This window comes from Burkholderia singularis, assembly GCF_001718875.1.
Lineage (GTDB): Bacteria > Pseudomonadota > Gammaproteobacteria > Burkholderiales > Burkholderiaceae > Burkholderia > Burkholderia singularis.
This window is the reverse complement of sequence record NZ_CP013448.1, coordinates 2642280-2699950: the sequence shown is the minus strand read 5'-3', so window position 1 is coordinate 2699950 and position 57671 is coordinate 2642280. Positions and strand designations below refer to the sequence as shown.

Below are 57671 nucleotides of genomic sequence, written 5' to 3'. Positions count from 1 at the left end.
CGACCTGCACGTCGAGGAGCGCCATGTCGATATGTTGGCCGGCGCCGGTGCGCTCGCGGTGCGCGAGCGCGGCAAGAACCGCGATCGCCGCGTACAGGCCGGTTGCGAGATCGGCGATCGCCACGCCGGCTTTCTGCGGGCCGCCGCCCGGCAGCGCGTCGCGCTCGCCGGTGATGCTCATGAAGCCGCCGATGCCTTGGATGATGAAGTCGTAGCCCGCGCGGTGCGCATACGGCCCGGTCTGGCCGAAGCCCGTCACCGAGCAGTAGATCAGATCGGGCTTCACCGCTTGCAGCGATGCGTAGTCGAGCCCGTACTTCGCGAGTTGACCGACCTTGTAGTTCTCGAGCACGACGTCGCATTGCGCGGCCAGCTCGCGGACGATCCGCTGGCCTTCGGGCGTTGCGATATCGACTGTCACCGAGCGTTTGTTGCGGTTCGCGGCGAGATAGTACGCGGCTTCGCCGGTCTCGGCGCCATCGGGCGTCTTCAGGTACGGCGGGCCCCAATGCCGGGTGTCGTCGCCGAGCCCGGGGCGCTCGACCTTGATCACGTCGGCGCCGAAATCGGCGAGCGTCTGGGCGCACCACGGACCCGCAAGCACGCGGCTCAAGTCCAGCACGCGGATATGGCTCAAGGCTCCCATCGTCGGTTCGTCTCCTTTGATTGGCTGGCGGGGCGCGCTCGATAGCGGCGTCCGCCCGATTGGCGGGATCGTCGCATCTTAAAGCGATTCGCGGCCGGCTGCCGTCAGGCCTTCAGCGGTCACGGTGACGGGCGGCGGCGCGCGGATAGGTATCCGCGCCACGGCACGAGCGGTGAAGCGGGGTAAGCGGCGAGCATGGCCGGCCGCTATCGGCAGAGGAGAGGGGCCGTTCGCTGAAGTTTGCCGTTGCTTCAACCGGTGGGGCGAAGATCTGAGTTGCTGCCGCGTCAGCTTCGTCGCGGCTTGAAGTGATTCGCGCCAGGCTATGACCGGCGGCGCGCGCACGGGGCGTGAGATCAGCCGAGCGTGGCTCGCGTGCGGCCGTCAGGTCGGATCGATGCCATGGATTTAACGCGAATCATCCAATACTGACATTTTCGTAAGCTCGGCGGCCATTTCAGAAAGTAGCGCGATCTCATCGTGGTATCGAATTAGTCTGATTTTTCCGCTGCGGGTCGAGTTTGTTTGCGGCCGAGTGGGAAACGCGAATGCTTTTGGGAGTCTTAAATGCCGACAGTAAGAAGTACAAGTGATTTAAATAGCGCCACGGGAGCGAGGAACCAGCCAGATCGTCGGCGCAATCTAAATGCCAGCACAAACTGGACCACGCCCGACCTGGCGATTCCGGGCATGAAGCAGGATGTGACGCAACAACTCAAACAAAGCGCGTCGACAGGATCGCCGGCGGAAAAGGCCGGCGATGCCGCGGATGGAGCGCGTGCCGTCTGGCATCAGAATGCCGAAGAGGCTGCTTATGTCCAGGAAAGGCAAAATTCACAGGCGCAGGATTCGGCAACGGATCAGCAAGCCTGGGATTCCCGAGGACTGCGCCGCCCGAGAGGGGATGGGTCGGATTATGTCTGGCAAGGCTTCCACCAATCTGTTGTGTCTCCCCCAGTGCAACAGCGGGCCCAGCTCGCTATCGACGAGGGTAACCAGGTTATGCGGCAGCAGGTCGAACCGATCCTGCTCCACGCCAGGCCGGTTGCGAATCTGATAGCCCAGGCCAACGATAATACCCAGCAGGCTCAACGTGAATTCCACCAATTCGGCCAGCGGCTCATCCGCATGCGGCTCGGAGAGCAGGCTGCACAGGGCCGAACCAATCGCGCGGACGTGGAGCAGGCCCAGCAGGATCTCGCCCAGGTCCGGATTACTGCAACGCGGGCTCAACAGGACGTTGCCCAAGCCCGGGTCCAAGCGTTGCCGGTAGTACAACAAATCCAGCAAGACATTCCAGCGGCCCAGCAGGCTGTCCAGCGGGCTCTACAGAATGTGCGCCAAGCCCAGCAAGCCATACTGAATCCGCCGCTGGACCAGCGCGCGCTCCAGCCGCCGCCGGAACAGGCGCCGTTGAACCAGGAGCGGCAAGCCTTGTGGCAACAGCTAGGACGCGCCGAGAACAACCTACGGATAACCCGAGGTTTGCTGCAGAGGCTGCACGATTTTCCGCAAGATCTGGCAAGGCACGAGGACGTGTTGCGGTTGATCATCCACGATCAGCAGCTTGAGAACGGTCTAGCCGCGCTTCTGCAAGCCCCCAGCGTCCGCAGACGCCCTTCTTCGGACGATGACGACGGCGGCCCCGCACCTAAACAGCCACGGCCGGACCGCGGCCACACGGGATCGTCCAATCAGGAACTCCGGCGATCGCTGCCGGCTCAATCGATCGAACCGCCTGGAAGTATTTACCCGCTTCCCAAGAGCGCGATTTCGGGCAATGGTTCGCTCGCCGGTCAAATGGAATATCACGCGCTCAAAAAAACGCTGCTGTCGATTCAAAATAATGCGATGCGGCCAGATTTGGTGAACCAGGTCATACCGTTGATCAATAGCGGCCGCATCAAGTTCAACGTGGCGCCTCAGGAAACGAGCAGCCCCATGGGCGTTGAATATCAGAACGCTCAGAATACCGAGATAGCGACGATCAACGTCGATTTTCAGCAGGGAAGCACGACGCAAGAAAATGCCGAAGACTTGCTGGATCAGTTTCAAGAAATCGTCGATCGCTTCCGTAGCGATAAGGCGTGAACGCACGACTGAGCGTCCGTTGAAACATTGAATCTGCCGGCGGTCAAAGAAGGCGAAGGTCATGCCAGTCCCTATCAAACCTGGGACAGGCCGGATTCCAGTGACAAGCGTTATCTGCAACCGCTTACGCGGCAGGAATCCGGATCTTCGCCCCACCGGTTGAAGCAGCGGCACACTTCAGCCAAGCATCGAGCGCGGCCCGTGGCGATCGAGCGAGGCGGCTGCTGATGAAGTTCGCTGCCGATTCGATCGACGAGCGACAGTCGACGAGGCGAGGACGGGCAAACGCCATGGAGAACTCGGATGGACGACGCCCGCCATTGGCGGCAAACCCGCTTGAGCCGTGCTCGGGCAGGCGTCGTCTTCTTCGAGCCGCATCCGGATTCAATTGATCACCGGGCGCTTGATTGCGCGCTTACGTTTTACTACCGCCAAATCGGTCCACGATTTTTTGGAACAGCGCCAGCAGCTCTTGTGCATTTTTTTGGGTCGAGCTTTCGTGCTGGAAGTTGACGCGAATGGTCGCGATTTCGGTGTTCTGCACTGTCTCGTATGCGACGTTCGTTGCGTCGTCTGCTGCCCGGGCCGTCACGTCGAACTTGATGCGCCCGCTATTGAGAAGCGGCGTGACCTGGTTGATCAAATCGGGTCGCAGGTTGTTGATCTGAATGGAAAGCAGCGCCTTGTCGAGGCTGTGGCGCTCCATCTTTCCGCCAAGCGAATAGCTGCCCGCGATGGCGCTCTTGGGCAGCGGATAAATCGCTCCGGGCCGTTCGGGCGATCGATCATCGGTCGAGCGCCGCAGTTCCTGGTTCAATTCGCCGCTGTGGCTATCCGGCCGCGGATGTTTGGTGGGCGGCTCGCCGTGGCCGTTGCTTTCCGGCTGCGGGCGTTTTTGCGCACCGGAGGCTTTCAGCAGCGATGCCAGAACCTCGTCGAGCCGACGGTCTTGGGTCACCTGCAAATCCTTTGCATAGATCAGCAGATTTTCGCGAGCCCGCTGCAGCAGCGCCGGGTTGTCGTGGAGCTGCCGCAGCCGGTCCTCGGCCAATTGCAACCTGCCCTCGAGCTGCGTGAGCTGGAGCGTCAGCGCCCGGCGTTCCTCGGCCGGCGGTTCCGGATGGAGGTGCGGGTCCGGCGCGGGGTTCTCCAGGTCTTGCCGCGCGCGCGTCACATCTCCCAGCGTCCGCCGGATTGCCCGCCAGGCAGCGGGAATGTCGCGCTGAATCTGGGGGGCCGAGCGCAGTGCCAATTGGGCGCGGGCGATGTCCGTCTGCGCTTGCATCGCCGCGTCCCGGATTTGCGTCAACGTCCGCTGGGCTTGCTCCACCTCGGCTTGATCGATTTGCTGATCATGGGTGCGCGCCCCGACCTGCATGCGGACGATTTGCTCGCCGAGTTGACGGAAATTGTTTTGCGCGCCCTGGGCTCGAGTGATGGTTTGGGCGACTTGATCGACCGTGTCCAGGATCGGCGCGACCTGGCCGTCGATGGCCTGGGTGCCCTGATGGATGGCGATTTGCGCCTGGCGCACCAAGGGATTGCGTATGGTCTGACGAAAGCCCTGCCAGATATAGCTCGAGCCGTCCCGTTTGGGGCGTGGTGCGTCAGCCGTCCAGGCGGATTCATGCGCCGCCGGCGCGGATGCGTGTGACGCTGCCGCGGTGGCGGTGTCATGGGCGGCGCCCGCGGCATGGGCGGTTTTTCCCGTGAACGGCGCTGCCGATACGTTTTGCTTCAGACGTCCCGCCACATCGTGCATCACACCCCGCACCGCGCGATCGGATGCGCTGCGACTCGCTTGATCGTCAGAGGCGGGCGGACGGCCCAGTTGATACGTGAGCGGGATGATACGGTCTGGGCGGCTGTTCGAGTCCGTTGCCGTGAACATTGATTAGGAACCTCCAAGAAGCATTCGTTTCGTATTTCCCTTTTGCCGAGGGCAAACCCGGCTCAGGGAGCAAAGCAGGCAATGCTAGTTCGTCGCAGCGACGAAGCCGCGCTGTTTTCGGAAATGGACGCCATTCACCCGAAAGCGCGAATGCCGGAGACAGGCGCGTGCCGATTGCTCGGATATCGGTACGTAGCGGCCGAGGGGGGCAACGGAGCAACGCGATAGATGGTCCGAGTGCCGGGCCCGGCGGTTGGCTCCGGCGGGTGCGCTTGCCCGCAACAGCATGCCGCGGGCATCGCCTCGGCTCAGCGCCGCTTGACGTCGGCAGCCCCGCCGCGCGAGCGCCGCCGCGCCGCTTCTTTGTGGAGCCAGGCGTGCGGCGGCGAACGCATCGGCCTGCCGAAAGCCGCGCACGCGCGTCATGGACAAGGCAAACGCGGTCGCAACGGACCTGCGGCGTCGCGCCGGAAAAGCGGCCGCAGACGCCGTGCGCGGCTCGCGGGCGCCACGCGGCGCGGTCGGCCGTTTCCACTCGAGCCTGCGTGAAACGCCCGCCGGCCGCGACAAGGGCGCGATCCCGTATAATCGAACGTTTCAGAAGCCCGCCGTCCGTCCGCTTGCCGGCGCGCCGGCGCTCAATACGTTTTGGCCTGACCGTTCCCCGCACGCTATGAAAGCCGCCGAAATCCGCGAGAAATTCCTCAAGTTCTTCGAATCGAAGGGCCACACGATCGTTCGCTCGTCGAGCCTCGTGCCCGGTAACGACCCCACGCTGCTGTTCACCAATTCGGGGATGGTCCAGTTCAAGGACGTGTTTCTCGGCGCCGAAACGCGCCCGTACACCCGCGCGACCACGTCGCAGCGCAGCGTGCGCGCGGGCGGCAAGCACAACGATCTCGAGAACGTCGGTTATACCGCGCGGCACCATACGTTCTTCGAGATGCTCGGCAACTTCTCGTTCGGCGACTACTTCAAGCGCGACGCGATCCAGTACGCATGGGAGCTGCTCACCTCGGTGTTCAAGCTGCCGGCCGACAAGCTGTGGGTCACCGTCTATCACGAGGACGACGAGGCATACGACATCTGGGCGAAGGAAGTCGGCGTGCCCGCCGAGCGGATCATCCGCATTGGCGACAACAAGGGCGCGCGCTACGCGTCGGACAACTTCTGGCAGATGGGCGACACGGGCCCGTGCGGCCCGTGCTCGGAGATCTTCTACGACCACGGCCCGGACGTCTGGGGCGGCCCGCCGGGCTCCGCCGAGGAAGACGGCGACCGCTACATCGAGATCTGGAATCTCGTGTTCATGCAGTTCAACCGCGACGCGCAGGGCAACATGACGCGTCTGCCGAAGCCGTGCGTCGATACCGGGATGGGCCTCGAGCGTTTCGCGGCCGTGTTGCAGCACGTGCACAGCAACTACGAGATCGACCTGTTCCAGAAGCTGATCGCCGCGGCCGCGCGCGAAACGGGCGTCGCCGATCTCGGCAACAATTCGCTGAAGGTGATCGCCGATCACATCCGCGCGTGCTCGTTCCTGATCGTCGACGGCGTGATTCCGGGCAATGAAGGCCGCGGCTACGTGCTGCGCCGGATCGTGCGCCGGGCGATCCGTCATGGCTACAAGCTCGGGCGCAAGGCGCCGTTTTTCCATAAGCTCGTCGCGGATCTCGTCGCCGAGATGGGCGATGCGTATCCGGAGCTGAAGGAGGCCGGGCCGCGTGTGACCAGCGTGTTGCGCCAGGAGGAGGAACGTTTCTTCGAGACGATCGAGCACGGCATGTCGATCCTCGAAGCCGCGCTGGGCGAACTCGAAGCGAAGGGCGGCAAGGTGCTCGACGGCGAACTGGCGTTCAAGCTGCACGACACCTACGGCTTTCCGCTCGATCTGACGGCCGACGTGTGCCGCGAGCGCGGCGTCACGGTCGACGAGCCGGCTTTCGACGACGCGATGGCGCGTCAGCGCGAGCAGGCGCGCGCGGCGGGCAAGTTCAAGGCGGCGCAGGGCCTCGAGTACAGCGGCGCGAAGACGACGTTTCACGGCTACGACGAAATCGCGTTCGACGACGCCAAGGTCACCGCGCTCTTCGTCGACGGTACGGCCGTCAACGAAGCGACGGCGGGCCAGCAGGCAGTCGTCGTGCTCGACCATACGCCGTTCTACGCCGAATCGGGCGGCCAGGTCGGCGATCAAGGCACGCTCGCGAATGCGAGCGTGCGCTTCGCGGTGGCCGATACGCTGAAGATTCAGGCCGACGTGATCGGTCACCACGGTACGCTCGTGCAAGGCACGCTCAAGGTGGGCGACGCGGTTCGCGCGGAGATCGACGCGCAACGCCGCGCGCGCACGGCCCGCAATCACTCGGCGACCCACCTGATGCACAAGGCGCTGCGTGACGTGCTCGGCGCGCACGTGCAGCAGAAGGGTTCGCTCGTCGATGCGGACAAGACCCGTTTCGATTTCGCCCACAACGCGCCGCTGACCGACGACGAGATCCGCCGCGTCGAGGCGCTCGTCAACGAGCAGGTGCTGGCGAACGCACCGGGCATCGTGCGCGTGATGCCTTACGACGAAGCGGTGAAGGGCGGCGCGATGGCGCTCTTCGGCGAGAAGTATGGCGACGAGGTGCGTGTGCTCGATCTCGGTTTTTCGCGCGAGCTGTGCGGCGGCACGCACGTGCAGCGCTCGGGCGATATCGGTCTTTTCAAGATCGTCGCGGAAGGCGGCGTCGCGGCAGGGATTCGCCGTGTCGAGGCGATCACGGGCGACAACGCGCTGCACTATGTGCAGGCGCTCGACGCGCGCGTGAATGCCGCGGCCGCCGCGCTGAAGGCGCAGCCTTCCGAACTGGTGCAGCGCATCGGCCAGGTGCAGGACCAGGTGAAATCGCTCGAGCGGGAACTGGCGGCGCTGAAATCGAAGCTCGCGTCGAATCAAGGCGACGAGCTTGTGCAGCAGGCGGTCGAAGTGCGCGGCGTGCGCGTGCTCGCGGCGACGCTCGACGGCGCCGATGTGAAGACGCTGCGCGAGACGGTCGACAAGCTCAAGGACAAGTTGAAAAGCGCGGCGATCGTGCTCGCGGCAGTCGACGGCGGCAAGGTCAGCCTGATTGCCGGCGTGACCGACGGCACGAACAACAAAGTCAAGGCGGGCGAGCTCGTCAACTTCGTCGCGCAGCAAGTCGGCGGCAAGGGCGGCGGCCGGCCCGACATGGCGCAAGCGGGCGGCACCGAGCCCGCGAATCTGCCGGCCGCGCTGGCCGGCGTGAAAGCCTGGGTTGAAGCGAAGCTGTAGGCGCCGCCGGATCGGGCGCCGTGCGCCCGTCGTGCAGAAAAAGCCGCGAATCGAATCGCGGCTTTTTCTTTTGAGGGACGGGCCTTTTTGGGGGCGATAACGAGCGGCTATTGCGATGCGTATCGCGCGGCGGCGCGAGCCCGCGTTGGTTTGCATGGGCGGCGCGTGTGCCGATGACGATCGGCAGGCCGCCGGACCGGCCGGGGTGGCGACGATCGTATGGCTGGAGTGCCGATAACCGCGTCATATGGCCCGCATGAGCGGTTTGCCGATGCCTCAGTCGCTTATCGACAGGCCATTCGGCAAGCCATCCAGCGGGCTATTGCGTTATGCGCGGCATGCGTGCGGCGCACGCTGCGCTGGTTCGCATTCCGCCGGCGAGCGAGCGCTCCGGACTCAGGCCGGCAACGCAACGGGCGCTGCCCGCCGGCCTTGGGCGCGGCGCGGTTTGACCTCGGCAAGCGCTGCCGCATCGGCAGCCGCTTCTCCCAGTGCATCGCGCAATGCGCCGAGCGCCGCCGACAGGTGGCCCTGACGCCAGATCAGCCGCGTGACGATCGGTGCGAGATCCGCGAGCGGATGCACGCCGAGGCTGTCCGGCTCGCGCTGCACCGCCAGCACCGAGCGCGGCGCGACCGCGACGCCCGCGCCCGCCGCAACGCATGCGACGATCGCATGATAAGAGCCGAGTTCGAGCACCCGTGCGGGCTTTACGCCGCATGCTGCGTACCAGCGCTCGATATAGCCCCGGTACGCGCAGCCGCGCTCGAAAGCGACGAGTGTCGGCAACAGGATGTCGTGCGGCGTGCGCACGCGCGGATGCCCGCGCGGCGTCAGCAATACCAGTTCCTCAGTGAACGCGGACGCCGTGTCGAACGGCTCTCCCAGCACCGCCGATTCGACGGGCGTTGCGACGAGCGCCGCATCCAGCTCGAATTCGCGGACTTGTTGGATGAGATGGCCGGTCGTGCCGGTAACGAGTTCGAGCGTGACGTCGGGCCATTGCTGGTGATAGCGCGCGAGCAGCGCGGGCAGGCGGGTGGCCGCCATGCTTTCCATCGCGCCGAAGCGCAGCCGGCCGCGCGGCTTGTCCTCCCGAATCGCGTGACGCGCTTCGTCGGCAAGCGCGAGCAGACGCTCCGCGTAAGGCAGCAGCGTTTGGCCTGCCGGCGTCAGCACGAGCCGGCGGCCGTCGCGCACGAACAGCGCCGCGCCGAGCTGCTCTTCGAGCTGCTTGATCCGGGTGGTGACGTTCGACTGCACGCGATTGAGCTTCGCTGCGGCCCGCGTCACGCCGTTTTCGCGCACGACGGCACGAAAGATCGCGAGGGCGGCCAGATCCACGATTCTCTCCTGGAAATGAATCGAATCTCAATTATTCATTTTTAGAGAACGTTCCGTCAAGTTAGCATCGGACCGATGCGAATGTTGCTGCGATGCCGCCGGCTGCCGCCGCCGTATCGCACGTGGACCCAAGGCCGATTCCGATGCGTATGTTCTCTTCTGTCCGCGATACCGGTTCCGTTGGCTCGGCGGGCATTTCGCCGCCTGCCGCGCCAGACGCCAGCGCCGCGCGCCGTGCGGCGCTGGCATGCGCGGTCGCGCTTGCCGTCGCGCTTGGCATCGGGCGCTTTGCGTTCACGCCGCTACTGCCTTTGATGCTCGCAGGCGGCGGCTTGGATATTCGGCACGGCGGATGGCTCGCGTCCGCGAACTATGCGGGCTATTTCGTCGGCGCGATCACTTGCGCGCGTATCCGCGCTGCGCCCGAGAGGATGGTGCGCGGCGGGCTCGCCGCGACGGTCGCGCTGTTGCTGACGATGAGCGTGGCCAGTCCATTCTGGATCTGGGCGCTCGCGCGCTTTGCCGCGGGAGCGGTGAGCGCGTGGACATTCGTGTTCGCCTCGCAGTGGGGATTGACGCGTATCGCGCAATGCGGCGCGCCGGCGTGGGGTGGGGTGATCTATACCGGGCCGGGCGCCGGGATCGTGGCCACGGGATTGGCTGCGGCGGCGCTGGCCGGGCAGCGTGCCGCGCTCGGATGGAGCGAGTTCGCGATGGTGGCGGCGTTGTTGTCGGCCGCGGTGTGGCGCACGTTCGCGCCGTGCGCGGGCGCGAGCGGCGGCGCACGCGATGCGCACGCCAGCATGAACGCGAAGGCAAATAAGATGCATACACATAGAGAAAGAGCCGATGCGGGGCATCCCGTTCTCGTCCCTCAAGAGGCGCGGGCGCGCGCCGTGCGGCGCGATGCGCGTTGGCTGGTGCTGCTCTACGGTTTGCCGGGTTTCGGCTATATCATCACGGCGACGTTCCTGCCGGTGATCGCGCGCGCAGCATTGCCCGCGCATTCGCCGTGGCCGGATCTGTTCTGGCCGATGTTCGGCGCGGCGGTGATTGCCGGTGCGCTGCTCGGCGCGAAGCTGCCGCCGCACTGGAACAACCGGCTGCTGCTTGCTGCCTGCTGCGGGGTGCAGGCCGTGGGCGTGATGCTCGGCATCGTGTGGCCGACGGCCGCGGGATTTGCGCTCGGCAGCATACTCGTCGGGTTGCCTTTTACCGCGATCACGTTGTTCGCGATGCGCGAGGCGCGCCGATTGTATGGCGAGCGTGCGGTCGGGCTGATGGGATATGCGACCGCTTCGTATGGCCTGGGCCAGATCGCGGGGCCGCTCGTGGCCGCGCCGCTCGCCGCGCGCGCGGGATCGTTCTCGCCTGCATTATGGCTCGCAGCGGCGGTGCTGGTTGCCGCCGCCGCCGGGTTTGCGGCAACTGTCTATCGTGGGGCAAGCGCTGATCGATGTTGGTGAGGCGCGCACCATCGCCGTGCCGCGAATGCATCTCGATCGTAATTGGACTTTGATCGTCTGCCGGCTAATTTAGGTTGCCCAAAAATAATATGGTTGATTTATGGGGATGCTTATTGAATGGATTTTTGTTACCTAAAAAGAGCAAATTATTTTTGGTGAAAATCCATTGAATGGGTTATTCTGTCAACCGAAAGCGAGAGGCGACTTGTAGAAGAGTTCATCAGTCGACTTTATTTTGAATTTTTAACGCTCGCGTATATAAAAGCGTATGCACCGGGAAAACCAGAACCGGGATCTGGCATACAACATCAACCGAGGGCTTCCATGGCGATCGATGTCATCCCCACGCCACGCGACGGTGACCGGCGTGCGTCGTTGCTCGATATTCTCCGCGAGCGCGCCGCGCAGGCGCCTGATCACACGGCTTTTATCTTTTTGCGCGATGGTGAAGGCGACGTAATTACCTGGAGTTATCAAACTTTTTATGACGCGGCAATTCGCGTGCGCGATGCCGTTTTGCAGTACCCGCTTAATAATCGGCGCGTCTTGCTGGTGCTTGAGCCGGGGTTGAATTATGTGGCGGCTTTATTCGGCATTCTGTTTGCGGGTGCAACCGCCGTGCCGTCGTTTCCGCCGGCCGGATCGCGGGCCATCGCCCGTTTCGCGTCGATTTGCCGTGATGCGCGCCCGGATATCGTCATCGCTGGTGCCGGCGTGCTCGAGCTGCTGAAGCAGCATCTCAATCAGTTCTATGCGCAGGCCGGTGTGCAGGCCGTGCCGGCGCTGCTCGGGATCGATCAAAAATTTTTTGATGAAGAAAATGTATATGCATATAAGAAGCAGATAACGGAGCTGCCGCCCGTCGACGCCGATCTTCCGGCGCTGCTGCAATACACGTCGGGATCGACGGGCGAGCCCAAGGGCGTGATCGTCACGCACGACAATCTCGTCAGCAATTGCGCGGTGATTGCCGAGCGCCTCGGCGACGATCCGGATCGCGTCGGCTGCACGTGGCTGCCGCCGTATCACGACATGGGCTTGATGGGAGCGCTGCTGCTTGCGGTCTATAGCGGTTTTCCGCTCGTCATTTTGTCGCCGCAGCATTTCGTGCAGCGGCCGTACCGGTGGCTCAAGGCGATCAACGACTATCGCGTGACGACAAGCGTCGCGCCGAATTTCGCCTTCGATTTATGTGTCGACAACATCAGCGAAGCCGAGGCGGCCTCGCTCGATCTCAGCTCGCTGCAGCACGTGTTTTGCGGCGCGGAGCCGGTCCGCTACGCGACGCTCGAACGCTTCTTCGAGCGATACGAGCCGCGCGGTTTCGATCGTCACGCGATCGTGCCGTGCTACGGGATGGCAGAGGCGACGCTCTACGTGTCCGGCAAGCGTGGACGCGAGCCGATCACGCTGCTCGACGTCGACAAGGAAGCGCTCGCCGCCGGCATCTGCTTGCCGTACACGGGCGCCACGGACGCACCGCTCGGCCAGGCGAGGCTCGTCGGCTGCGGGCCCGTCGCGGCGGGCCATGAACTGCGCATCGTTGATCCGCAAACGCGGCAGCCGTTGCCGGAGCGCGCGATCGGCGAGATCTGGGTCGCGGGTCCGAACGTCGCGGCCGGGTATCTGAATCGCGACGACAGCGACGACATATTTGCCGCGACGCTCGCCGTCGACGCGCCGCAACCCGGGCGCGAATCGACCCGCTATCTGCGCACGGGCGACCTGGGGTTCGTCGAGCGCGGCGAGCTGTTCGTCACCGGGCGGCTGAAGGACGTCGTGATCGTCGCCGGGCGCAACCTCTATCCGAACGACATCGAGGGGTCCGTTCAGCAGGCGCACGACGCGATCCGCACGAACGGCGTGGTCGCATTCTCGGTCGACGGCGAGACGAGCGAATCGCTGATCATCGTCGCGGAGATCAAGCGCACGAAACAGCTCAACGACGCGCAACTGGGCGAAGTGCGCGAGGCGATCACGCGGGCGGTGACGCGCGATCACGGCGTCGCGCCAGCGTTCGTGCATCTGGGGCCGATGGGCGCGATTCCGCTGACGACGAGCGGCAAGGTGCGTCGGCAAGCATGTAAGCAGGCGTTCCAAAAGGGCAGTTTGCGCGTGTTCACCGCAAGCGCGTAGCGCATGCGCGACGCTCTTTCGCCTGCTTCATTTCCGCTCTTTTTCTTCGGAGTCTGTCATGGCTGAAGCGGATCTTTTGTCTTCTCAAAGCGCGTCAGGCACGTCGGGCGGCGCGCACGCCGACGCCGACAGGCGCGCGCGCCGGCTCGCCTATCTGACGGTATGCGTGCCGGCGGCAGGCTTCGTGCTCGCGATCGCCTATACATGGACGTTCGGCGTGCGCGCGGCCGATTTCGTGTTGTTGGCCGTCATGTATTTCGCGACCGCGTTGGGCGTCGAGACGGGCATGCACCGCTATTTTTCCCATCGCGCGTTCAAGGGGCATCCGATCGTCACCGTGCTGCTCGGCGTGCTCGGCAGCATGGCCGCGCAAGGGCCGATCCTATTCTGGGCGGCAACGCACCGGATGCACCATGCGTTCACCGATCAGGACGGCGACCCGCATTCGCCGCGGCCCAAGGCGAACCGCGACGGCCGCGCGAGCCGCCTCTACGGGCTCTGGCACGGCCATGTCGGCTGGCTGTTTACGGTGCGCCGCGACAACTGGAACGCGTTCGCGACGGATCTGCTCAGGGACCGGCTGATCGTCAATCTGAACTTGCGTTACGGCTGGTGGGTGGCGCTCGGTCTCGCGCTGCCGGCTGCGGCAGGCGCGTTGTTCGCCCCGTCGGGCCATGTGTGGATCGGCGCGCTGGGCGGATTTCTGTGGGGCGGCCTCGCGCGGATTTTCCTGTTGGATCAATCGACATGGGCGGTTAATTCGCTGTGCCATACGATCGGCACGCGCCCTTACCAGACACGCGATCACAGCCGCAATCTCGGCGTGCTCGCGCTCTTCTCGGTGGGCGGCGCATGGCACAACAACCATCACGCCCATCCGGCGCTTGCCAACAACGACCACGAATTCTGGCAACTGGATCCGTCCGCATGGTTCATTCGTTTGCTCGATTCCGTCGGCCTGGTCACGGATGTGCGATACGCATCGAAACAGGCGGCCGCCGACGCGTCTTCATCCCGGTAGCTTCGATGATTTCCCTTCGATGACTTCCTTTTGACCGTATTTGGAGACCCTCATGACTTCGTCGATTCAGGTAGCACCCGGCGTCGATGCCGGAGGCGGATTGTCCGCCGCCGGCGGGCAGATTCCCGGCGTTTCGCCGTTGATCGGCGCCGGCGCGCGCATCAAGCGGCTGACCGCGCTCGCGGTGATGCTCGTGCCGTTCGCGGGCTTCGTTCTCGCGTTGCGGCAACTCGCGCTCGGCGATTTCGCCGCAACCGATCTGGTGTTGTTCGCCGCCTTCTATTTTCTTCATATGGGCGGGATCACGATGGGTTTTCATCGTTATCTGTCGCACAAGACATTTCGAACCGGCCGCTGGTTCGAAGGGCTGATGCTGATTTGCGGATCGATGGCCGCGCAGGGGCCGATCATGTTCTGGGTGACGACGCATCGCCGCCATCACCTGTACAGCGATCAGCAGGGCGATCCGCATTCGCCGAACCTGCTCGGCAACGGGTTCCTCGCGAAGGCGCGCGGGCTCTGGTATGCGCACATGCCGTGGATGCTGGCGCCGGACGTGTCCGGATGGACGTTCTTCGCGCCGGACGTATTGCGCGACAGGCGGCTCTTTTTCTACCACCGCACGTATATGTGGTGGGTCGTGCTCGGCCTTGCGCTGCCGGCCGCGATCGGCGGGCTCGTCGGCGGCAGCCTGCACGCGGCATGGAACGGTTTGCTGTTCGGCGGCTTCGCCCGGATTTTTCTCGCGAATCAGGCGGCCTGGTGCGTCGGTTCGGTCTGCCACATGTTCGGCGGCCGTCCGTTCAAGACCGACGACCAGAGCGCGAACAACTGGCCGGTTGCGATCTTCACGTTCGGCGAAGGGCTGCAGAACAATCACCATGCGTTTCCCGCGTCGTATCGCCACTCGGTCAAGTGGTACGAGCCGGATCTGAGCGCGTGGGTGTTGTGGACGCTCGGCAAGCTCGGCGTGGTTCATGGATTGCGCAAGCCCGAGCCCGCCGCGATCGAGCGGCTCGCGAAGAAACCCGAGGCATTCGTGCGCCGATGAGTGCGCCGATGACGGCATTCAAGTTCGTTTCACTCGTTCATTTCTCACTTACAGGAGTCGATTCATGGCACAGGCAGGCATTTTGAGCGGCCTCTTCGGCCGGAACAAGGCAGCGGCCGCCGACATCGGCACGCTGTCCGAGGCATCGATCCGCAACTGGCTGGTCGAGCGGCTCGCGAAGCAGTTGAAGGTCGATCGCGCGTCGATCGATACGTCCAAGCGCTTCGATGCGTATGGTCTCGACTCGATCGTCGCGGTGCAGGTGTCGGGCGATCTGGAGAAGGTCGTCGAGCAGCGGCTGTCGCCGGCGCTGCTGTTCGAACACGGCAGCATCGATGACCTCGCACGTTATCTCGCGACCGAATTGGGCCTTGAGCAGGCGTGAACGGGAGAACCACATGGCCACGACTTATTCCATTCCAAGCGCGCCGCCGCCGAGCTTCGACGAATTCCTGAAGAAATCGAAGGCGCTCGAAGGCGTGCGCCTTGCCGACGCGATTCCCAAATCGCTGTACGAGCCGAGCGTCGCGCGCGGGTTGCTCGGATTCCTCGTCAGCTACGCGGTGTATGCCGGCGCGATCGTCGGTGTGGCGTATGCGCCGCACTGGCTGTTCTATATCCCGCTGTGGCTCCTCGCGGGGCTGGGCGGGTGGGGGCTGCATTGCATCGCGCACGATTGCGGCCACGGCTCGTTCTCGCGATCGCGCACGCTCAACCTGATTGTCGGGCACGTCGCGTTGCTGCCGCTGCTGTATCCGTTTCATGCATGGCGGCATACGCACAACCTGCATCACGCAAATACGAACCGGCTTGAACTCGACACCGATTGGCGGCCGATTCCCGCGCCGCTGTACGACCGGATGTCGTTGCTCAAACGGCTCGAATATGCGGGTACGCGCAAGTGGCTCTTCTGGATGGGCACGATCAGCTACTGGAAGGAATCCGGCTTCCGGCCGGGTTTCTATCCGAAGCGCGAGATGCGGCGCGACGTGAAGCGCTCGCTTGCGTTCGTGCTGATCGCCTCGGCGATCTACTTTCCGGTGCTGATCGCGCTGACCGGCGTGTCGGGGGCGTTGCTGTATTTCGTCGCGCCCTGGTTCGCGATCCATGCGTGGTTCAGCGCGACGACGCTGATGCATCACACGTCGGACGACGTGCCGTTCCTGCCTACCGAGCACTGGACGCCGAACGCCAGCCGGCTGCTCGTCACGACGGATTTCCGCTATCCGAAGTGGCTGCACTTCCTCACGCACAATATCTCGGTGCACACCGCGCACCACGTCGCGCCGATCGTGCCGTTCTACAACCTGCCGAAGGCGCAGGCGGCGCTGAAGGCGGCGTTTCCGGGGATGATCCGCGAAAAGGATTTTTCTTTCGGCGAGTTGTGGCATGTGATCCGCTATTGCCACTTCTATGACCCCGAGTCGGGCTATTACCGGAGCCTGTCGCGCGAGCCGGTGCCGGTGTCTCCGGCGTCGGGCGCGACGACCGCGGCGGCTGCGGGAGCACAGCAATGACGGCGGCCGATACCGCCGACATTTCGCCGATCGCGCGCGTATCGGCCAAGGCGCCGTCGTTCGGTGAGCGCATCACGCAGTACGGCTATCGCGCGCTCTACCGGTTGGCGCCCAGGGCCGCGGGCCGGCGCGCGGCCGACGCGTTCGGCTTCACGCGCGGCTATGGGCTGCCGGTCAGCGATCGCGTGCCGCTTGGCGCGCGGGCGATGCAGATCGCCGGCAATCCCGACATCGATCGCGCCTATCGCTGGCCCGGCGGCGCGGCGCGCGCGCTGCTCGTGCACGGCTGGGGTACCGATAGCAGCAGCATGCTGGGCTTCGTCAAGCCGATGCAGACGCTCGGGCTGTCGGTCGTCGCGTTCGATGCGCCCGCGCACGGCATTTCGCCGGGCAAGCATACGACGATGACGCGTTTCACGCGCGCGACGGGCGCGGTGCTCGATGCGGTCGGCGGTGCGGACGTCGTCATTGCGCATTCGCTCGGCTCGATCGCGGCGATTTCGGCACTCGCGGAGCGCGGCGTGCGGCCGCGCTGTGTCGTGCTGATCGCGCCCACCGCCGCGCTGACCGGCGTGCTCGAACGCTGGGCGCAGAACGACATGGCGCTGCCGCGGCCGATCGTCGATCGCATCTACGCCGAGCTGCTCGTGCGCAACGGCGTGCCCGTCAGTCATTGGGATATTCCGGCGCGCGGCGGAGCGCTCGATTCGCCGGTGCTCATCGTCCACGATCCCGACGACCCGGTCGTGCCGTATTGCGAGGCGCAGCGGGTATCGGAAGGTCTGGCGCACGCGACGCTGGAGCCGATGCCGGGCTGCGGGCACGGCCGCATCCTGTCGGATGCGAAAGTGCGCGAGCGGATTTTTGCATTCGTGAAACAGCATATGTCGAATCTGGAGGAGCGAATCGCATGAGCACGCCTACTGTGGAAATGCGAACGTTGATGTGTCTCGTATGCGGCTGGATTTATTCGGAAGAGGCGGGCTCGCCTGAGGACGGCATCGCGCCCGGCACACGCTGGGAGGCGATTCCGGACAATTGGCGCTGTCCCGAATGCGGCGTTGGAAAAGAGGATTTCGAAATGATATCGATCTGAACGGCACTCGCTGCGGCCAACGGGCGAGCAGTGTCGATTCATGTTGCCAGGAGGTAGCGATGTTCATCAGGAATGCTTGGTATGTGGCGGCACTCTCGGCTGAAATCACGCACGCGCTTTTCGCACGGACGATGCTTGGCGATCCGGTCGTGCTGTTTCGGCGCAGCGACGGCGAAGTGACGGCGCTCGACGACCGTTGCGCGCATCGGCAGGTGCCATTGTCGATGGGCCGGCTGAAGGGCGACGAAATCGAATGCGGGTATCACGGGCTGCGTTTCGACGGCACGGGGCAATGCGTGTATATCCCGAGTCAGGCGACGATCCCGACGCGCGCGTGCGTGAAACGTTATCCGGCGCGCGAGCGTCACGGGTTCGTCTGGCTGTGGATGGGCGATCCGGCGCTGCTCGACGAAGCGGCGATTCCCGATCATTCGATCTGCGCGTCGCCCGAGTTCGCCGGGCAGGTGCAATACATTCACATCGGCACCGACTATCGGCTCGGCGTCGACAATTTGCTCGATCTGTCGCATATCGCGTTCGTCCATCAGTCGACCATCGGCTCGGACGCGATCGCGACGACGCCGCCCGTGTTCACGAGCAACGATCACGAAGTGCGCGTCTCGCGCACCACGCACGGCGAGCGCAATTCGCCGCTGCTGCACAAGCTGATGAAGCTCGAGTTCATCGACCGTACCCAGGAGATGGTGTTCTGGCCGGTCGGCAACGTGCGCATCGAGACCATCGCACGGCCGCCCGGCGGCGCGCAAGGCCCGGCATTCCGGCTGTACACGACGACGATCTTCACACCCGAAACGGAGAAGAGCTGCCATGCGTTTCTCGGCCTGCATCGGGATTTCCTGATCGATAACGCTGAATTGACCGAGATGGCGGGCAAGCAGATCTATTCGACGATCCAGGAAGACAAAGTGGTGACCGAGGCGCAGCAGAACAATTGGCGCGAAGACGCGCCCATCGTGCATCTGGTCGTCGATCAGCCATCGTTCGTCGCGCGCGCGATGCTTGATCGGCTCGTCGCGGCCGAGCAGTCGGTCGACGTCGCGCAGGCGAAGTAGTCACCATTTGAGGCGGCTCGGCGCATCGCGCCGGCCGCAGGCGGAAGGCGTCAAGTGATTGGGCGGGGCGGGCGGCGCGAGAGCGCCGCCCGCCGTCGTATCGTCAGGCTGCCGCGAGCGCGTCGCGGGCGATGAAATGCGCCGCCAGTTCGGCGAGCGAGAGGATCGGCGCGTTGATGTTGACGCACGGCAGGTAAGGAATCACGGAACCATCGACGATGCGCAGGCCGTCGATGCCCCAGACCCGGAAGTGCGGGTCGACGACGCTCTGTGCCGGGTGAGTTCCCGCCACGCAAGTGCCGATTTGATGGAAGCCCGCACCGCCGTTGTTTGCGATAAATGCGAGCTTGTCCGTGCGGGTGCGCAACGGCCCGGGCGTGACGAAGCCGGTCGTATAGGGCCGCAGTGCGCTTGAGTTGCCGATATCGATCGCACGATCGAGCGCTTCGATCATGCCGTCTATTTCAACCGGATGTTGCAGATAACGCGGGTCGATCGCCAACGGCTGTCGAGGATCGGTGCTCGTCAACGTGACACTGCCGCGCGAGCGCGGCTTCACGTAAATCGGCACGATGCTGAACCCGCCTGTAGGCGGCACCGCGTTCGTGAAGAACGGATTGACCGACAGCAGGATCTGGATGTCCGGCGATTCGGTGATGCGGGTGCGCGCGGTGCGGAAATAGGCGATCGCGGCCGCACCCGTCATCGTGTCGAACTGCGGCACTGGGTTGCGCGCTTTCATCAAGATGTTATAGAGCAGTGAGTGATCCTGAAGATTTTGGCCGACCGCTTTCAGCTCGTGGCGCACCGGAATGCCGAACGGCGAGAGTTGATCAGCGCGGCCGATGCCGGACAGCATCAGTAGCTTCGGCGATTCGAACACGCCGGCGCTCAACACGACCTCGCGCTTGGCCGCGATACTGCGCGTCTGCCCGCCGGCGACCAGGGTGACGCCGGTGCAACGCGAGCCTTTGAGCGTGAGATGGGTGACGAGGGTCTCGGACAGCACGGTGAGATTCGGCCGCGTGAGGGCCGGCACGAGATAGCCTTCGGCCGGACCCGAGCGTGAGCCGTCAGGCGTCACGTGAAGCTCGCTGACGCCGATGCCGTCGAGCGAGCCGCCGCTGTTGAGTTCGATCTGCGCGAGCCCGAGTTCGCGGCCGGCCGCGAGGTAGGCGGGCGTGAGCGGATGGTCTTGCGAGAAGCGGCTTACGGTCAGCGGGCCATGATGTCCGCGCAGCGGGTTATCGCCCGCGATGTAGTTTTCGGTGCGCAAATACGCGGCATAGAGCGCAGCGACGTTCCAGGCCGGGCCGACTCGCGCTTGCCATTGCAGGTAGTCGCGCAGATCGCCACGTAGGCACAGCAATGCGTTGATGCTGCCGCTGCCGCCCCAGATCGTGCCGCTGCCGGCAAGCGCAGGGCGCGAGCCGAACGCGGGCTGCGCGACGGTTAGACGGCTCCAGTACGCATAGCTCATCGGATTGCGTTGCCAGAGCGCCGCCCGCGCGATCTGCGGCTCGTTGATGCGGTCGGTGCCGGCTTCGATCAGCAGCACCGACGCGCCCGTGTCCGAAAGCCGGTTGGCCAATACGCAACCGGCTGAGCCTGCACCGACGATGATGTAATCGTATTCGTCGCGAAGCGCGTTGCGCAGCGTGCTTTGATTGGTCCATGCGGCCTGGGCGTGCACGGCCATCGACGTCGCCGACGCGGCGGACATGCCGAGGGCGAGCAACTGTTTGATCATCTGACGGCGTGAAATGCGTCCGTTGATGGCCGCCCATTGCAACGCATCGATTTGTTGTCCTATCGATAAGTCTCGCTTCTTCACCTTATGCCCCCTATGGATGTTTGCATCGATGATTCGGATGCCAATTCGATGGCGTCGGCCTCCGGCACCTAATGTGTATATGCATATAAAATACCGAATGCAAGTGTTACATCGATGACGGGGTCTCGCCGGCGTGCGGCATCTGGCGGGGCCGATGTTCGACTACACGGTCACGATATGGCCACCAAGGACCACACAATGACGATACTCATTACCGGAGCGACCGGACGCACGGCGTCTCACCTGACAAAGCGCCTGCTCGAAAGCGGAGCGAGAGTGCGCGCGCTGGTCCGTAATCCCGCGAAGGCGAAAGTCGTTTTTGCCGACGTGCCGCCCGATGCGGCGGATCGTTTGGAAATCGTCGACGGCGATTTCGGCGACGTGCAGTTATTGCAACGCGCGTTCGACGGCGTCGGCTCGGTCTTTCTCGCACTTGGCACCAGCACGCAGCAAATCGCGTTCGAGAAAGCGCTGATCGATGCGGCCGCGCATGCGCGGGTGGGGCAGGTGGTTCGTTTGTCGGTGCTTGGCGCGAGCCAGCAGGGCGGCTATGAAGTCGCACGCCGCCACGGCGAACTCGACGATTACCTGGCGGCCTCGGGTGTGGCGCATACGCTGCTGCGTCCAGCCTATTTCATGAGCAATCTGCTGTTTGCGGCGGCATCGATTGCGAGTGCCGGCCGCTGGTATGGACTGGTGCCGAGCGCCCGCATCGCGATGATCGACACGCGCGACGTGGCCGACGCCGCGCACGCGGTGCTCGGCGATCCGGCGCGGCAAAACGTTTCATATGATCTGACGGGGCCGGCCAGCCTGACGTTCGCCGAAGTGGCTGGGCGATTCACCGCGCTGCTCGGCAGGCCGATTCAGTATGTGCCGATCGACGAGGCGACGATGCGGCAGGGATATGCGAAGCGCGGCGTGCCGGACTGGCTCGCCGATATCGCGCTCGGGATCGAACATGCGATGCAAGCCGGCCGCCACGCGGCGCTCACGCCCGCGCTCGAACGGCTCATCGGCCGGCCGGCGCGAAGCATCGACGATTTCATCCGCGATCATCAATCCGCTTTCAGCTCGAGCACCGCGCCGAGCGCGTAGCGCGCCGGCGCGCGGTACTCATTCGACGCGCGGTTTGCCGTCGTGTGGCCCGAGCGGGCGCGACGGCCAGTTGCTCCACCGATCCGCGCGCGTCGCCTCGTAAGCTTCGTTCATCGGGTAGCGAACGCGGTTTTCCGGCTTGGGGGTTTCGCCGATCGTGAGCAGATGCACTTCCTGCCGCGTGTTGTTGAGGAATGTGTGGCAGATTCCGGTGCCGGCGGGAAACGCCACCGAATCGCCGGGCGCGAGCCGATGCAGGTGTCCGTCGATCCATACGTCCGGCGTGCCTTGCAGCACATAGACGAATTCTTCCTCCGCGCTTTCCGCATGCGGATACGACGTGCGCCGCCCGGGAAGCAGGCGTTCGTGATGAATCCCGATCCGCGTCAGCCCCAGCTTGCGCGCAAGCGGCGCGCCGATCGACATCAACTCCGAGTCGCCCGGGTAATGGCTTTGGTCCGGATTTTCGAGTTCGCTCCAGTGCCGAATGAAATCGGGGCGTTCCATGCAAGTTCTCCAAAGCCGTGGTCCGGCAATCTCAGCACAGACGGTCGGGGTTGTCCACCGGCTCGCGCCGGCATCGACGATGCCGCACGCGCATTCCGCGCCGCGCCTGCGAAACAGCGTGATCGTCCGGATGCGTTGCGTTGCGCTGCTGCGCGATGCTCGAGCGGCAACGCGGCGATGCCGGCCGGGCGCCCGCGCCGTAGCGGCGTGTGAGCGCGCCCGCACCGGGGGGCGAAGGGCGAAGGCGCTCGCGCCGTTCGATTGGATGCGCCGAGCGTTGCCTCGCCGCGCCTCGCCACGTCGCGCACGCCGATCGTGATCCAGAGCACGATCGGACAGAAAAATGAGGATGGAAAGCGTGTGCCATTGCACATAGCGATGCCTGGTTCAGCGGTGCCGCACGCCATGCGTCGGCGGCGTGATCTGCCGCTATGTCGTGCACCCGATACAGGCGCACGCCGCCCGCGGCTCGCATCGGGCGTTGTTCCCGAGGCGACGGTGTCGAGCCGCGCAGCGGAAGGGTTGGCTAGGCAACGGTCGAATCGGATCGGAACGTTCAATCTATCGGCAGAGCGCAGCCGGTTCGGCGCGAATGGAGCAAGCCGGCCTCGCCGCCGCATCTGTGTGTGCCGGTTGCCGTTTCGCCGGAACGGTGCGATGACGCGGCGCAACGGCGGGCGGAATTCTCGTATGAAGAATGCGTATTCGTCGGTCGGCACCTTTCGTCGCAGACGCGGCGCAAGGCGTTGGGCGCGACGCGTGCGGCAGTCGCGCTCGATGCAGATCGATGATCTGCGCGGCACGGATGGCCGGCGGTGTTGCCGCTGGCACGAGGCGAAGTGGAAGGGATGAGGTACGGCAATGAGCGACGCAACTGAACAGATTTCCAAGCAGGCCGATCGGCCGATGGACGAGCAGACGGCTCGGACGATATTACGGGGTTCCGGCGGCTGGATCGTCTGGAACGGGTTTCGCGATTGTCCGGATTGGTCCAATGGCCAGATTCAATTGGACGGACGTTTTTCAATGGACGAACTGCGGGCGATTCTCGCGTTTGCGCGCAAGAGCGGCTGAGCGCGCGCGGAATACGGCAGACCGGGCAGGGCGGCGCGCGACGCGCCGCCGACGGGCTGCGCGCGCATCGGGCGGCGCGGATGCGCCGGCGCCTGGGCGCGCGGCACGGGCGCCGCGTGCGTTTTACCCGCCGCGAGTGCGGCGCACGCGTGAGCGCCTGCATGCGATGGTGCGGTGCACCGGGTAATAGCTCGCTACAATGTGAAGTCTTGCGATCCCGTCCCGGGTGACCTGCCGCAGCGTGGCCAAGCGCAACGGCGGCGTGGCGCGCAAGCCGCGCCGGAGCCGCACGGCGCTCCGTGCGCTCCTTTCCTGACCGCGTCCTGTCTGTCCGATGACAACTGCCGATTTTCGTTTCTGCCCGCAATGCGCGCGTCCGCTCGTCGAGCGTGCCGTTTCTTCAGACGATGGCGAGCGCATGCGCGTGGCTTGTCCCGATACCGCGTGCGGCTATGTGCACTGGAACAACCCGGTGCCTGTCGTGGCTGCGATCGTCGAGTATGAAGGCAAGATCCTGCTCGCGCGCAACGCGGCATGGCCCGAAGGATGGTTCGCGTTGATCACCGGCTTTCTCGAGCGCGGCGAGACCCCCGAGGACGGCATTGCCCGCGAAGTGCGGGAGGAGACGTCGCTGCTTGCGGAATCGGTCGCGCTCGTCGGTGTCTACGAATTCATCCGAAAGAACGAACTGATCATCGCGTATCACGTGCGCGCGCGTGGCGAAATCCGGTTGTCCCCGGAGCTGCTCGAATATCGTCTCGTCGATCCGCCGGATCTGCGTCCGTGGCGCGCGGGCACCGGCCACGCGCTGGCCGATTGGATGCGCGCCCGCGGCCTTGCCGTGGAATTCGTCGATTCGCCCGGCGGTTGAGCCGCGGGGCCGGCGGTATGTCCGGAGCGGTGCGCTGAATTTAAACTGGGCTGGGCTGCTCGACGGCTTGCCGGACCGCTTCGGCCATTTCCGATCGGCCTCGATTCCCGCTTGCGTTCGGGCGTCTCGATCGGCTCCTCTCGAGCGCCGTTATCTTCGACGGCCACCGTCAGCCGGCGCGCACCGCCTGCACCGCCGTTCCGTAGCACAGTACTTCGGTCACGCCCGATGCGATGTCGGTCGTGTCGTAACGCATCCCGATGATGCCGTTGCCGCCCATCTGCCGCGCCTGCTCGATCATCCGCTCGTAAGCGTCCTGCCGCGCGCGTTCGCACAGCGACGTATAAAGCGAGATATTGCCGCCGAACAGGGTTTGAATCGATGCGCCGAAGGTGCCGACGATCGACCGCGAACGCACGACGATTCCGCGCGCGATGCCGAGCGAGCGTTCGATCCGGTAGCCGGGCAGCTCGACGGCCGTGGTGATGAGTTGGGGGTCTGCCATGATAAAAGGTTCCTCGTCAGAATAGGGCGGCGTACCGGCGACAGCCGTTGCCGGCAGATCGGAACGGCGCACGGGCGGCCGTGCGGGCGCGTGCTGGCCGGAATTGCCGTATGCTCGTTCGCAGCGCGCCAAGCGTGGCATGTTCGCCCGGACGGCATGCGTTTGTCCAGCGGACCCGTTGGCGCAGGCGCGCTCGACGCACGGCAGCGGCTGCGCGCCGTGCGAACCGTTGCGCCGCCGAAGCGCAAGACGAAGATCGAAGGAGACGACCGTTGGCCTATATCTACTACCTGACGCATATCCATCTCGGCGACGACGCGCTCGCGATGCTGAAAGCCGAATGTGCGAGGAGCGGCATCGCGCGTCCGCTCGTCGTGACCGACCGGGGTGTCGCGGCGGCGGGGCTCGTCGCGCGCGCGCTCGACGCGCTGGGGCTCGGTGCGCTGCCGGTATTCGACGGCACGCCGTCGAATCCGACTGAAGCGGCCGTGCTTGCCGCCGCACGGCGTTATCGCGACGAGCGCTGCGACGGGCTCGTCGCGATCGGCGGCGGTTCGTCGATCGATCTTGCGAAGGGCGTCGCGATCGCCGCGACGCATCCGGCGCCGCTCGCGCAATACGCGACGATCGAAGGCGGCAGCGACAAAATCACCGGCGCCGCCGCGCCGCTGATCGCGGTGCCGACTACATCGGGCACGGGCAGCGAGGTCGCACGCGGCGCGATCCTGATTCTCGCCGACGGCCGCAAGCTCGGCTTTCATTCGTGGCATCTGTTGCCGAAGGCTGCCATTTGCGATCCGTCGCTGACGCTCGGCCTGCCGCCGGGGCTGACGGCCGCCACCGGGATGGACGCGATCGCGCATTGCATCGAGACGTTTCTCGCGCCCGCGTACAACCCGCCGGCCGACGGCATCGCGCTCGACGGCCTCGAGCGTGCGTGGACGCATATCGAGCGCGCGACGCGCGACGGCGGCGACCGCGCGGCGCGTCTTGCGATGATGAGTGCGTCGCTGCAAGGCGCGCTGGCGTTTCAGAAGGGGCTCGGCTGCGTGCATTCGCTGTCGCACCCGCTCGGCGGCGTGAAGGTGAACGGCAAGACGTCGCTGCATCACGGCACGCTGAACGCCGTCGTGCTGCCCGCGGTGCTGCGCTTCAACGAAAGCGCGCCGAGCGTTGTCGCCGAGCGTCGCTATGCGCGGATGCGCCGCGCGATGAACCTGCCGGAGCGTGCGGATTTGCCGCAGGCGCTGCACGACATGAGCGCGCGCCTGGGTTTGCCGACGGGCCTCGCGCAGATGGGCGTCGACGCCGGCGTGTTCGATCACGTGATCGAAGGCGCACTCGCCGATCATTGTCACAAGACGAATCCGCGCATCGCGACGGCGGACGACTACCGGCGCATGCTCGTCGAATCGCTATGATGGAGCCGAGGGATGCCGGCTCGTGCGCGGTACGCCGTGCCGAGCCCGGCGCGCCGCCTCCAACCGTTTGATTCCTTTCTACTTCGACCCGCCCGATTTATGTCCGCCGCCAAACCCGTTGCACTGCCGCGCAGCGCTTATCGCCACTTCCTGACGATTCCGACCCGCTGGATGGACAACGACGTCTATGGGCACGTGAACAACGTCGTCTACTACAGCTACTTCGACACGGTCGTCAACGAATATCTGATCCGCGCGGGCGTGCTCGACATCGAGCACGGCGAGACGATCGGCCTCGTCGTCGAGACGCAGTGCAATTACTTCATGCCGCTCGCGTTTCCGCAGCACGTCGACGCGGGGCTGCGCGTCACGAAGCGCGGCGCGTCGAGCGTGCGTTACGAAATCGGTTTGTTTGCGCAAGGCAGCGAATCAGCGGCGGCGCAGGGGCATTTCGTCCACGTGTACGTCGAGCGGCGCACGCGGCGGCCCGCGCCGCTGCCCGATGCGTTGCGCGCGGCGCTTGCGCCGCTCGTCTTGCCTGCGAACTGAGCGGGAGCCTGCCGGCGCCAGAGCCGCCGGCGAGTTTTTTTCACGGGCAGCGCAACGGCATCGGCGGCTTGATCGACGTTGGCCGGCGCGGATGGCGCGAACGCGCACTGCCGCTGGCCGACCGCCGGCCGCGGTGCAGCGAGCGCCGCCGCGCGGGCTTTATCGTCCGTTCAACATCCATTCATGCGCCGGATCGTTCTTGAAGTGCCAGACGCGCGCCGGCCCGGCCATCACGTTCAGATAGTAGGACTCGTATCCATACGGCACGACGACCGGATGGTAGCCGCGCGGCACGAGCACGACGTCGTGATCGCTCACGGCCATCGATTCGTCGATATCGCGCGCGTCGGTGTAGACGCGTTGAAATACGAAGCCTTGCGGCGGATGCACGCGATGATAGTAGGTCTCCTCGAGCGAGCTTTCGTGCGGTACGTTGTCGGTGTCGTGCTTGTGCGGCGGATAGCTCGACGAATGTCCGGACGGCGTGCGCACCTCGACCACGAGCAGCGATTCGGCCGGCTCGGTTTGCGGCAGGATGTCGCAGACGTAGCGTGTGTTCGCGCCGCTGCCGCGCACCGAGCGCTGCATCTGCGACGGCTTGATGAGCCGTGCCGGATAGCGCCCCGCGGCGGGCGCGCTCGCGACGCCGAGTTCGGCGTCGCGCGACGCGCGCACGTTCACGCCGAGCTTCGGCGGCACATAGAGCGCATACGGCGCGACGCCGTCGAACACGCTGTCGCGCGAGCCGAGGTCGCGCCAATACGTGCCGTCTTGCGCGTCGATGTCGACGGTGCCCGTGAGCACGACGATGCACATTTCGCGCTCGGTCTGCGCGAGCGAGATGCTTTCGCCGGCCTTCAGACGATACGCGGCAAAACCGACGTGTTTCCAGTTCGCGGACTGCGGCGTGACGCACGCGATCGACGTGCCTTCATTCGCGCCTTTGACGAGCAGGCTCATTACGCGGCCTCCTGACGGACGGCGGGCGGCAACGGCGCGCCGACGAGCGAGCGCAGCGCGCGGTAGCCTTTTTGCGCGTACGCATAGCTCGGCGCGACCGCCGGGTCCTGCTCGGCCTCGACGACGAGCCAGCCGCGATAGCCGTGTTGCTCGAGCATCGCGATCAGCGCCGGGAAATCGATCGCGCCGTCGCCCGGCACCGTGAATGCGCCGGCGATGACGGCGTCGAGAAAGCTCCAGTTGCGGTTGCGCGCGAGCCGGATCACGGCGGGGCGCACGTCCTTGCAATGCACGTGGCATACGCGGCCGATGTGCTTGGCCAGCTCCGTCACCGGATCGCCGCCGCCGAACGTCATGTGGCCCGCATCGAACAGCAGCCCGACCGCGTCGCTCGTGCTTGCCATCAGCCGGTCGACGTCCGCGGGCGATTCGACGTAGGCGCCCATGTGATGGTGATAGGCGAGCTTCACGCCCTGGCTCTGCGTGTATTGCGCAAATGCGTCGACACGCGCCGCATAAGCGTCCCACTGCGCATCGGTGACGAAGCGCGGGCGTTGGTACAGCGGCACGGGCGCTCCCTGAATCGAGCCGGCGACTTCGCCGTACACCATCACGGCCGCGCCGTTTTGCGCGAGCAGTTCGAGATGCGGACCCACCGCATCGATCTCCTCCTGCACGCCGCGCTCGGCAAGGCGCCCCGAATACCAGCCGGACACGAGCGACAGATCATATTGCGCGAGCAGCGTTTTCAGCGCCTGCGGCTCGCGCGGGAATTTGTTGCCCAGCTCGAAGCCTTCGTAGCCGATTTCACGGCCTTCGGTCAGCGCGACGCTTAGCGGCGTCTCGCCGCCGAGCGACGGCAGATCGTCGTTCATCCACGATAGCGGGTTGATGCCGATGCGAATGTGGGTTGGGTTCATGTCGATGAATCCGCAGAAGAGGAAGCATTGGATGGCGCAGCGCCATCGGTGTCGATGCAGCGGCCGGTACCGTCGCGCATCGCGACCTGCCGGTCGTAACGGGCGCGCGCGGCGCGCACCGCTTCGCGCGGCGAGACTTCGGGCACCGCGACTTCCCACCACCAGCCGCCTTCATCGGTCGTGCGGGCGGGGTCGGTGTCGATGCTGATCACGTAGGTTCGATCGGATGCGCGCGCGCGAGCGAGCGCCGCATCGAGCCCGGCGAGGTCGGCGACATGCTCCGCCCGTGCGCCGAGCGCGCGCGCATGCGCGGCGAAATCGATCGGCGGCGCGCCGAGCGGGCCCTGCACGCAATCGGCGAGCAGATTGTTGAACGGCGCGCCGCCGCACGCCTGCTGAAGCCGGTTGATGCAGCCGTAGCCGCGGTTGTCGAGCACGACGATGATCAGCTTCGCACCGAGCATCACCGATGTCGCGATCTCGCTGTTGAGCATCAGATAGCTGCCGTCGCCCACCATCACGATCACTTCGCGCTCGGGTTTCGCGAGCTTCACACCGAGGCCGCCCGCGATCTCGTAACCCATGCACGAGTAGCCGTACTCGACGTGATAGCCGCCCGGCACGGCCGCGCGCCACAATTTGTGCAGCTCGGCGGGCAGGGTGCCGGCCGCGCACACGGCGATGTCGCGCGCCGGCGAATCGCAAGCCGAGCGCTGCACGGCGCCGATCACGTCGGCGTCGTAAGGCAGCACGTCCGCGCGCTGCGGCGCGTGCGTGAGCGTGGCGACGGTGTCGCGCCATTGGCCGGCGAGCGTTTGCGCGCGTCCGGTCCATGCGGGTTGCGCGCGCCAGCCTTCGAGCCGCTTGCCGAGCGCGTCGAGCGCGAGCCGCGCGTCGGCCTGCACGATCGATGCGCGGTGCTTCAGCGCATCGAATGCGTTCGCGTTGATGCCGACCACGCTGGCTTGCTGAAACAACGTGTTCGAGCCGGTCGTGAAATCCTGCAGGCGCGTGCCGAGCGCGATCACGCAGTCGGCCTCGGCGGCGAGCGCGTTCGCCGCGGGCGAGCCCGTCACGCCGATCGCACCCGCGTTGAGCGGATGATCCCACGGCAGCGCGCTTTTGCCCGCCTGCGTTTCGCCTACCGGCACGCCGTGGCGCTCGGCGAACGCGCGCAGCGCCTGCACGCCGCCTTCGCTGTACAGCACGCCGCCGCCCGCGACGATCAGCGGCCGCTTGGCCGCGCGCAGCGTCGCGAGCGCCGCATCGAGTTCGGCGTCGCTCGGCGCGCTCGCATGAAACGATACGACGCGCGGCTCGAAGAACGCGGCCGGATAGTCGTATGCCATCGCCTGCACGTCCTGCGGCAGCGCGAGCGTGACGGGCCCGCAGAGCGCGGCGTCGGTCAGCACGCGCAGCGCGCGCGGCAGCGCGGTGAGCAACTGCGCCGGATGCACGATCCGGTCGAAATAGCGCGACACGGCCTTGAATGCATCGTTCGCCGAAATGCCGCCGTCGTGAAAATCCTCGATTTGCTGCAACACCGGGTCCGGCGCGCGCGAGACGAAAACGTCGCCGGGCAGCAGCAGAACCGGCAGCCGGTTCACGTGCGCGAGCGCGGCGGCGGTGACGAGATTCGTCGCGCCGGGGCCGATCGACGTCGTGACGGCCATCATCCGGCGGCGCATGTGCGCCTTCGCATAGGCGATCGCGCTATGTGCCATTGCCTGCTCGTTGTGCGCGCGATAGGTGGGCAGCACGTCGCGATATTGATACAGCGCCTCGCCGAGACCCGCGACATTCCCGTGCCCGAAGATCGCGAACACGCCGCCGAACAGCGCTTCGGCGGCGCTGCCGGGGTTGCCGGCCTCGTCGCCGGCAGCGCCGGTGGCCACCCGCTGCGCGGCGAGGTAGCGCACGAGCGCTTGCGCGGTGCTCAGCCGCAGCGTACCCGCGCCGCGCGCAGCGGTTTCATCCAAGGAGCGGCTCATGTGATTGCCTCATAAGATCTCATCGTTCGTTATGGTGGGATGCATCGCGCGATCCGCTGCGCTCACGCGACGCGCCGCACCGCGTCGAGCTGGCCGACGCGCCGCGCATGCGCGGCGCGGGCCGTGCGCCACGCGTCGATCAGCGTTTCGAACGTGTGCCGCACCTGCGCGATCAGCGCGTCGTCGTCGATCTCGCCTGCGAGCCATGCGCGGCTCGGCTCGTGAAAGATCGTGCGGCCGACCGTGAAGCCGCGGCAGGTTGCCGATGCGGCCGCCGCGTTGAAGCCGTCGACCAGCTCCTCGACGCTCGCGGACAGCCCGAGCAGCACGACGCCGCGGCACGACGGGTCGCGCTCGGCGATCAGCGCGTCGACCGCCTGCCATTGCGCGGCATCGAGCGGCGCGAGTTTCCACCATTCCGGGTAGAGGCCGATGTTGTACAGCCGCTTGATCGCGCGATAGACGGTTTCGGCGGTGTGCGGCAGATCGTCGCGGCGCGGCGGAATCACTTCGAGCAGCAGTTCGTGGCCGCTTGCCTGCACCGCGTCGTACAGCGCGCGCAATTGCGTTTCCTGCTCGATGCGCTGCTCGGCAGGCTCGTCCGGGTGAAACTGAACGAGACACTTCGCGACATGCTCGCGCGGCCAAGACACGAGCGTCGTGCCGACCGAGCGGCCGTGATCGAATTCGAGCGGCAGCGAACCGGGCAGCTCGACCGGCCGGCCGATCCACCAGCCGCGCCCGGTGGCATCGTTCAGCGCGTCCTGGCCGTAGCGGTCGTCGATCAGCACGCCGATCCTGCCTTGCAGGCCGAGCTGCGCTTCCGTCTGCGCGACCGCGTCGACGAACAGCCGCTTGAGCGTGGCGATCCTCGCAAGCGGCGCGCCCGTCTGGCGTGCAAGTTCGAAGAATTGCGGACGATGATCGAACGCGAAGCCAAGCACTTCGTCGCGCGGCACGCGCGCGGGCGTCACGCGGTGCAGCCGCGCGAGCGTCGCATCGAGATCGGGCCGGCGCATGCGCACCGGGTCGCGCCGCGCCTCGTCGGCGAAATACGCGAGTTCGGCGGCCGTGGGCATCGCGGGCGAGCAGCCGTGGCGCGACACCACGAGCGCGCCGCACAGGTTCGCGGTGCGCGCTGCTTCATCGAGCGGCGCGCCGCGCAGCCAGCGCGACAGGAAGCCGGACGCGAACGCGTCGCCCGCGCCGAGCACGTTCAGCACGTCGACCTCCACGCCGCCGATGATCGGCAGCGCATCGAGGCTCGCGGGCGCGTCGCCGTCGACGATCGAGCAGCCCAGCGGCCCGCGCTTGACGACGAGCGTGGCGCTCGTCACCGCGCGCACCATCGCCAGCGCGTCGACGAGCGTGTCCTTGCCGCCCGCGATCCTGAATTCCTCCTCGGTGCCGATCACGAGATCGAACAGCGGCAAAATCCGCTGCAAATGCGCGCTCACCCCTTCGTTCGCAATGAAGCGCGTCTCGCCGTCGGCCTTGCCGGTCAGCCCCCACAGTACTGGGCGATAGTCGATGTCGAGCACCGTGCGCACCTGGTTGCGGCGCGCGTAGTCGAGCGCGCGGCGGCTTGCGCGGTTCACCTGCTCGGTCGAGAAGTGCGTGCCGGTGACGAGCAGCGCCTTCGACGACGCGATGAACGCCTCGTCGAAATCGTTTTCGTCGAACGCCATATCCGCGCAGTTCTCGCGCATGAAGATCAGCGGAAACGTGTCGCGATCCTTCAGGCCGAGCAGCACGAGCGCGGTGAGCCGCTCGGGGTCGGCGCGCAGATGGCTCACGTCGCAGCCTTCTCGCGCGAGCGTTTCCACGAGAAAGCGGCCCATGTGGTCGTGGCCGACGCGCGAGAGCATCGCCGATTTGAGGCCGAGCCGCGCGCAGCCGAACGCGATATTGCCCGACGAGCCGCCGAGATATTTGGCAAAGCTCGTCGCGTCCTCGAGCCGCGCGCCGATCTGCTGCGCATAGAGATCGACCGCGACGCGGCCGATGCAGATCACGTCGAGCGGCCGCTCGGGCGCAAAGGAAAGGGTAGGGGAAGTCATCTCGAGTCCTGGATGTCAAATGGTCGCGCCGTCGAGTTCGGCGATCATCTTCTGCATTTCGGCGCCGCCCGCCATCATGTCGAGCACCTCCTCCTTGCTGACCGTTTCCTTCGTGAACGTGCCGAGCGAGCGGCCGCGGTTGAGCAGCGTGAACGAATCGCCGATCGGGTAGGCGTGATGGACGTTGTGCGTGATGAAGATCACCGAGATGCCTTTCGCGCGCGCGGTGTGGATCAGCTTCAGCACGTTGAAGCTTTGCTTGACGCCGAGCGCGGCGGTCGGCTCGTCGAGAATCAGCACGCGCGCGCCGAAATGGATCGCGCGCGCGATCGCGAGACATTGCCGCTCGCCGCCGGACATCGTGCCGATCGGCTGATGCGGATCGCGCACGTTGATGCCCATTTCGGCGAGCTTCGCGCGGGCGATTTCGGCGCTCGCGTCGAGATCCATCACGTTCAGCAAGCCGAACAGCTTCTTCTGCGGCTCGCGGCCCATGAAGAAGTTGCGCGCGACCGACAGCAGCGGCACGAGCGCGAGATCCTGATAGACGGTCGCGATCCCCAGATCGAGCGCATCCTTCGGCGATTCGAACGCGACGGGCTTGCCGTCGACCAGATACTGGCCCTGCGACGGCTGGTGAACGCCCGCGAGCGTCTTGATCAGCGTCGATTTGCCGGCGCCGTTGTCGCCGAGCAGGCAGTGCACTTCGCCGCGCTTCAGGCGCAGCGTGACGTCGGACAGCGCGATCACCTTGCCGAAGAACTTGCTGACGTTCTCGAGCGCGAGGATCGTATCGTTGGAGGCTGGCGTGGACATGCTGGAAGCTCCCGTGGCGAATGGCGTGGTGCGTGGCGTCATGCTTGCGATACGCGGCGGCGCACGTAATGGTTGAACAGCACGGCGACGAGTAGCATCACGCCGAGGAACACGCGGAACCAATCCGAGCTGATATTCGTGTACGTGATGCCGATTTGCACGACGCCGAAGATCAGCGCGCCGAACGCCGCGCCGATCACCGAGCCGTAGCCGCCGGTGAGCAGCGTGCCGCCGATCACCGCGGCGATGATCGCCTCGAACTCCTTTTGCAACCCGCGGTCGGCCGCGGCCGAGCCGATGTCGGCCACTTGCAGCACGGCGAACAGGCACGCGCAGAACGCGGTCAGCACGAACAGCGAGATCTTCACGCGGCGCACCGGCACGCCGACGTTCTTCGCCGCCAGCGCGTCGCCGCCGACGGCGAGCATCCAGTTGCCGTAGCGGGTTTTCGCGAGCGTGAACGCGCCGATCGCGGTGATCGCGAACCACCACAGCAGCACCTTCGGCACGCCGGGCACGAGCGGCTCGCCGCTGTCGAGCATCTGGCCCACGCCGTGCTGAGCGAGCCAGCGGAACAGCCCGTGGAACGCGACGCCCTGGAACAGCAGATGCGCGATCGGATCGGCGTGCGTGTAGTCGCCGAGGCCCGAGACGATGGTGCGGTCCGCGAACATGATCGACAGCGCGAGCGTAAGGCCGCGCAGGATGAACAGGAATGCGAGCGTGACGATGAACGACGGCAGCTTCGTGCGCATCACGAGATAGCCGTTCAATGCGCCGAGCGCCATCGAGCCCGCGAACGCGAACAGGATCGACAGCGAGATCGGCCAGTGAAAGTAGACGGTCGGGATTGCCACCATCATGCCGGCAAAGCCGATCATCGAGCCGATCGACAAGTCGAACTCGCCCGCGACCATCAGCAGGCACGCGCCGACCGCGAGTATCCCGAGATACGCGGCGACTTGCGACCAGTTCATGATCCCGTCGAGATTAAACATGCCGGAGCCGCCCGCGCCGAACGCGAACACCGCGAACACCAGCACGGTGCCGGAAATCGCGGCGAATTCGGGACGGTTGAGAAAGCGCTGGAACCACGCTTCGCCGCGCAGCCGCTCGTCGGGACGAGCGCCTGCCGGCGGTTGCTCGTGGGGATGCGCGGAAATGTGTTTGCCGATGACGCCCATGATGTCTCCTGTAACTGCTCGAGCCGATGCTTCAGCGCTCGCGCGGGCCGAAAGCGGTGCTGTCGCGCCGCTTTCGGTCCGCGCGCATCGCACGGCGCGCTCAAACCTGCGATGCGGTGCGAAATCCCTCAGCGATACTGCCCCGCGTACTTGATCACCTTGTCCAGATTTTCCTTCGTGATGAAGCCCGGGCCGGAGCGGATGTTCTTCGGCCCATACGACGGCTGCAGCCCGTAAGTGGCAAGACGCGCCTGGAATTTCGGATTCGCTTGGAGAAGCTGGCGGATCTTCGCCGGATCGCTCGTCTTGTTCTGCTTGGCGATCGCCAGCACGGCGACCGGAATGTAGCCTTGCAGGTACGGCTGCTGATCGATTGCGAACTTGATCGCGCCGTTTTGGATTGCCTTTGCGATGTCGTCGGAGAAATCGAACGTCGCGAAATACAGCTTGCCGGTGAGCCCCATTTGCTGAATCGCCTTGAGCGTCGCCGCGGCCGGCACCGGGCCGAGCGTGAGGACCGCTTGCGTGTTCGGATGGTTGCGCAGGTATGCGCTGACCTTCGATTGGATTTCGGTCGGGTCCTGGCCCGAATCGATCGTCGACGCTTTGTAATCGGCGCCGATCGCGTCGGCAAAGCCGCGGCAGCGGTCGAACGATACGCTGTTGGTCGCCAGGTGGTTCACGCACAGGAACGACTTCACGCCGGCGGCCTTTGCCTTTTCGCCCGCCGCGTGCCCCGCGACGTACTCGGGCTGCCCGACGTGCATCATCGCGCCCAGTTGCGCGCTTTGCTCCTCGGTGCCCGAATTGATCGTGACGAGCGGGATCTTCTTCGCGGTGACCTTCTTGAGCGAATTCTTCAGCACGTCGTAATCGGCGATCGTCGTGATCACGCCGTCGTAGTCGCGCGCGGCCGACTGCTCGATCAGACGCGCCATGTCGGCGATATCGCCGTTCGGCGGGTTGCGGTAGTCGGTCGTGACGTTGAAATCCTCATCGGCCTGCTTGATCGCGTTCTTGATCGTGTTCCACCACGAATCCGAATCGGGCGCATGGCTGATCAGCACGAAACGGGCGTCCGCCGCATGCGCTGCCGGCGTTGCCACGCCCGCGAGCGCGGCGAGCGCGACAGTCAATGCGCGCAGCAGCGCCTTGCCAGTCCAAAGTCTCATGTCTCCACCTGTGTCTGTCGTTATCGGGCGAACGCAGATCGGGCTGCGTTCACGAGCAAGGTTAGGTCAACTCGCCACGAATTGCAAAGAAAATTTTATTTAGTTTTATTGTGGAAAATTTATTCCATTTCGATTCGCGCGCGCCTATACTCGGGGCACGACAAATACAGCCGGAAGGGCGCGCCGCCCGCCGCAACCCAGCCCATGGACGACACGCCCCAATCCGAAACGCCCGCCGTCGACGATCTGCTGCAACGCATCGCCGACGCATACGACGCGCTGCCGCGCCAGTTGAAGAGCGTCGCGTCGTATATCGACGAACACCGCTCGAGCGTGATGATGGATCGCACGAGCGATATCGCCGAGCGTTGCGGCGTGCATCCGTCGGCCGTCGTGCGCTTTGCGCAGCGCTTCGGCTTTTCCGGGTTTTCCGATTTGCAGGCGGTGTTCAAGGATGCGTACACGGGCCAGAACCCCTCCGTGCAGAGCTATCAGCAGCGCATTCGCAGCCTGATCGACGGCGATGCGGGCCCGATGACGGGCGGCGCGGTCGCACGGCAGTTCATCGACGCGTCGCGCTCGGGCCTCGACGAACTCGCCGCCGGCCTGGACGACGCGCAGTTCGACGCCGCGGTCACGATGCTCGAGCGCGCCGAGAACATCTACGTGGTCGGCGTGCGCCGGTCGTTTCCGGTGGCGAGTTACATCGTCTACGCGCTGCAGCATACGGCCAAGCGCGTGCATCTCGTGTCGGGGCTCGGCGGGATGTACCGCGAGCAGATCCGCAGCGTGACGAAGGGCGACGTCGTGATCGCGATCAGCTTCATGCCTTACGGCAAGGAGACGCAGTATTGCCTGCGCGCCGCGCGGCACAACCATGCCGATACGCTCGTGATCACCGACAGCCGGCTGTCGCCGCTCGCGCGCGATGCCACTGCCCATCTGCTCGTGAAGGAGGGCAGCGCGTTCGCGTTCCGCTCGCTCACGAGCACGATTTGCCTGTGCCAGGCGCTGTTCATCGCGCTCGCGTACCGGCTGGAATTGAACGTAGAAGAAGTCAAGGACACTGGAGGATACGATGACTGATGCAGTAGCGAAGGCCGCGCCGGCGATCGACGTGGCCGTGTTCGGCGCCGGGCGGATCGGCCGCATTCATGCGGGCAATTGCGCGCGCCAGCCCGGCGTGCGGCTCAAATACGTGGTCGACGTCAACCGCGACGCGGCGGCGGCGCTCGCCGCGCAGCACGGCGCGCAGGTTGCCGACGTCGACGGTGCGCTCGGCGACGCGTCGATCGGCGCGGCGGTGATCTGCTCGAGCACCGACACGCACGCGGACCTGATCGTTCGCGCCGCGCGCGCCGGCAAGCATGTGTTCTGCGAGAAGCCCGTCGACCTGACGCTCGCGCGCGCGCGCGAGTGCGAGGCCGCCGTCGCGCGAGCGGGCGTGGTGTGCATGATCGGCTTTCAGCGGCGCTTCGATCCGACGTTCGACGCGGTGAAGCGCCGCATCGACGCGGGCGAGATCGGCACGCCGGAAGCGCTTGTCGTGACGAGCCGCGATCCGGGCCCGCCCCCCGTCGATTACATCAAGCATTCGGGCGGGATTTTCAAGGACATGTTGATTCACGACTTCGATATCTTCCGATGGATTCTCGACGACGAGGCCGACACGCTGCATGCCACGGGCAGTTGTCTGACGGACCCGGCGATCGCGCAGGCGGGCGATATCGATTCGACGGCGGTCACCATCCGCACGAAGTGCGGCCGGCTCTGTCAGATCAATACGTCGCGGCGCGCCGCGTATGGCTACGATCAGCGCTTCGAGGTGCTCGGCAGCCTCGGCATGCTGCAGGCGGGCAACGTGCGGCCGACCGAGGTGACGGGCTACACGGCGAGCGCGGTGTCGACCGATCTGCCCGAGGCGTTCTTCCTGGAGCGCTATCGCACCGCGTATGTGCGGGAGATCGAGCACTTTGTCGCGGCGGTCACGCGCGGCGAGCCGGTGCGCACGACGGTCGCCGACGGCGTGAAGGCGCTTGAGCTTGCCGAGGCGGCGACGCTATCGTGGCGCGAGGCCCGCGCGGTGAAGCTCGGTGAAACGGCGGCCTGAAGGAGGCGAGCGATGGCGGTACTGAAAGGTTTCGCGAATCCGATGAGCGCATTGGGTGCATCGGACGTATCGGACGTATCGAATGCGCCGGATTCGGCGCGCTCGCCGAGTCCGGCCAAGCCCGCCGAGTCGGCCGGCTTGTCGGAGTCGGCGCGTCGCGCGCCGGTGCGCATCGGCATCGCCGGGCTCGGCCGGCTCGGCCGGCGTCATGCGGAAAATCTCGCGCGCCGCGTCGCGGGCGCCGAGCTGGCGGCGGCGTGCAGCCCGGTTGCCGACGAATGCGCGTGGGCGCGCGACGCGCTGAAGGTGCCGCGCGTGTACGACAGCTTCGACGCGCTCGCCGCCGATCCCGAGCTGGACGCGCTGTGGCTCGTCACGCCGTCGGCGCTGCACGCGGATCAGATCGTCGCCGCGCTCGCCGCCGGCAAGCACGTGTTCTGCGAGAAGCCGCTGTCGCTCGATCTTGCCGAATGCGAGCGGGTGCTCGCCGAAGCGAATGCGCGGCCGCACCTGCACGCGATGATCGGTTTCATGCGCCGCTTCGATCCCAGTTATCGGGATGCTTACGAGCGCGTCGCGTCGGGCTCGATCGGCCGGCCGTTCCTGGTGCGCTCGCAGACCTGCGACCAGAACGATCCGGACGGCTTCTTCGTGCGCTTTGCGCCCAGCTCGGGCGGAATTTTTCTCGACTGCACGGTGCACGACATCGACGTCGCGCGATGGCTGCTCGGCTCGCCGCGTGCGAAGCGCGTGTACGCGGCCGGCACGGTCGCGCTGCATGAAGGATTGCGTGCGTGCGGCGACGTCGACAACGGCGTGGCGATCTGCGAATTCGACGGCGGCGGGCTCGCGATGTTCTACGCGTCGCGCACGATGGCGCACGGCAACGACACGCATTCCGAGGTGATCGGCACGGCCGGCGCGCTGACGATCGGGCGCAACCCGCGCGCGAACCGCGTCGAGATCTACGATGCGACGGGCATTCGCAACACGTGCACGCCGACGTTCTTCGACCGCTTCGACGAAGCGTTTCTGATCGAGGCGCAGGCGTTCGTCGCGGCGGTGCGCGGCGAAAATGGCGCGCTCGGCGGCGCGACGCTCGCCGACGCGCTCGAGGCGACGCGCATCGGCCATGCGCTGCGCGCGTCGCTCGACACCGGGCGGGCGGTGGAGTTGTAGCGGGCGTTGTAGCGGGCGCCTGGCGGCGCGGCGGACTGGGCGAAACCGGCCGGGCTGGATGGCGGGCCCGGCGGGCGGCAACAGGCGCGGCAACGCGAGGCAGGCCGAAGCAGGCGAAGTAGACGCCCCAGGCGCAGCGGCGGCCCGCTTGCAAGCGTCGCGCCATGCGGCGCGCGACGCTTGCGGTAAAATCGGCGCTTCCCACAGCGAAAGCGCCGCGACGGCGCGATTCGAAGGTCGAAAGCCGATGCACATACATAAAGAAGTGGACGCGCGCGGACTCAACTGCCCGCTGCCGATCCTGCGCGCGAAGAAAGCGCTGGCCGACATGGAAAGCGGGCAGATCCTGAAGGTGCTCGCCACCGATCCCGGCTCGCAGCGCGATTTCGCCGCATTCGCGAAGCAAACCGGCAACGAGATCGTCGAGTCGACGACGCAAGACAAAACCTTCATCTTCCTGATGCGCCGCCGCTGACGGTTCGACGCGCGGCGCGTGAGCGTCTAACAATCCTTAAACCATCTGCCGTTACCCGCTGCTTATACTCGTGCCGGATCGCCTGCGCAAAGGCCGTGCAAGAGGAGTGGCCGCGGGCCGGCATGCCCGGTGCGTGTCGTTGACGACCAACGGGGGGATGCAATGCTGTTCAGATCGGGAGCGATTCGAATACCGTTCGAGCCGAATAGCAAGATGCTGCATCGGACGAACATGCAGCGCGTCGAACTGGACCCCGCACAGGATCGTCATGCGCGGGCCGCGCTCGAGGCTTATGCGGATTCCAGCGCGAGCGACATGCCATGGCTCGCCGAATGGATGCGGGTGGCGCTTGGCGGCCCCGAGCCCGAACTCACACGCTGCGCGGCCACGGTCGAGCGCGTGTTTGATCTCGCGCATGCGTGGGCGGCCGAGCAACCCGATTATGCGCGCGCCGCGTGGGAGCACGTGCGCGGCCGGCTGCATGATGCGCTGCAGCGAATGGATCTGTCGGCGCGCAAGGCGGTCGAGCCCGATTCCGTTCTGTAAGCTCGAATGCATCGGCTGGTTTGCACGATGCCGTTTTGGGCCGCGGCAGCCGGCGTTGGTTGTGGCCCCGGTAACAAAGCTGCGATTCAAGCCGGTTTCTTGGCGATCTCCATGGCGTTTTCATACTACTATCGTGAAAACGTAGGTCTTGCGTCCCCTGTTTTTGAGATATCGCGCTGTCTATCACATAAAATAGCGGTTTGCGGGCTAGTCGAACGGACAACACCATCACCATTTGGCCGATAGCGGCGGATGACGGGGCGGGGGCTGAATCAGCGCCCGGCCATTGCTGTGCGGCGCCGCGTGTGAGAGGCTGAATGGATTTCGTTTTGCGGGGTGCTATGAGAATTGCTGTATTGGATGACGATCAAGCCCAAACGGATTTCGTCAGTCAGACGCTGACGGCCGCGGGTCACACCTGCTACGCGTTCAGGGAAGGCAAGGCGCTGAAGAAGCGTCTGCAGCGGGAGACGTTCGATCTGCTGGTGCTCGACTGGAACGTGCCCGACATGTCCGGCGAGGAAGTGTTGAAGTGGGTGCGGGCGAACCAGGTCGAACATCGGCTGCCGATCATTTTCATGACGAGCCGCGACGACGAGGCGGGCATCACGCAGATTCTGAACGCCGGCGCCGACGACTACGTCGTCAAGCCCGTGTCGGGTCCAATTCTGCGCGCGCGCATCGGTTCGCTGCTGCGGCGCGCGTATCCCGTCAATTCCGAGTCGTCGGTTCGCGAATTCGACAATTACAAGTTCGACGTCAACCTGAAGCAGGCATACGTCGACGACAAGCCGGTGAGCCTGACGCAAAAGGAATTCGAGCTCGCGCTGCTGCTGTTCCAGCATCTGGACCGGCCATTGTCGCGCGCGCACATCCTCGATCTCGTTTGGAAGCAGGCAACCGACATTCCGTCGCGGACCATGGACACGCACATCTCGATGCTGCGCACGAAGCTCGGCCTGCGTCCGGAAAACGGTTACCGTCTCGCGCCGATTTACGGCTACGGCTATCGGCTCGAGCGCATCGCATTAGGGGAGGCGGAGTGACGGCGGGCATTCGGGTGATTCGGGCAACGAAACTTGCGCTGACGGCGTGCAGCGCAGCCGTACTGGCGTTCGCCGCGCAACCGCAGCTGTCGGTCGCGCAGCCTCCCAAGCGCGCGGCCGCGGCAACGCCGGTCGTCGAATACACGACGCGCGAAGGCGATACGCTGTACGACGTCGCCACCCGCTATCTGCAAGGGCCGGGTGACTGGCCGCTCGTCGCGCAGTTGAACGACGTGCCGGTGCCCAAGCATTTGCTGCCGGGCATCGCGCTGAAGCTGCCCGCGTCGCGGCTGCGCAAGGAGCGGCTGTCCGCGCGCGTGATTTCCGCGCATGGGCCGGTCGAGAGCGCGTCGCGCGGCGACGACCAGTTCGTGCCCGCGCCGGTCGACACGACCTTGACCGAAGGCGATCGCCTGCGCACCGGCGCGAACGGTTTCGTCACGCTCGAACTCGCGGACGGCACGCACCTGAGCTTGCCGCCGGACAGTCAGATCGACTTGTCGACGTTGCGCCGCACGGTGCTCACGGGCACGCTCGAGCGCGTGATCGACCTGAAGCGCGGTTCGGTCGACAGCGATGTCACCCACCTGAAGAAAAAGGACGACCGTTTCCAGATCCGTTCGCCGTCGGTCGTGGCCGGCGTGCGCGGCACGCGCTTTCGTATGAATTACGACAAGGACGGCAAGGCGACGACGACGGTCGAAGTGCTGGACGGCACGGTCGGCGTGGCGCCGGATGCGAAGCGCGCCGCTGGCGACCTGACGCTCGTTCATGCGAACTACGGCAGCGTGGCGAGTTCGACGGGCGCGGTGGGCGCGCCGATCGCGCTGCTTGCTGCGCCGACGCTCGTCGATCCGGCTAAAGTGCAGGACGAGCCGGACGTCGCGTTCGCGCTTGCGCCGCTCGACGGCGCGAGCGCCTATCACGTGCAAATCGGCCGCGACGCGAGCCTTTACGATCTCTTCAAGGAAGTCCGCGTGAGCTCGCCGCTCGCGACGTTCGGCGACGTGCCGGACGGCACCTATTTCGTGCGCGTGTCGGCGCTCGATTCGCACGGCCTCGAGGGCGTGCCGCGCATTTACGCGTTCGAGCGGCGCCGCTTCGGCATTGACGCGTCGGCCGCGCCGAGCGACAACGGCGGCTACGCGTTCCGCTGGTCCACGACGGAAAGCGGCAAGGGCGATGCGACGCATTTCCGCTTCGTGCTGTCGTCGTCCAAGGATCTGAGCAATCCGATCGTCGACCAGGTCGATCTGAAGGGCGGGCGCATCGTCGTGTCGAATCTGAAGCCGGGCGAATACTACTGGACAGTGATCGCGGAGCGGTTCGAGGGCGGCCGATTCTACGAAAAGGCCGGCGCGGTCAACTCGTTTACGATCGCGCGCTGATGGGCGGCGGATGAGATTGGACCGCACGCAACGGCGGCGGCTGCTGGGCCGCCGCTTTCTCGTCGAATGGATCGCGATCGGCTGCCTCGGCGTCGCGGTGATACTCGCGGGCGTGATGGGTCGCACGACGTCGAGTGTCGACCGGATCATCTACGACCGCCTGCTGACGCTGCGCAAGCTGCCGATCGATCCCAATCTCGTGATCGTCGAGATCGACAACCGCAGCATCAACCTGCTTGGACGCTGGCCGTGGCCGCGCAACATCCAGGCCGAATTCATCGCCGCGATCGCGAAGGCGAAGCCCGCTGCCGTCGTCTACGACGTGCTGTTCAGCGATCCGTCTCCCGACGACCGGGCGTTTGCGCAGTCTCTCGGCCTCGTGCCGACGTTCGTGCCGGTGCTGCTGCACGAGGAGATGCCCGACGGCACGCGCGCGGTCGATCCGCCGGTGCCTTCGATCGCGCAGAGCATCGCGGGAACCGGGCACATCAACGTCGAAGTCGATCCGGACGGAATCGTGCGCAGCATCGCGCCGTTCGAGAGCGACGGCCGGCAGAGCTGGCCGCTGTTGTCGATGTCCGTGTTTCGCGCCGTCGCGGATGGCCGGCTCAAGCTTGCGCACCCGAGGCCGATCGCGCACCGGATGCGCGAGCTTGCCGAGCACGCGAAAGGCGAAGACCGCTATCTGATTCCGTTCGGCCTTGCGACGGCGACTTATCCGAGCGTGTCGTTCGTCGATGTGCTCTCGGGCAACGTCAACGCGGAACAGCTGCGCGGCAAGGTCGTGATCATCGGCATGACGGCATCGGGGCTCGGCGACCGGTTCGCGACGCCGATTTCGGGCGAATTCGGCCCGCTGCCCGGCGTCTACATCCATACCAGCGCGCTCGACATGCTGATGAACGACCGCGCGATCTCGCCCGCCTCGGGCTGGGTGATCTTCGCCGCATCGCTGTTGCCGCTCGTCGTGCTGCTCGCGGGCTTCCTGATGTTGTCGCCGTGGCGCTCGCTGTTGCTCACGCTGAGTCTCGCGCTGTTCGCGGTCGTATCGAGCGCGGCGCTTCTTTACTACGCTCGGCTGTGGCTGTCGCCCGCGCCGGCGATTTTCGGTCTGATCGCGGCCTATCCGATCTGGAATTGGCGGCGGCTAGAAATGACGATGTCGTATCTGCGCTATGAGCTGCAGCGGCTTGCGGACGAGCCGCACCTGTTGCCCGAGGCGCCGCGCGATCGCAACGAGTTCGGCGGCGACGTGCTCGAGCGGCAGATGGCGCTGATGGCGCAGGCGGCGCAGCGCGTGCAGGACATGAAGCGCTTTGTGTGGGATAGCCTCGACAGCATGCCGGAGCCTGTCGTCGTCACCGATCTGGAAGGCGTCGTGCTGATCGCCAACCATGCGGCCAAGCGCTATTGCGGGCGGCTGAACGTGCCGGCGCCGGAAGGGCGGCCGCTGCGCTCGGCTTTCGGCGAGCTTTCGTTCATGAAGACGGTCGACGGCCAGGCCGAGTCCGATGTCGCGATTCGCGAGCGTTGGCCCGCCGCGCTCGACCCGACGCGCGACAGCCGCAACGACGTGATGGAGCGCGGCGTCGAGGTTCGTGATCGCGAAGGGCTCGATCATCTGCTACGCTACGCGCCGTGTACCAACGCTCAGGGCCGGGTGACGGGCTGGATCGCGAGCCTAGTCGACGTGACCGCGCTGCATGCGGCCGAGCGGCAGCGCGAGGAGGCGCTGCACCTGCTGTCGCACGACATGCGCTCGCCGCAATCGTCGATTCTCGCCCTGGTCGAGATCGAGCGGCCGCGCGCGGAGTCCGAGCACATGCGCGGGCTGCTCGCGCGGATCGAGCGATATGCGCAGCGCGCGCTGATGCTGGCAGACGAATTCGTGCAGCTCGCACGCGCCGAGTCGCAAACCTATCAGCTCGAGATCGTGAGCTTTGCGGATCTGCTGATCGACGCGAGCGACGAAGTCTGGCCGCAGGCGCAGGCCAAGCGGATACGCATCGACACGTCGATCGGCACCGCGCCGTGCTGGATCGGCGCCGACCGTTCGCTGATGACGCGCGCGCTCGTCAATTTGCTGAATAATGCGGTCAAATATAGTCCGACGGATACCGTGATCACGTGTACGCTATCAGTCGAACCGATGGCCAAGCGGATGCACTGCGCGATCCGCGATCAGGGATACGGCATTCCGCTCGAGGATCAGCAGTACCTGTTCGAGCGCTTCAAGCGCTTTCATGCGAACGAGCGGCCGGAGGTCGCCGGTGCGGGGCTTGGCATGGCATTCGTCAAGACCGTGATCGTGCGGCACGGCGGCAGCGTCGGTGTGGACAGCACTCCTGGCGTGGGTACCGAGATCACCGTATCGTTGCCGACGCTCGACGAACCGTCGGCATGATGGGGGGATGTTCGGCAAGCGGGGTAGTGCAAGCGGCGCGCATGGGCCAGCGGTCGCGAGAAATGGCGGGGCAATCCGCGAGTATGGGAGAACTTATGAAGATCTTGTGGACGGGGGCGGGACTGGCAGTGGCATTGCTGTCCGGCTGCGCGTCGGTCACGACCGGCGTTAGCGCGTCGGGAGCGCTCGCGGGCGCGCAGACCTATGATTTCGTGCAAACGAGTACCCAAGCCGACAATGCGGATTATCGGCGCGTCGAGGCGCTCGTGCGCAGCGAGCTGGCTCGGCGCGGGTTTGCCGAGCAGAGTGCCGCGCAAGCCCGTTATCGCTTGACGGTGGCGTATGCGACGCAGCCGGCATCGGTTGCACTGACGCAGGCGGGTTGCGGCGGCGAGCGGCAGCCCGCGTGCATCGCCGTCGACGGGCCGGCGCCGTTCGGCTTGTTCGGAACGGTCTACCGGCACATGCTGACGTTGCGTTTCGTCGAACGCGCGACCGGAAATGAAGCGTATCGTGTGTCGGCGATTGTTCAGGATCGTCAGGCCGATGCGTTGCAAGCCGCGCCCGCGCTGGTGCAAAGCGCGCTCGCGAAACTGCCGTTCGCTGGCGGCGGCTGGTTCGTCAAAACCAAGCAGGACGATCAGGGTAACGTGCTGGGCGTGGTGTCGGTGAAACCCGCCGATGCGCACTAAGCGCGCCGAAACGAAGCGCTCGGCGCGATCCGGACAGAAACCAACGCCGTGACTCGGCGTGCGGCTCGGCGGTGCAATGCCCGCCTTGCCGCACCCCATCCAGAATGAGAATTACAACGGGCTTGCGTCGCGCTCGCGCAGATAAGCGGCGAACTCGTCCTTGACCTCGGGGTGTCGCAGGGCGAATTCGATGGTGGCCTTGAGATAGCCGATTTTGCTGCCGCAGTCGAAGCGGGTGCCGCGATACTTGTAGGCGAGGACCTGCTCGTCGTTGAGCAGTGCCTGGATGGCGTCGGTGAGCTGAAGCTCGCCGCCGGCGCCGGGTTTGAGGGCGCGCAGATGGTCGAAGATGCGCGGCTTGAGGATATAGCGGCCGACGACGCCGAGATTGGAGGGGGCGACTTCGGGGGCGGGCTTCTCGACGATGGCCGACATTTTGATGATGGAATCTTCCCATTCCTTGCCGTCGACGATGCCGTAGGACTTGGTGTCGGCTGGGGGGATTTCCTCGACGCCGATCACGGAGCTGTGATAGTGGTCGAAGACGTCGACCATCTGCTTCATGACGGGCGGGCGGCCGTCGAGCAGGTCGTCGGCGAGGATCACGGCGAAGGGGTTGTCGGCGACGAGTTTCTCGGCGCAGAGGACGGCGTGGCCGAGGCCGAGGGCTTCGGGCTGACGGACGTAGAAGCAGTCGACGTGGCTGGGCTTGATGCTGCGCACGAGTTCGAGGAGTTTTTCCTTGCCGCGGGCCTCGAGTTCGGCCTCGATCTCGTAGGATTTGTCGAAATGGTCTTCGATGGCGCGCTTGCTGCGGCCGGTGACGAAGATCATCTCGGTGATGCCGGCGGCGATGGCTTCCTCGACAGCGTACTGGATCAGCGGCTTGTCGACGACGGGCAGCATTTCCTTCGGGCTCGCCTTGGTGGCGGGCAGGAATCGCGTGCCCAGACCCGCGACCGGGAATACCGCCTTAGTGACTTTCAACATGATCGAACCCTTGTTCCTCTTTTGATTCCATTGAATCAAATGGTGATTGTTGCACGATAGCTGGCGCAAGCGACCTTACGGTTTGTTACGCCAGAATGCAGGATCAAGCCGGCAGACGAGCGAGCTGCGCGCTGAGCTTCGACAGCGTGTTGCGAAACTCCGCGAGCCGCTTCTGCTCCTGTTCGACGACGGCGGGCGGCGCTTTCGCGACGAACGCCTCGTTGCCGAGCTTTGCATTGCATTTCACGATTTCTCCTTCGAGACGGGCAATCTCCTTCGACAAACGTTCGCGTTCGGCCGCGACGTCGATCTCGACCTTCAGCACCAGCTTGTTCTCGCCGACGATAGCAATCGGCGCGCCGTGCGCTTCGCTGTCGAGCGACGCCTCGTCGGCGAGCACGCGCACCTCGGACAGCCGCGCGAGCGCCTGTACGTAAGGCGCGAACGCCGTGAGCCGAGCGACGTTGCCCGCCGCGAGCAGCGGCACTTTGGTCGCAGGAGAAAGATTCATCTCACCACGCAGATTACGACATGCATCGACCACTGCCTTCAGTTCGGCCGCCCACTGTTCGGAAGCCTCATCGATCTTTGCGGGTTCGGCGATCGGATACGGCTGCACCATCAGCGATGCGTCGCCCTCGGCGCAGCCGGCGGGGTAGCGGCCTGCGAGCGGCGCGACCTTCTGCCAGAGCGCTTCGGTGATGAACGGGATGACCGGATGCGCGAGGCGCAGCACCGTCTCCAGCACGCGCAGCAGCGTGCGGCGCGTCGCGCGCTGCTGTTCGGGCGTGCCGTTCTGGATCTGCACTTTCGCAAGTTCGAGATACCAGTCGCAGTACTCGTCCCAAACAAATTTATAGATTGCGTTCGCGATATTGTCGAATCGGTAGTCGGCGAAGCCCTTCGCGATGTCCGCCTCGACCCGCTGCAGCAGCGACACGATCCAGCGGTCGGCCGCGGAGAAATCCAGATAGCCGCCGGGGCCGCATTCGCCCGCGCCGCACGCTTGCGGCTTGTCGAAGCCGCAGTCGTGGCCCTCGCAGTTCATCAGCACGAAACGCGTCGCGTTCCACAGCTTGTTGCAGAAATTGCGGTAGCCCTCGCAGCGCGCGAGATCGAAATTCACGTTGCGCCCGAGCGTGGCCATCGACGCCATCGTGAAGCGCAGCGCGTCGGTGCCGAACGCGGGAATGCCGTCGGGGAATTCCTTGCGCGTTTTCTTCTCGATGGTGGCGGCCTGCTTCGGATTCATCAGGCCCGTCGTGCGCTTCGCGACGAGCGCATCGAGGCCGATGCCGTCGACGATGTCGATCGGATCGAGCGTGTTGCCCTTGCTCTTGGACATTTTCTGGCCTTCGGCGTCGCGCACGAGGCCATGCACGTAGACCGTCTCGAACGGCACCTTGCCGGTGAAGTGTGTCGTCATCATCACCATCCGCGCGACCCAGAAGAAGATGATGTCGAAACCGGTGACGAGCACCGACGACGGCAGGAAATGCTTGAGTTCCGGCGTGTCGTTCGGCCAGCCGAGCGACGAGAACGGCACGAGCGCCGACGAGAACCACGTGTCGAGCACGTCTTCGTCGCGCTTGAGCGGCCCCGTGTAGCCCTTCGCGGCGGCCTGCTCGCGCGCGGCCTGCTCGCTCCTGGCGACGAACACCTCGCCGTTCTCGCCGTACCAGGCGGGAATCTGATGGCCCCACCACAGCTGCCGCGAGATGCACCAGTCCTGGATGTTCTCGAGCCATTGGTAGTAAGTGGCCGTCCAGTTTTCCGGCACGAACTTGATCTGCCCGCTGCGCACGGCGTCGAGCGACACTTCGGTGATCGACTTGCCCGGATGGAACGTGTGTTGCGGCGCGGGCTTCGTCATTGCCACGAACCACTGGTCGGTGAGCATCGGCTCCAGCACGACGCCCGTGCGGTCGCCGCGCGGCACCATCAGCTTGTGCGGCTGCACGGCTTCGAGCAGGCCGGCTGCGTCGAGATCGGCGACGATCGCACGGCGCGCGTCGAAGCGATCGAGGCCGCGGTACGGCTCGGGCGCGTTGTCGTTGATCTTCGCATCGAGCGTCAGCACGTCGATCATCGGCAGGTGGTGGCGCACGCCGACCTGGTAGTCGTTGAAGTCGTGCGCGGGCGTGACCTTGACGACGCCCGTGCCGAACTCTCGGTCGACGTAGTCGTCGGCGATCACCGGGATTTCGCGGTCGGTCAGCGGCAGCTTCACACGCTGGCCGACGAGATGCGCATAGCGCTCGTCTTGCGGATGCACCATCAGCGCGACGTCGCCGAGCATCGTCTCGGGGCGCGTCGTCGCGACGCACAGGTGGCCCGAGCCGTCGGCGAGCGGATAGCGGATGTGCCACAAATGGCCGTTTTCCTCTTCGCTCGCGACTTCGAGATCGGACACCGCGGTCATCAGCACCGGGTCCCAGTTGACGAGCCGCTTGCCGCGATAGATGAGGCCCTGCTCGTACAGGCGCACGAACACCTCGCGCACGACTTCGGACATCGTGTCGTTCATCGTGAAGTACTCGCGCGACCAGTCGGTCGACGCGCCGAGGCGGCGCACCTGGCGCGTGATCGTCGAGCCGGACTGCTCCTTCCATTTCCACACGCGCTCGACGAACGCGTCGCGGCCGAGATCGTGGCGCGATACGCCTTGCGCATCGAGCTGGCGCTCGACGACGATCTGCGTCGCGATGCCCGCGTGATCGGTGCCGGGCACCCACAGCGTGTTGTGGCCGAGCATCCGGTGATAGCGCACCAGCCCGTCCATGATCGTCTGGTTGAACGCGTGGCCCATGTGCAGCGTGCCCGTCACGTTCGGGGGCGGCAACTGGATCGAGAAGTCCGGGCGGTTGGGATCGAGCGCGGGCGTTGCGTAACCGCGCTTTTCCCATTCCGGCCCCCAATGGGATTCGATTGTCTGGGGCTCGAAACTTTTCGCAAGCGTGCTGTCGCTCATGGTGGGAATTCGCCGAAAGAGAGGGAAGATTGATGCGGAAACCTATCATTATAAATGGATGCGTATCGCGCCAAGCGGCGTTCCGTCGACTGCGATTTATAATGTCCGGCCCGCGCTCATGCCGTTTTTTCCGCTTCGTCCTCTATGCCCGATCTGCTCGCGAACCTGAACCCCGAACAACTCGCCGCCGTCACCTTGCCGAACGAGCCGGCGCTGATCCTCGCCGGGGCGGGCAGCGGCAAGACCCGGGTGCTGATCACGCGGATTGCGTGGCTGATCCAGCAGGGCTATGCGTCGCCGCCGACCGTGCTTGCCGTCACGTTCACGAACAAGGCCGCGCGCGAAATGATGGCGCGCCTGTCGGCGATGATGCCGATCGACACGCGCGGGATGTGGATCGGCACGTTTCACGGCCTCTGCAACCGGATGCTGCGCGCGCATTACCGCGACGCGGGCCTGCCGCAGACGTTCCAGATTCTCGACACCGCCGACCAGCTTTCCGCGATCAAGCGGTTGATGAAGGCCGCGAACATCGACGACGAGAAATATCCGCCGAAGAACGTCCAATACTTCATCAACAACGCGAAGGAGCAAGGGCTGCGCCCGGACAAGGTCGATGCGGCCGACAACTTCAACCGCAAGTTCGTCGAGCTTTACCACGCTTACGAGCAGCAGTGTCAGCGCGAGGGCGTCGTCGATTTCGCCGAGCTGCTGCTGCGCTGCTACGAACTGCTCGCGCACAATCCGCCGCTGCGCGCGCATTATCAGGCGCGCTTCAAGCAGATCCTCGTCGACGAATTCCAGGATACGAACAAGCTGCAATATGCATGGCTCAAGCTGCTTGCGGGCGGCCAGAACGCGATCTTCGCGGTCGGCGACGACGATCAGTCGATCTACGCGTTTCGCGGCGCGAACGTCGGCAACATGCGTGACTTCGAAGACGAATTCCGCGTGCGCAACCTGATCAAGCTCGAGCAGAATTACCGGTCGCACGGCAATATCCTCGATGCGGCGAATCACCTGATCTCGCACAACGCGCATCGGCTCGGCAAGAATCTGCGCACCGATGCCGGCCACGGCGAGCCGGTGCGCGTCTATGAGGCCGCTACCGATGCGCAGGAGGCGGCGTGGATCATCGAGGAGATCCGCTCGCTCGTGAACACGGGGCTGGCGCGCAGCGAAATCGCGGTGCTGTACCGGAGCAACGCGCAGTCGCGCTCGATCGAACATACGCTGATGACGGCGGGCATTGCGTACCGCGTGTATGGCGGCCTGCGCTTCTTCGAGCGGCAGGAGGTGAAGCACGCGCTCGCTTATCTGCGCCTCATCGACAATCCGAACGACGATACCGCGTTCGCGCGCGTCGTCAATTTTCCGACGCGCGGCATCGGCGCGCGCTCGATCGAGCAACTCGCCGACGCCGCACGTCTGTACGATTGCTCGATGGCCGCCGCGATTCCATACGTGACGGGCAAGGCGGGCACGAGCCTGGGCGCGTTCGCGAACCTGATCGCGAAAATGCGCGCCGAGACCGCGCAGATGAGCTTGCCCGAGACGGTCGAATATGTGGTGCGCGCGAGCGGCCTCGCCGATTTCTATCAAGGCGAGCGCGAAGGCCAGGACCGCCTCGAAAACTTGCAGGAACTGGTGAACGCGGCCACCGCGTTCGTTGCCGAGGAGGGGTACGGGCTCGACACGCCCGCCCGTTCGATTCCGCTCAACGCACGCGCGAGCGCGGCGCCGGAGCTTGCGTCGCCGGACGCGGGCGATGCGGTGCTCGAACCCGCGAGCCTGGCCGATCCGGCGCAGAACCCCGATGCGATGACGCCGCTCGCCGGTTTTTTGTCGCATGCGTCGCTCGAGGCGGGAGACAACCAGGCGCAGGCGGGTCAGGACGCGGTGCAACTGATGACGGTGCACGCGGCGAAGGGGCTGGAATTCACGGCGGTGTTCATCACCGGCCTCGAGGAGGGGCTGTTTCCGCACGAGAACAGCGCGCTCGAGGCCGACGGCCTCGAGGAGGAGCGCCGGCTGATGTATGTGGCGATCACGCGCGCGAAGGAGCGGCTTTATCTGTCGTTTGCGCAGAGCCGGATGTTGCACGGCCAGACGCGCTACAACATTCGCTCGCGCTTTTTCGACGAACTGCCGCAGCACGTGCTCAAATGGCTCACGCCGAAGGCCGAGGCGGGCGCGCGCTGGGGCGGCCGCTCGGACAACGCCGGCTGGGGGCGCGACTGGTTCGCGCGGCCGGGCGCGGCGCGCGACAGTGTGGTCGACGCGGCGGTGTCCGCGCCGCTGCCCGCGTTCGCGAATCAGCAGCGCGCGGCCGAGAACGGCTTCAGGATCGGCCAGCAGGTGTTCCACACGAAGTTTGGAGAGGGCACGGTGACGGCGCTCGAAGGCAGTGGCGCGGATGCGAAGGCGCAAGTCAAATTCAAGCGGCACGGCGAGAAGTGGCTCGCGCTCGCGGTAGCGAAGCTGCAAGCCGTCGAGTGAGCGGGCTGGCGTTTCGAATGGCCGCCGGCGATCCGGCGTGCCCGGCGCAGCCGGCACGGCCGCCGATTAGCCGCCGATGAGCCGCCCCTCGACCGGACGCCTTCGCGCCGGCCAGGTGCCCCGCATGTCAGGAGATCGAATGAAGCAGTTGATGAACGCGGACCGGCCGCTCGGCATTCTTGCCGCGCTGCCGGAGGAGCTGGGCGACCTCGTCGCCGCGATGCGCGCGAGCGGGCCTGTCGACGCGGTGCGGCTTGGCCAGCGCGATTATCACGTCGGGCTGGCATACGGCGTGCCGTGTGTCGTCACGCTTGCGCGCGTCGGCAAGGTCGCGGCCGCCGCGACCGCGAGCGCGCTGATCCATCGCTTCGACGTGCGCGGGATCGTGTTTACGGGCGTGGCGGGTGGCATTGCGCGTGACGTGTCGGTCGGCGACATCGTGGTGGCCGATGCGCTGCTGCAACATGATCTCGACGCGTCGCCGCTCTTTGCGCGTTTCGAGGTGCCGCTGCTCGGCGTGACGCGCTTTGCGGCCGATGCCGCGCTGGCCGGCCAATTGAAGGCGGCTTGCGAGCGCTTCGTGGCCGACCACGGCGCCGCGCTGAACGCGCGCTTCGGGCTGCGCGGCGCGCGCGTGCACGAAGGGCTGATCGCGAGCGGCGACCGTTTCGTGTCGAGCGACCGCGAGGTGAGCGCGTTGCGCGACGCGCTGCCGGACGCGTTGGCCGTCGAGATGGAGGGCGCGGCGCTCGCGCAGGTCTGCTATGAATACGGCGTGCCGTGTGCGATCGTGCGCACGATCTCCGATGCCGCGGACGATCACGCGAGCGCTTCGTTCGTGACGTTTCTCGCCGATATCGCCAGCACGTATTCGTCGGGGATTTTGCGGCAATTCCTGCTCGCGCACGCGAACGGGATGTGATGCGCCGGCATGCTGGTCGGCGCGTGCCGGCATGGGGGCGCGGCGCATGAGTCGCCAAGCGCGATGGGCGGGCGAGCAATGTCGTTTGCGGTGTTACGCATCGGCGAAAACCGGGCATCGCAAACGGGGCGCCGAGCAGCGACGTTGAATCCCGCAAGGGGGAAGCGGCGCATGGCGAACGCGGCCGCCGCACCGAGGGCCGCGCCCGGTCCCCTCGCACTAGGCGCAGCTGCCGTCACCAGCGCACTTCGCGCCGCCGCTTACGCGCCGCGCCGGCTGCGCCGCATGCTGCTCTCGAGATCCGGCAGAAACACCGTCAACACGCCGATCAACGGCAGGAACGAGCAGACCTTGTAGACGAACGCGATGCTCGTCACGTCGGCGAGCTGGCCAAGCACCGCTGCGCCGACGCCACCCAGCCCGAACGACAGCCCGAAGAACAGGCCGGCGACCGTGCCGACCTTGCCCGGAATCAGCTCCTGCCCATAGACGATGATCGCCGCGAACGCCGATGCGAGCACCACGCCGATCACGACCGTCAGCACCGTGGTCCAGAACAGGTTCGCGTAAGGCAGCAGCAACGTGAACGGCGCGACGCCGAGAATCGATACCCAGATCACGTACTTGCGGCCGATCCGGTCGCCGACCGGCCCGCCGATCAACGTGCCTGCCGCGACGGCGGCGAGGAACACGAACAGGTGGATCTGCGCGGCCTGCACGCTCAGATGGAACTTGTCGATCAGATAGAACGTGAAGTAGCTGTTCAGGCTCGCGAGATACAGATATTTCGAGAACACCAGCATCACGAGCACGCCGAGCGCGAGGGCGACCCGGCGCGGCGGCAGCGTGGCGGGCGACGCCTGAGCGGCTTTTTTCTTCGACGCCGGATGGCGCTTGTACCAGCGGCCGATCTGCGTGAGCACGACGATCGCGACGAGCGCCGCGGCGGAGAACCACGCGATGCTGCGCTGCCCGTGCGGGATCACGATCAGCGCGGCGAGCAGCGGGCCGAGCGACGAGCCGGCGTTGCCGCCCACCTGGAATAGCGATTGCGCGAGCCCGTGTTGACCGCCCGAAGCCATGCGCGCGACCCGCGACGATTCCGGATGGAATACCGACGAGCCGCAGCCGACGAGCGCGGCGGCGGCAAGCAGCAGCGGAAAATTCGGTGCGACCGACATCAGCAGCAGGCCGGACAGCGTGAAGCCCATGCCGATCGGCAGCGAGTACGGTTGCGGCCGCTTGTCGGTATAGCTGCCGATGATCGGCTGCAGCAGCGACGCGGTGATCTGATAGGTCAGTGTGATCAGGCCGATTTGCGTGAACGACAGCGAGAACGTCGCTTTGAGCATCGGATAGATCGCGAGGATCAACGACTGGATCATGTCGTTGAGCAGATGCGCGAAGCTGATGGCACCGAGCACCGGATAGACGGTGCGCGCGGCGGCAGCGCGCACCGGGGCGGGGGGACGATGGTCGAGGCTGGTTTGCATGGTGATTCGGAGGTCTCTGCAGGGGCGCCGCGTGCAGTGCTGCCGCGTGCGATTCGTTGAATGTGTCGTCGGAGTGTAATGTGGCTTCTAAAAAGTATCAGGACAATTTTTGTCGCAAAGCGGACAAATCCAAAAAGGCAGATCGGACAGGCGGCGGGAACCAGAACGACAAAAGGGCGCGTGTCCGGCTTGAATGGCCGATCATGGCCGCCGCCGGCGGCGGGCAATGGGGCGGGGAGGGCGAGAGAGGGCGTTTGGATACGGGGCGGTACTGTCGCACTTTACGATACCCACGCATGGCTAATCTGGTAGATGGCGCGACGGCACGGGAAGAATGCGAGTAAGGAACGGTCTCTCGCCACGACACTCAGGAGGCGGGCACCGCCGGGTTTTCTTCTACGCTGGGAAGGCAGTGCCCGACGGTCGCGACGAAGGCGAGCGGCGGCTCGGGCGGTAATCGAATTCATGCCACCCATCAAGGAGAAACGCGATGAATCAGCAAGAAACGCCTGAGGCGCTGCGGGCTTATTTCCAACGCAGATTCGACATGCTTGCCGCCTGCGCGGGCGCCACGGCCGACGCCAGCGCAAACCGCGCACACGGTCCGGGGCCGGGCCGCTGGATACCCGCCGGCGCGTTGGGGCAGCCGGACACCTATTCGGCGGTGTGTCAGGAAAGCGGCGCGATACTGGCGGTTGCCGGCAATGCGTATCAAGGCGATCTCGACCAGCAACGATGGGACCCGGCCGGCAACTTTCCACAGGGTACGTTTTTGACCGGCGGCCTGACTTTACTGCGGGACGGTACGGCATTGGCGATCGGTTTCGACCGCACGGTGATGCAATTCCGGGGTATTGTCTACGACCCCGCGCGTCCCGCGGATAGCGCGTGGCAGCTCACCGGCTATCTGACCGAACCGCGTAGGGAGTTTGCCCTGGCCTTGCTGCATGACGGGCAGGTGCTCGCGGCGGGCGGCGTGCATACGCATTTCCTTGCGTCCGCCGACCTCTACGACCCGGTTTCGATGCAGTGGCGCGCCGCGGCGCAGATGACGGTCGCCAGGGCGGGCACCGCGACGGCGCGCCTTCGGCACGGCGCGGCCGTCCTGGTCATCGGCGGGACAACGCAAAGCGGCGAGATCCTGCGGCTGGTGGAACGGTACGATGCCGATCAGCCCAAGCCGGACTGGACGACCGTCGCGCCCATGACGTATCAGCGCATGTATGCCAGCGCGATCGTCCTGCCTGACGGTAGGGTCGTCGTGGCGGGCGGCTACCCGGCAAGCGGCACGCTCGAAGTTTACAATCCTCCCGATTCTTCCAGTGCTGTTGGCAACTGGGAAAAACCGGTCCCGCTGAAATACGACAGGCCCTTCTACCCCGCGATGGGGATCGTGGACGGAGGGAAAGTGTTGATCGCGGCCGGCGGAAACGATAAGGCAGCTGAAATATACGATCCGGTCAAGCGAGAGTCGCGGCCAGCGGCCTCGATGAGCGAACTGCGGTCTTTCCCAGGGTACTGCTCGGCGCAGGACCACAGCCTTGTCGTGCTTGGAGGGATCGATGCGACGCGGCATCAGCTGTCGCCGGACACTGTCGAGCGATTCATCCTCGAATAAGCGGCGGCGCCTGTCCTCGCCAGCCGCTCGCGCGGGCGGCATTGGCCATGCCCGCGCCTGCATCGCCCGCGCGGGCATTAGGTCGCAGATGCCGACAATTCGGACATTTGGCATTTGCGGCAACGTCGGTAATTGTCGAGAAAATTCTCGAGGGCAGAAATAAGAGGTAAGTTTAAAAAATTTTCTTTGATTGTTGTCATTTTTTATATGCAATTTAGCAATTGCTGATCAGAAAGTCTTATCTCCAAAGATTTATATCGAACTCGCGTTGCATCCGGTCTGAATTGTGTAGGTTTTTGAAAATATATAATTTTAAGAAGAGCGAAAAATTTCGTCCGGGAGGAACGATACTCCATCGTCGGCGGAACTGGAGCTTGGAAGCTGTTCATCATTCTCGTTTTCTATATTAACCACAGAATTTTCTTCTTCGCCATTCCGCCTTGCGACGTCACCTGATCAGCCTGACGGGGCCGTCAGCGCCTGTTCCTTGACTTTTTTCATAAGTATTCTACTTTTTCTGCTAATGGATAACTTTCTTTTATTCATATCCATTCAGAAAATGTAAATATTTATGATCGCCCGGTTTCATCCAGATACGTAAAATTTACAATGCGGGCTATTTTTTCATTCGCATTGCAGTCACATAGTTGTGTTCCGGTACGCCGTATCGTATCGGTATGCTTAAAAATGGAGTAACAAGGTGCGGATGTTAGTGGATAATTCAATTTGACTACCAAATCGGGAGCGGTTGTGCAAAAAAAATTCATTTATCCATTTAATGAACTGAATCTCAACGAAGATTATCCGTCGATCGATAGATTCGAGGTCGTATGGACGTCGGACGGAAGGGGAGCCGGTATTCGGCTTCGGATACCGTTTCAGCGCGGACAACTAATTTGTCGGATGGCAGGGCTGCTTTCCAGGAGCCGTCAATTGCATACATTGCAGGTGAACGAGACGACGCACCTTTATGATCCGCACTTTTCCGGCCTGCTTCTTCATTCGTGCTCTCCCTGCGTTCGTCTCGATATGACGAGCCTGGAGATCTGGGCGCTCCGGGACATTGCCGCCGGTGAATTTCTGACCATGGATTACGCGTCCACTGAAGATGTGCTGGCGAGGCAGTTCCCTTGCCGCTGCGGCTCGGTAGGCTGTCGTGGCTGGATCACAGGCCTGAAAGAAACGCCGAATGCGGAAGGCAACGCATATCTTGCGGCCGCGGGAACGGGTTCACAGCTTCCCAATTTAACGATTGTGGGTGCAGGCAAGGGGGACCTCCAGTCGCGTGTCCCGTGAGCAAGCCGCACCGCATGCTCCGACGGCGGCGACGATGGCGCTGACGCGCCCCCACTCGTGCTGAAACAAGCCCGCCTTGAACCTTGCCGTTAATCAACCCTTGAACATAGCGATCATTGATTCGGGAGCGGGCAATATTATGCAAGATAGGATTGAAACCATTGTCATCAACGGTGACCGCCAGATTGCCGATGAAAAGGGCGTTGCACCAGCCATTCACTACTCGTCTGTGTTTGCGGCTGCGGACAGCGACGAATTCGCCGAAATGTCGGGCGTGCCGCAGCATCCGCGCAACTATACTCGTTACGGGAACCCTGTTCACGAGCGGGTCAAGGCGATCATGGCCAGGTTGGAAGGAACAGAGACAGCGCTCGTCACTGGTTCCGGCATGGGAGCAATGGCAGCGACGATCCTTGCCCTGGTTGGGGCGGGAGATCACGTCATCGCCCA

General features: G+C 65.1%; 46 protein-coding genes (2 of these 46 cut by a window edge). 30 read left to right on the top strand and 16 right to left on the bottom strand.

Features of this window, described 5'->3' with window-relative positions; translation table 11 throughout:
* Window positions 1–646, bottom strand: the 5' portion of a protein-coding gene (locus AQ611_RS11925; protein ID WP_059513675.1) for a CaiB/BaiF CoA transferase family protein. It extends 575 nt beyond the left edge of the window; the window shows 646 of its 1221 coding nt (coding positions 1–646); the start codon lies at window positions 644–646; the stop codon falls past the left edge of the window.
* A 690-nt stretch (window positions 647–1336) separates the two neighbouring features.
* Here AQ611_RS11925 and AQ611_RS11920 point away from each other — a divergent pair.
* Window positions 1337–2737: a hypothetical protein gene (locus tag AQ611_RS11920; protein ID WP_069234637.1), complete on the top strand. Its 1401-nt coding sequence runs from the start codon at window positions 1337–1339 to the stop codon at window positions 2735–2737.
* A gap of 415 nt (window positions 2738–3152) precedes the next feature.
* Here the strand turns inward: AQ611_RS11920 and AQ611_RS11915 are convergent, their stop codons facing one another.
* The gene (locus AQ611_RS11915; protein WP_102720228.1) at window positions 3153–4628 is read right to left on the bottom strand and encodes a hypothetical protein; all 1476 of its coding nucleotides are present in this window, start codon (window positions 4626–4628) and stop codon (window positions 3153–3155) included.
* Between the two features lie 673 nt (window positions 4629–5301).
* Between AQ611_RS11915 and alaS the strand changes: the two genes are divergently transcribed.
* Complete coding sequence (gene alaS, locus AQ611_RS11910; RefSeq protein WP_069235279.1) at window positions 5302–7926, top strand: alanine--tRNA ligase; 2625 nt, start codon at window positions 5302–5304, stop codon at window positions 7924–7926.
* 396 nt (window positions 7927–8322) lie between these two features.
* Here the strand turns inward: alaS and AQ611_RS11905 are convergent, their stop codons facing one another.
* Window positions 8323–9270, bottom strand: coding sequence for a LysR substrate-binding domain-containing protein (locus AQ611_RS11905; RefSeq protein ID WP_069234635.1), 948 nt, complete (start codon window positions 9268–9270; stop codon window positions 8323–8325).
* Window positions 9271–9419: 149 nt separating this feature from the next.
* Here AQ611_RS11905 and AQ611_RS11900 point away from each other — a divergent pair, with 149 nt between their 5' ends.
* The 9 genes from AQ611_RS11900 (at window position 9420) to AQ611_RS11860 (ending at window position 18630) form a co-directional block, all read left to right on the top strand.
* The gene (locus AQ611_RS11900) at window positions 9420–10736 is read left to right on the top strand and encodes a YbfB/YjiJ family MFS transporter (RefSeq protein WP_231935837.1); all 1317 of its coding nucleotides are present in this window, start codon (window positions 9420–9422) and stop codon (window positions 10734–10736) included.
* 324 nt (window positions 10737–11060) lie between these two features.
* Window positions 11061–12872, top strand: coding sequence for a fatty acyl-AMP ligase (locus tag AQ611_RS11895; RefSeq protein ID WP_069234634.1), 1812 nt, complete (start codon window positions 11061–11063; stop codon window positions 12870–12872).
* Window positions 12873–12930: 58 nt separating this feature from the next.
* On the top strand, window positions 12931–13893 hold the full coding sequence (locus AQ611_RS11890; RefSeq protein ID WP_059513661.1) for an acyl-CoA desaturase: 963 nt from the start codon (window positions 12931–12933) through the stop codon (window positions 13891–13893).
* A 52-nt stretch (window positions 13894–13945) separates the two neighbouring features.
* A complete protein-coding gene (locus AQ611_RS11885; protein ID WP_059513658.1) occupies window positions 13946–14944 on the top strand; it encodes an acyl-CoA desaturase in 999 nt (332 codons plus the stop codon).
* Between the two features lie 64 nt (window positions 14945–15008).
* Window positions 15009–15329: an acyl carrier protein gene (locus tag AQ611_RS11880; protein ID WP_059513655.1), complete on the top strand. Its 321-nt coding sequence runs from the start codon at window positions 15009–15011 to the stop codon at window positions 15327–15329.
* Window positions 15330–15342: 13 nt separating this feature from the next.
* Window positions 15343–16461: a fatty acid desaturase gene (locus AQ611_RS11875; RefSeq protein ID WP_069234633.1), complete on the top strand. Its 1119-nt coding sequence runs from the start codon at window positions 15343–15345 to the stop codon at window positions 16459–16461.
* Window positions 16458–17375, top strand: coding sequence for an alpha/beta fold hydrolase (locus AQ611_RS11870; RefSeq protein ID WP_059513650.1), 918 nt, complete (start codon window positions 16458–16460; stop codon window positions 17373–17375). Before AQ611_RS11875 ends, AQ611_RS11870 begins: the two co-directional genes overlap by 4 nt.
* A complete protein-coding gene (locus AQ611_RS11865) occupies window positions 17372–17557 on the top strand; it encodes a rubredoxin (RefSeq protein ID WP_082709858.1) in 186 nt (61 codons plus the stop codon). The genes AQ611_RS11870 and AQ611_RS11865 overlap by 4 nt, the downstream gene beginning before the upstream one ends.
* Window positions 17558–17616: 59 nt before the next feature.
* Entirely contained in the window at window positions 17617–18630 is a 1014-nt protein-coding gene (locus AQ611_RS11860; RefSeq protein WP_059513636.1) for an aromatic ring-hydroxylating dioxygenase subunit alpha, read from the top strand.
* Window positions 18631–18733: 103 nt separating this feature from the next.
* On the opposite strand, the gene AQ611_RS11855 is transcribed toward AQ611_RS11860, so the two are convergent.
* On the bottom strand, window positions 18734–20380 hold the full coding sequence (locus AQ611_RS11855; RefSeq protein WP_059513633.1) for a GMC family oxidoreductase: 1647 nt from the start codon (window positions 20378–20380) through the stop codon (window positions 18734–18736).
* 282 nt (window positions 20381–20662) lie between these two features.
* On the opposite strand from AQ611_RS11855, the gene AQ611_RS11850 reads away from it, so the two are divergent.
* Entirely contained in the window at window positions 20663–21562 is a 900-nt protein-coding gene (locus tag AQ611_RS11850; RefSeq protein ID WP_180978181.1) for an NmrA family NAD(P)-binding protein, read from the top strand.
* A gap of 18 nt (window positions 21563–21580) precedes the next feature.
* On the opposite strand, the gene AQ611_RS11845 is transcribed toward AQ611_RS11850, so the two are convergent.
* Entirely contained in the window at window positions 21581–22069 is a 489-nt protein-coding gene (locus tag AQ611_RS11845) for a cupin domain-containing protein (RefSeq protein ID WP_059514148.1), read from the bottom strand.
* Between the two features lie 861 nt (window positions 22070–22930).
* Between AQ611_RS11845 and AQ611_RS24690 the strand changes: the two genes are divergently transcribed.
* Window positions 22931–23143 (top strand): hypothetical protein, encoded by a 213-nt coding sequence (locus AQ611_RS24690; RefSeq protein ID WP_231935835.1) that lies wholly within the window; start codon window positions 22931–22933, stop codon window positions 23141–23143.
* Between the two features lie 334 nt (window positions 23144–23477).
* Window positions 23478–24014: an NUDIX domain-containing protein gene (locus tag AQ611_RS11835; protein ID WP_059513627.1), complete on the top strand. Its 537-nt coding sequence runs from the start codon at window positions 23478–23480 to the stop codon at window positions 24012–24014.
* A 169-nt stretch (window positions 24015–24183) separates the two neighbouring features.
* On the opposite strand, the gene AQ611_RS11830 is transcribed toward AQ611_RS11835, so the two are convergent.
* On the bottom strand, window positions 24184–24519 hold the full coding sequence (locus tag AQ611_RS11830) for a YbjQ family protein (protein ID WP_059513624.1): 336 nt from the start codon (window positions 24517–24519) through the stop codon (window positions 24184–24186).
* A gap of 272 nt (window positions 24520–24791) precedes the next feature.
* Here AQ611_RS11830 and AQ611_RS11825 point away from each other — a divergent pair, with 272 nt between their 5' ends.
* Both AQ611_RS11825 and AQ611_RS11820 read left to right on the top strand, forming a co-directional pair.
* On the top strand, window positions 24792–25940 hold the full coding sequence (locus tag AQ611_RS11825; protein WP_069234630.1) for an iron-containing alcohol dehydrogenase: 1149 nt from the start codon (window positions 24792–24794) through the stop codon (window positions 25938–25940).
* Window positions 25941–26039: 99 nt separating this feature from the next.
* Window positions 26040–26489 (top strand): acyl-CoA thioesterase, encoded by a 450-nt coding sequence (locus tag AQ611_RS11820; RefSeq protein WP_069234629.1) that lies wholly within the window; start codon window positions 26040–26042, stop codon window positions 26487–26489.
* Between the two features lie 159 nt (window positions 26490–26648).
* On the opposite strand, the gene iolB is transcribed toward AQ611_RS11820, so the two are convergent.
* The 7 genes from iolB to AQ611_RS11785 all read right to left on the bottom strand — a co-directional run bounded on the left by iolB (window position 26649) and on the right by AQ611_RS11785 (window position 35592).
* Entirely contained in the window at window positions 26649–27449 is an 801-nt protein-coding gene (gene iolB, locus AQ611_RS11815; protein ID WP_069234628.1) for a 5-deoxy-glucuronate isomerase, read from the bottom strand.
* The gene (gene iolE, locus AQ611_RS11810; RefSeq protein ID WP_069234627.1) at window positions 27449–28369 is read right to left on the bottom strand and encodes a myo-inosose-2 dehydratase; all 921 of its coding nucleotides are present in this window, start codon (window positions 28367–28369) and stop codon (window positions 27449–27451) included. Before iolE ends, iolB begins: the two co-directional genes overlap by 1 nt.
* Window positions 28366–30360, bottom strand: coding sequence for a 3D-(3,5/4)-trihydroxycyclohexane-1,2-dione acylhydrolase (decyclizing) (iolD, locus tag AQ611_RS11805; RefSeq protein WP_069234626.1), 1995 nt, complete (start codon window positions 30358–30360; stop codon window positions 28366–28368). Before iolD ends, iolE begins: the two co-directional genes overlap by 4 nt.
* Before the next feature lie 62 nt (window positions 30361–30422).
* Complete coding sequence (locus AQ611_RS11800; RefSeq protein WP_069234625.1) at window positions 30423–32420, bottom strand: bifunctional 5-dehydro-2-deoxygluconokinase/5-dehydro-2-deoxyphosphogluconate aldolase; 1998 nt, start codon at window positions 32418–32420, stop codon at window positions 30423–30425.
* A gap of 15 nt (window positions 32421–32435) precedes the next feature.
* Window positions 32436–33236 (bottom strand): ATP-binding cassette domain-containing protein, encoded by an 801-nt coding sequence (locus tag AQ611_RS11795; protein WP_069234624.1) that lies wholly within the window; start codon window positions 33234–33236, stop codon window positions 32436–32438.
* Window positions 33237–33274: 38 nt separating this feature from the next.
* Window positions 33275–34420, bottom strand: a complete 1146-nt coding sequence (locus tag AQ611_RS11790) for an ABC transporter permease (protein WP_069234623.1) — start codon at window positions 34418–34420, stop codon at window positions 33275–33277.
* 128 nt (window positions 34421–34548) lie between these two features.
* Entirely contained in the window at window positions 34549–35592 is a 1044-nt protein-coding gene (locus tag AQ611_RS11785; protein ID WP_069234622.1) for a sugar ABC transporter substrate-binding protein, read from the bottom strand.
* Window positions 35593–35796: 204 nt separating this feature from the next.
* On the opposite strand from AQ611_RS11785, the gene AQ611_RS11780 reads away from it, so the two are divergent.
* The 9 genes from AQ611_RS11780 (at window position 35797) to AQ611_RS11740 (ending at window position 45432) form a co-directional block, all read left to right on the top strand.
* The gene (locus AQ611_RS11780; protein WP_059514142.1) at window positions 35797–36678 is read left to right on the top strand and encodes a MurR/RpiR family transcriptional regulator; all 882 of its coding nucleotides are present in this window, start codon (window positions 35797–35799) and stop codon (window positions 36676–36678) included.
* A complete protein-coding gene (iolG, locus tag AQ611_RS11775; protein WP_069234621.1) occupies window positions 36671–37702 on the top strand; it encodes an inositol 2-dehydrogenase in 1032 nt (343 codons plus the stop codon). Before AQ611_RS11780 ends, iolG begins: the two co-directional genes overlap by 8 nt.
* Before the next feature lie 165 nt (window positions 37703–37867).
* Window positions 37868–38881, top strand: a complete 1014-nt coding sequence (locus tag AQ611_RS11770) for a Gfo/Idh/MocA family oxidoreductase (RefSeq protein ID WP_180978183.1) — start codon at window positions 37868–37870, stop codon at window positions 38879–38881.
* A 247-nt stretch (window positions 38882–39128) separates the two neighbouring features.
* A complete protein-coding gene (locus AQ611_RS11765) occupies window positions 39129–39356 on the top strand; it encodes a sulfurtransferase TusA family protein (RefSeq protein ID WP_059514135.1) in 228 nt (75 codons plus the stop codon).
* A 162-nt stretch (window positions 39357–39518) separates the two neighbouring features.
* The gene (locus tag AQ611_RS11760) at window positions 39519–39902 is read left to right on the top strand and encodes a hypothetical protein (RefSeq protein WP_069234620.1); all 384 of its coding nucleotides are present in this window, start codon (window positions 39519–39521) and stop codon (window positions 39900–39902) included.
* A 341-nt stretch (window positions 39903–40243) separates the two neighbouring features.
* Complete coding sequence (locus tag AQ611_RS11755) at window positions 40244–40948, top strand: response regulator transcription factor (RefSeq protein ID WP_059513588.1); 705 nt, start codon at window positions 40244–40246, stop codon at window positions 40946–40948.
* Window positions 40945–42336 (top strand): FecR family protein, encoded by a 1392-nt coding sequence (locus AQ611_RS11750; protein ID WP_374755097.1) that lies wholly within the window; start codon window positions 40945–40947, stop codon window positions 42334–42336. The genes AQ611_RS11755 and AQ611_RS11750 overlap by 4 nt, the downstream gene beginning before the upstream one ends.
* Before the next feature lie 10 nt (window positions 42337–42346).
* Entirely contained in the window at window positions 42347–44740 is a 2394-nt protein-coding gene (locus tag AQ611_RS11745) for a CHASE2 domain-containing protein (protein WP_069234619.1), read from the top strand.
* 95 nt (window positions 44741–44835) lie between these two features.
* Window positions 44836–45432 carry a DUF4136 domain-containing protein gene (locus AQ611_RS11740; protein ID WP_069234618.1) on the top strand — a complete coding sequence of 199 codons (597 nt, stop codon included), beginning with the start codon at window positions 44836–44838 and terminating at the stop codon, window positions 45430–45432.
* Between the two features lie 111 nt (window positions 45433–45543).
* Here the strand turns inward: AQ611_RS11740 and galU are convergent, their stop codons facing one another.
* Entirely contained in the window at window positions 45544–46422 is an 879-nt protein-coding gene (gene galU, locus AQ611_RS11735) for a UTP--glucose-1-phosphate uridylyltransferase GalU (protein WP_069235274.1), read from the bottom strand.
* A gap of 103 nt (window positions 46423–46525) precedes the next feature.
* Window positions 46526–49393, bottom strand: coding sequence for a valine--tRNA ligase (locus AQ611_RS11730; protein WP_069234617.1), 2868 nt, complete (start codon window positions 49391–49393; stop codon window positions 46526–46528).
* 144 nt (window positions 49394–49537) lie between these two features.
* On the opposite strand from AQ611_RS11730, the gene AQ611_RS11725 reads away from it, so the two are divergent.
* Window positions 49538–51892 carry a UvrD-helicase domain-containing protein gene (locus AQ611_RS11725; protein ID WP_069234616.1) on the top strand — a complete coding sequence of 785 codons (2355 nt, stop codon included), beginning with the start codon at window positions 49538–49540 and terminating at the stop codon, window positions 51890–51892.
* Window positions 51893–52031: 139 nt separating this feature from the next.
* Window positions 52032–52814 (top strand): 5'-methylthioadenosine/adenosylhomocysteine nucleosidase, encoded by a 783-nt coding sequence (locus tag AQ611_RS11720; protein WP_069234615.1) that lies wholly within the window; start codon window positions 52032–52034, stop codon window positions 52812–52814.
* Window positions 52815–53074: 260 nt separating this feature from the next.
* Here the strand turns inward: AQ611_RS11720 and AQ611_RS11715 are convergent, their stop codons facing one another.
* Window positions 53075–54307, bottom strand: coding sequence for an MFS transporter (locus tag AQ611_RS11715; RefSeq protein ID WP_069234614.1), 1233 nt, complete (start codon window positions 54305–54307; stop codon window positions 53075–53077).
* 490 nt (window positions 54308–54797) lie between these two features.
* Here AQ611_RS11715 and AQ611_RS11710 point away from each other — a divergent pair, with 490 nt between their 5' ends.
* From AQ611_RS11710 to AQ611_RS11700, 3 genes are all read left to right on the top strand, one after another.
* Complete coding sequence (locus AQ611_RS11710; protein WP_069234613.1) at window positions 54798–55925, top strand: Kelch repeat-containing protein; 1128 nt, start codon at window positions 54798–54800, stop codon at window positions 55923–55925.
* A gap of 726 nt (window positions 55926–56651) precedes the next feature.
* Window positions 56652–57221 carry an SET domain-containing protein gene (locus AQ611_RS24685; RefSeq protein ID WP_231935833.1) on the top strand — a complete coding sequence of 190 codons (570 nt, stop codon included), beginning with the start codon at window positions 56652–56654 and terminating at the stop codon, window positions 57219–57221.
* 76 nt (window positions 57222–57297) lie between these two features.
* A protein-coding gene (locus tag AQ611_RS11700; protein WP_231935831.1) for a trans-sulfuration enzyme family protein crosses the window boundary here: on the top strand, window positions 57298–57671 show its start. 859 nt of this gene lie beyond the right edge of the window; only the first 374 of its 1233 coding nucleotides appear in the window; the start codon lies at window positions 57298–57300; the stop codon falls past the right edge of the window.

Excerpts from the sequence above, each read along its gene's own strand:
- AQ611_RS11855 (WP_059513633.1), bottom strand. The coding sequence starts at position 20,380 with ATGATCAAACAGTTGCTCGCCCTCGGCATGTCCGCCGCGTCGGCGACG.
- AQ611_RS11785 (WP_069234622.1), bottom strand. The coding sequence starts at position 35,592 with ATGAGACTTTGGACTGGCAAGGCGCTGCTGCGCGCATTGACTGTCGCG.
- AQ611_RS11720 (WP_069234615.1), top strand. The coding sequence starts at position 52,032 with ATGAAGCAGTTGATGAACGCGGACCGGCCGCTCGGCATTCTTGCCGCG.
- AQ611_RS11915 (WP_102720228.1), bottom strand. The coding sequence starts at position 4,628 with ATGTTCACGGCAACGGACTCGAACAGCCGCCCAGACCGTATCATCCCG.
- alaS (WP_069235279.1), top strand. The coding sequence starts at position 5,302 with ATGAAAGCCGCCGAAATCCGCGAGAAATTCCTCAAGTTCTTCGAATCG.
- AQ611_RS11850 (WP_180978181.1), top strand. The coding sequence starts at position 20,663 with ATGACGATACTCATTACCGGAGCGACCGGACGCACGGCGTCTCACCTG.
- AQ611_RS11870 (WP_059513650.1), top strand. The coding sequence starts at position 16,458 with ATGACGGCGGCCGATACCGCCGACATTTCGCCGATCGCGCGCGTATCG.
- AQ611_RS11820 (WP_069234629.1), top strand. The coding sequence starts at position 26,040 with ATGTCCGCCGCCAAACCCGTTGCACTGCCGCGCAGCGCTTATCGCCAC.
- galU (WP_069235274.1), bottom strand. The coding sequence starts at position 46,422 with ATGTTGAAAGTCACTAAGGCGGTATTCCCGGTCGCGGGTCTGGGCACG.
- iolD (WP_069234626.1), bottom strand. The coding sequence starts at position 30,360 with ATGAGCCGCTCCTTGGATGAAACCGCTGCGCGCGGCGCGGGTACGCTG.
- AQ611_RS11880 (WP_059513655.1), top strand. The coding sequence starts at position 15,009 with ATGGCACAGGCAGGCATTTTGAGCGGCCTCTTCGGCCGGAACAAGGCA.
- AQ611_RS11730 (WP_069234617.1), bottom strand. The coding sequence starts at position 49,393 with ATGAGCGACAGCACGCTTGCGAAAAGTTTCGAGCCCCAGACAATCGAA.
- AQ611_RS11760 (WP_069234620.1), top strand. The coding sequence starts at position 39,519 with ATGCTGTTCAGATCGGGAGCGATTCGAATACCGTTCGAGCCGAATAGC.
- AQ611_RS11875 (WP_069234633.1), top strand. The coding sequence starts at position 15,343 with ATGGCCACGACTTATTCCATTCCAAGCGCGCCGCCGCCGAGCTTCGAC.
- AQ611_RS11755 (WP_059513588.1), top strand. The coding sequence starts at position 40,244 with ATGAGAATTGCTGTATTGGATGACGATCAAGCCCAAACGGATTTCGTC.
- AQ611_RS11845 (WP_059514148.1), bottom strand. The coding sequence starts at position 22,069 with ATGGAACGCCCCGATTTCATTCGGCACTGGAGCGAACTCGAAAATCCG.
- AQ611_RS11895 (WP_069234634.1), top strand. The coding sequence starts at position 11,061 with ATGGCGATCGATGTCATCCCCACGCCACGCGACGGTGACCGGCGTGCG.
- AQ611_RS24690 (WP_231935835.1), top strand. The coding sequence starts at position 22,931 with ATGAGCGACGCAACTGAACAGATTTCCAAGCAGGCCGATCGGCCGATG.
- AQ611_RS11890 (WP_059513661.1), top strand. The coding sequence starts at position 12,931 with ATGGCTGAAGCGGATCTTTTGTCTTCTCAAAGCGCGTCAGGCACGTCG.
- AQ611_RS11710 (WP_069234613.1), top strand. The coding sequence starts at position 54,798 with ATGAATCAGCAAGAAACGCCTGAGGCGCTGCGGGCTTATTTCCAACGC.
- AQ611_RS11745 (WP_069234619.1), top strand. The coding sequence starts at position 42,347 with ATGAGATTGGACCGCACGCAACGGCGGCGGCTGCTGGGCCGCCGCTTT.
- AQ611_RS11800 (WP_069234625.1), bottom strand. The coding sequence starts at position 32,420 with ATGACTTCCCCTACCCTTTCCTTTGCGCCCGAGCGGCCGCTCGACGTG.
- AQ611_RS11765 (WP_059514135.1), top strand. The coding sequence starts at position 39,129 with ATGCACATACATAAAGAAGTGGACGCGCGCGGACTCAACTGCCCGCTG.
- AQ611_RS11885 (WP_059513658.1), top strand. The coding sequence starts at position 13,946 with ATGACTTCGTCGATTCAGGTAGCACCCGGCGTCGATGCCGGAGGCGGA.
- iolG (WP_069234621.1), top strand. The coding sequence starts at position 36,671 with ATGACTGATGCAGTAGCGAAGGCCGCGCCGGCGATCGACGTGGCCGTG.
- AQ611_RS11835 (WP_059513627.1), top strand. The coding sequence starts at position 23,478 with ATGACAACTGCCGATTTTCGTTTCTGCCCGCAATGCGCGCGTCCGCTC.
- AQ611_RS11920 (WP_069234637.1), top strand. The coding sequence starts at position 1,337 with ATGAAGCAGGATGTGACGCAACAACTCAAACAAAGCGCGTCGACAGGA.
- iolB (WP_069234628.1), bottom strand. The coding sequence starts at position 27,449 with ATGAGCCTGCTCGTCAAAGGCGCGAATGAAGGCACGTCGATCGCGTGC.
- AQ611_RS11830 (WP_059513624.1), bottom strand. The coding sequence starts at position 24,519 with ATGGCAGACCCCCAACTCATCACCACGGCCGTCGAGCTGCCCGGCTAC.
- AQ611_RS11740 (WP_069234618.1), top strand. The coding sequence starts at position 44,836 with ATGAAGATCTTGTGGACGGGGGCGGGACTGGCAGTGGCATTGCTGTCC.
- AQ611_RS11865 (WP_082709858.1), top strand. The coding sequence starts at position 17,372 with ATGAGCACGCCTACTGTGGAAATGCGAACGTTGATGTGTCTCGTATGC.
- iolE (WP_069234627.1), bottom strand. The coding sequence starts at position 28,369 with ATGAACCCAACCCACATTCGCATCGGCATCAACCCGCTATCGTGGATG.
- AQ611_RS11860 (WP_059513636.1), top strand. The coding sequence starts at position 17,617 with ATGTTCATCAGGAATGCTTGGTATGTGGCGGCACTCTCGGCTGAAATC.
- AQ611_RS11725 (WP_069234616.1), top strand. The coding sequence starts at position 49,538 with ATGCCCGATCTGCTCGCGAACCTGAACCCCGAACAACTCGCCGCCGTC.
- AQ611_RS11795 (WP_069234624.1), bottom strand. The coding sequence starts at position 33,236 with ATGTCCACGCCAGCCTCCAACGATACGATCCTCGCGCTCGAGAACGTC.
- AQ611_RS11900 (WP_231935837.1), top strand. The coding sequence starts at position 9,420 with ATGTTCTCTTCTGTCCGCGATACCGGTTCCGTTGGCTCGGCGGGCATT.
- AQ611_RS11790 (WP_069234623.1), bottom strand. The coding sequence starts at position 34,420 with ATGGGCGTCATCGGCAAACACATTTCCGCGCATCCCCACGAGCAACCG.
- AQ611_RS11780 (WP_059514142.1), top strand. The coding sequence starts at position 35,797 with ATGGACGACACGCCCCAATCCGAAACGCCCGCCGTCGACGATCTGCTG.
- AQ611_RS11715 (WP_069234614.1), bottom strand. The coding sequence starts at position 54,307 with ATGCAAACCAGCCTCGACCATCGTCCCCCCGCCCCGGTGCGCGCTGCC.